This window comes from Brevundimonas sp. (assembly GCF_044239655.1).
GTDB lineage: Bacteria > Pseudomonadota > Alphaproteobacteria > Caulobacterales > Caulobacteraceae > Brevundimonas.
This window is the reverse complement of sequence record NZ_JBIIAY010000002.1, coordinates 1-54,344: the sequence shown is the minus strand read 5'-3', so window position 1 is coordinate 54,344 and position 54,344 is coordinate 1. Positions and strand designations below refer to the sequence as shown.

55 protein-coding genes, 1 tRNA gene and 1 pseudogene (1 of these 57 running past the window's edge) are annotated in these 54,344 nt (G+C 69.2%); 31 read left to right on the top strand and 26 right to left on the bottom strand.

Annotated elements, in window-relative coordinates; all coding sequences use genetic code 11:
- The 7 genes from ACILQR_RS00710 to trxA form a co-directional block, all read left to right on the top strand.
- Window positions 1-601 carry the 3' portion of a GNAT family N-acetyltransferase gene (locus ACILQR_RS00710; protein ID WP_395649606.1) on the top strand. Its footprint begins 254 nt before the window's first position, so the window shows 601 of its 855 coding nt (coding positions 255-855); its start codon lies beyond the left edge, outside the window; its stop codon occupies window positions 599-601.
- Window positions 598-1,068 carry a tRNA (adenosine(37)-N6)-threonylcarbamoyltransferase complex ATPase subunit type 1 TsaE gene (gene tsaE / locus ACILQR_RS00705; protein ID WP_395649605.1) on the top strand — a complete coding sequence of 157 codons (471 nt, stop codon included), beginning with the start codon at window positions 598-600 and terminating at the stop codon, window positions 1,066-1,068. The genes ACILQR_RS00710 and tsaE overlap by 4 nt, the downstream gene beginning before the upstream one ends.
- Window positions 1,052-2,149, top strand: coding sequence for an N-acetylmuramate/N-acetylglucosamine kinase AmgK (amgK, locus tag ACILQR_RS00700; RefSeq protein ID WP_395649604.1), 1,098 nt, complete (start codon window positions 1,052-1,054; stop codon window positions 2,147-2,149). Before tsaE ends, amgK begins: the two co-directional genes overlap by 17 nt.
- Entirely contained in the window at window positions 2,146-2,901 is a 756-nt protein-coding gene (locus tag ACILQR_RS00695; RefSeq protein ID WP_395649603.1) for a nucleotidyltransferase family protein, read from the top strand. Before amgK ends, ACILQR_RS00695 begins: the two co-directional genes overlap by 4 nt.
- Window positions 2,898-6,017, top strand: a complete 3,120-nt coding sequence (addB, locus tag ACILQR_RS00690; RefSeq protein ID WP_395649602.1) for a double-strand break repair protein AddB — start codon at window positions 2,898-2,900, stop codon at window positions 6,015-6,017. The genes ACILQR_RS00695 and addB overlap by 4 nt, the downstream gene beginning before the upstream one ends.
- Entirely contained in the window at window positions 6,014-9,475 is a 3,462-nt protein-coding gene (addA, locus tag ACILQR_RS00685; RefSeq protein WP_395649601.1) for a double-strand break repair helicase AddA, read from the top strand. The genes addB and addA overlap by 4 nt, the downstream gene beginning before the upstream one ends.
- A 145-nt stretch (window positions 9,476-9,620) precedes the next feature.
- A complete protein-coding gene (gene trxA, locus ACILQR_RS00680; protein WP_395649600.1) occupies window positions 9,621-9,956 on the top strand; it encodes a thioredoxin in 336 nt (111 codons plus the stop codon).
- Between the two features lie 161 nt (window positions 9,957-10,117).
- On the opposite strand, the gene ACILQR_RS00675 is transcribed toward trxA, so the two are convergent.
- From ACILQR_RS00675 to ACILQR_RS00660, 4 genes are all read right to left on the bottom strand, one after another.
- Window positions 10,118-11,395: a bifunctional folylpolyglutamate synthase/dihydrofolate synthase gene (locus ACILQR_RS00675; RefSeq protein ID WP_395649599.1), complete on the bottom strand. Its 1,278-nt coding sequence runs from the start codon at window positions 11,393-11,395 to the stop codon at window positions 10,118-10,120.
- Window positions 11,396-11,453: 58 nt separating this feature from the next.
- On the bottom strand, window positions 11,454-13,286 hold the full coding sequence (locus ACILQR_RS00670; protein WP_395649598.1) for a heparinase II/III family protein: 1,833 nt from the start codon (window positions 13,284-13,286) through the stop codon (window positions 11,454-11,456).
- Window position 13,287: 1 nt separating this feature from the next.
- Window positions 13,288-13,950, bottom strand: coding sequence for a ribulose-phosphate 3-epimerase (gene rpe / locus ACILQR_RS00665; RefSeq protein WP_395649597.1), 663 nt, complete (start codon window positions 13,948-13,950; stop codon window positions 13,288-13,290).
- Between the two features lie 97 nt (window positions 13,951-14,047).
- Complete coding sequence (locus tag ACILQR_RS00660; RefSeq protein WP_395649596.1) at window positions 14,048-14,947, bottom strand: dienelactone hydrolase family protein; 900 nt, start codon at window positions 14,945-14,947, stop codon at window positions 14,048-14,050.
- A gap of 132 nt (window positions 14,948-15,079) precedes the next feature.
- Here ACILQR_RS00660 and xth point away from each other — a divergent pair, with 132 nt between their 5' ends.
- Window positions 15,080-15,877, top strand: coding sequence for an exodeoxyribonuclease III (gene xth, locus ACILQR_RS00655; RefSeq protein WP_395649595.1), 798 nt, complete (start codon window positions 15,080-15,082; stop codon window positions 15,875-15,877).
- Between the two features lie 17 nt (window positions 15,878-15,894).
- Here xth and ispG read toward each other — a convergent pair whose 3' ends face one another.
- The 5 genes from ispG to ACILQR_RS00630 all read right to left on the bottom strand — a co-directional run bounded on the left by ispG (window position 15,895) and on the right by ACILQR_RS00630 (window position 23,845).
- Window positions 15,895-17,031: a flavodoxin-dependent (E)-4-hydroxy-3-methylbut-2-enyl-diphosphate synthase gene (ispG, locus tag ACILQR_RS00650; RefSeq protein ID WP_395649594.1), complete on the bottom strand. Its 1,137-nt coding sequence runs from the start codon at window positions 17,029-17,031 to the stop codon at window positions 15,895-15,897.
- A 124-nt stretch (window positions 17,032-17,155) separates the two neighbouring features.
- Window positions 17,156-18,166 carry a helix-turn-helix domain-containing protein gene (locus tag ACILQR_RS00645; RefSeq protein WP_395649593.1) on the bottom strand — a complete coding sequence of 337 codons (1,011 nt, stop codon included), beginning with the start codon at window positions 18,164-18,166 and terminating at the stop codon, window positions 17,156-17,158.
- Window positions 18,167-18,469: 303 nt separating this feature from the next.
- Window positions 18,470-20,743, bottom strand: coding sequence for a phosphoenolpyruvate--protein phosphotransferase (gene ptsP, locus ACILQR_RS00640; RefSeq protein ID WP_395649592.1), 2,274 nt, complete (start codon window positions 20,741-20,743; stop codon window positions 18,470-18,472).
- A gap of 598 nt (window positions 20,744-21,341) precedes the next feature.
- The gene (locus tag ACILQR_RS00635) at window positions 21,342-22,187 is read right to left on the bottom strand and encodes a helix-turn-helix domain-containing protein (RefSeq protein ID WP_395649591.1); all 846 of its coding nucleotides are present in this window, start codon (window positions 22,185-22,187) and stop codon (window positions 21,342-21,344) included.
- Between the two features lie 275 nt (window positions 22,188-22,462).
- The gene (locus ACILQR_RS00630) at window positions 22,463-23,845 is read right to left on the bottom strand and encodes an alpha/beta hydrolase family protein (RefSeq protein ID WP_395649590.1); all 1,383 of its coding nucleotides are present in this window, start codon (window positions 23,843-23,845) and stop codon (window positions 22,463-22,465) included.
- Window positions 23,846-23,941: 96 nt separating this feature from the next.
- Here ACILQR_RS00630 and ACILQR_RS00625 point away from each other — a divergent pair, with 96 nt between their 5' ends.
- Window positions 23,942-24,733, top strand: a complete 792-nt coding sequence (locus tag ACILQR_RS00625; protein ID WP_395649589.1) for a LytTR family DNA-binding domain-containing protein — start codon at window positions 23,942-23,944, stop codon at window positions 24,731-24,733.
- A 31-nt stretch (window positions 24,734-24,764) separates the two neighbouring features.
- Here the strand turns inward: ACILQR_RS00625 and ACILQR_RS00620 are convergent, their stop codons facing one another.
- The gene (locus ACILQR_RS00620) at window positions 24,765-26,039 is read right to left on the bottom strand and encodes an aspartate kinase (RefSeq protein WP_395649588.1); all 1,275 of its coding nucleotides are present in this window, start codon (window positions 26,037-26,039) and stop codon (window positions 24,765-24,767) included.
- Window positions 26,040-26,205: 166 nt separating this feature from the next.
- Here ACILQR_RS00620 and ubiG point away from each other — a divergent pair, with 166 nt between their 5' ends.
- On the top strand, window positions 26,206-26,979 hold the full coding sequence (gene ubiG, locus ACILQR_RS00615) for a bifunctional 2-polyprenyl-6-hydroxyphenol methylase/3-demethylubiquinol 3-O-methyltransferase UbiG (RefSeq protein WP_395649587.1): 774 nt from the start codon (window positions 26,206-26,208) through the stop codon (window positions 26,977-26,979).
- A gap of 108 nt (window positions 26,980-27,087) precedes the next feature.
- The gene (locus ACILQR_RS00610) at window positions 27,088-27,312 is read left to right on the top strand and encodes a hypothetical protein (protein WP_395649586.1); all 225 of its coding nucleotides are present in this window, start codon (window positions 27,088-27,090) and stop codon (window positions 27,310-27,312) included.
- 5 nt (window positions 27,313-27,317) lie between these two features.
- Here ACILQR_RS00610 and ACILQR_RS00605 read toward each other — a convergent pair whose 3' ends face one another.
- Genes ACILQR_RS00605 through ACILQR_RS00575 form a run of 7 tightly spaced genes read right to left on the bottom strand, consistent with a single transcriptional unit; the run spans window position 27,318 to window position 31,569 of the window.
- Window positions 27,318-27,851: a GNAT family N-acetyltransferase gene (locus ACILQR_RS00605; RefSeq protein ID WP_395649585.1), complete on the bottom strand. Its 534-nt coding sequence runs from the start codon at window positions 27,849-27,851 to the stop codon at window positions 27,318-27,320.
- The gene (locus ACILQR_RS00600) at window positions 27,806-28,279 is read right to left on the bottom strand and encodes a DUF6265 family protein (protein WP_395649584.1); all 474 of its coding nucleotides are present in this window, start codon (window positions 28,277-28,279) and stop codon (window positions 27,806-27,808) included. The genes ACILQR_RS00605 and ACILQR_RS00600 overlap by 46 nt, the downstream gene beginning before the upstream one ends.
- Window positions 28,280-28,306: 27 nt before the next feature.
- Entirely contained in the window at window positions 28,307-29,131 is an 825-nt protein-coding gene (locus ACILQR_RS00595) for a DUF6597 domain-containing transcriptional factor (protein ID WP_395649583.1), read from the bottom strand.
- Between the two features lies 1 nt (window position 29,132).
- A complete protein-coding gene (locus tag ACILQR_RS00590; protein WP_395649582.1) occupies window positions 29,133-29,567 on the bottom strand; it encodes a DUF1178 family protein in 435 nt (144 codons plus the stop codon).
- A gap of 24 nt (window positions 29,568-29,591) precedes the next feature.
- Window positions 29,592-30,431, bottom strand: a complete 840-nt coding sequence (locus tag ACILQR_RS00585; RefSeq protein ID WP_395649581.1) for a carbon-nitrogen hydrolase family protein — start codon at window positions 30,429-30,431, stop codon at window positions 29,592-29,594.
- 5 nt (window positions 30,432-30,436) lie between these two features.
- A complete protein-coding gene (gene grxC / locus ACILQR_RS00580; protein WP_395649580.1) occupies window positions 30,437-30,694 on the bottom strand; it encodes a glutaredoxin 3 in 258 nt (85 codons plus the stop codon).
- Window positions 30,695-30,750: 56 nt separating this feature from the next.
- Complete coding sequence (locus ACILQR_RS00575; protein WP_395649579.1) at window positions 30,751-31,569, bottom strand: ComF family protein; 819 nt, start codon at window positions 31,567-31,569, stop codon at window positions 30,751-30,753.
- Between ACILQR_RS00575 and ACILQR_RS00570 the strand changes: the two genes are divergently transcribed.
- On the top strand, window positions 31,568-32,440 hold the full coding sequence (locus tag ACILQR_RS00570) for a methyltransferase domain-containing protein (protein ID WP_395649578.1): 873 nt from the start codon (window positions 31,568-31,570) through the stop codon (window positions 32,438-32,440). The two genes, ACILQR_RS00575 and ACILQR_RS00570, sit on opposite strands and share 2 nt — an antisense overlap.
- Before the next feature lie 18 nt (window positions 32,441-32,458).
- On the opposite strand, the gene ACILQR_RS00565 is transcribed toward ACILQR_RS00570, so the two are convergent.
- From ACILQR_RS00565 to ACILQR_RS00550, 4 genes are all read right to left on the bottom strand, one after another.
- The gene (locus ACILQR_RS00565; RefSeq protein ID WP_395649577.1) at window positions 32,459-32,920 is read right to left on the bottom strand and encodes a hypothetical protein; all 462 of its coding nucleotides are present in this window, start codon (window positions 32,918-32,920) and stop codon (window positions 32,459-32,461) included.
- Window positions 32,917-33,612, bottom strand: a complete 696-nt coding sequence (locus ACILQR_RS00560) for a DUF433 domain-containing protein (RefSeq protein ID WP_395649576.1) — start codon at window positions 33,610-33,612, stop codon at window positions 32,917-32,919. The genes ACILQR_RS00565 and ACILQR_RS00560 overlap by 4 nt, the downstream gene beginning before the upstream one ends.
- A gap of 153 nt (window positions 33,613-33,765) precedes the next feature.
- Window positions 33,766-33,939: a Flp family type IVb pilin gene (locus ACILQR_RS00555; protein WP_395649575.1), complete on the bottom strand. Its 174-nt coding sequence runs from the start codon at window positions 33,937-33,939 to the stop codon at window positions 33,766-33,768.
- 47 nt (window positions 33,940-33,986) lie between these two features.
- Entirely contained in the window at window positions 33,987-34,397 is a 411-nt protein-coding gene (locus ACILQR_RS00550) for a (deoxy)nucleoside triphosphate pyrophosphohydrolase (RefSeq protein ID WP_395649574.1), read from the bottom strand.
- Window positions 34,398-34,543: 146 nt separating this feature from the next.
- On the opposite strand from ACILQR_RS00550, the gene ACILQR_RS00545 reads away from it, so the two are divergent.
- Both ACILQR_RS00545 and ACILQR_RS00540 read left to right on the top strand, forming a co-directional pair.
- The gene (locus tag ACILQR_RS00545) at window positions 34,544-34,972 is read left to right on the top strand and encodes a DUF350 domain-containing protein (protein ID WP_292152363.1); all 429 of its coding nucleotides are present in this window, start codon (window positions 34,544-34,546) and stop codon (window positions 34,970-34,972) included.
- 22 nt (window positions 34,973-34,994) lie between these two features.
- On the top strand, window positions 34,995-35,795 hold the full coding sequence (locus ACILQR_RS00540) for a serine protease (RefSeq protein WP_395649623.1): 801 nt from the start codon (window positions 34,995-34,997) through the stop codon (window positions 35,793-35,795).
- Window positions 35,796-35,982: 187 nt separating this feature from the next.
- On the opposite strand, the gene ACILQR_RS00535 is transcribed toward ACILQR_RS00540, so the two are convergent.
- Window positions 35,983-36,870: an isoaspartyl peptidase/L-asparaginase family protein gene (locus ACILQR_RS00535; protein WP_395649573.1), complete on the bottom strand. Its 888-nt coding sequence runs from the start codon at window positions 36,868-36,870 to the stop codon at window positions 35,983-35,985.
- A gap of 174 nt (window positions 36,871-37,044) precedes the next feature.
- Here ACILQR_RS00535 and ACILQR_RS00530 point away from each other — a divergent pair, with 174 nt between their 5' ends.
- Both ACILQR_RS00530 and ACILQR_RS00525 read left to right on the top strand, forming a co-directional pair.
- Window positions 37,045-38,046 carry an NADPH:quinone oxidoreductase family protein gene (locus tag ACILQR_RS00530; RefSeq protein ID WP_395649572.1) on the top strand — a complete coding sequence of 334 codons (1,002 nt, stop codon included), beginning with the start codon at window positions 37,045-37,047 and terminating at the stop codon, window positions 38,044-38,046.
- A gap of 11 nt (window positions 38,047-38,057) precedes the next feature.
- Window positions 38,058-38,831 carry a 2OG-Fe(II) oxygenase gene (locus ACILQR_RS00525; RefSeq protein ID WP_395649571.1) on the top strand — a complete coding sequence of 258 codons (774 nt, stop codon included), beginning with the start codon at window positions 38,058-38,060 and terminating at the stop codon, window positions 38,829-38,831.
- Between the two features lie 27 nt (window positions 38,832-38,858).
- Here ACILQR_RS00525 and ACILQR_RS00520 read toward each other — a convergent pair whose 3' ends face one another.
- Window positions 38,859-39,257 carry a YkvA family protein gene (locus ACILQR_RS00520; RefSeq protein WP_395649570.1) on the bottom strand — a complete coding sequence of 133 codons (399 nt, stop codon included), beginning with the start codon at window positions 39,255-39,257 and terminating at the stop codon, window positions 38,859-38,861.
- Window positions 39,258-39,312: 55 nt separating this feature from the next.
- Between ACILQR_RS00520 and ACILQR_RS00515 the strand changes: the two genes are divergently transcribed.
- From ACILQR_RS00515 to ACILQR_RS00505, 3 genes are all read left to right on the top strand, one after another.
- Complete coding sequence (locus ACILQR_RS00515; protein WP_395649569.1) at window positions 39,313-40,095, top strand: SDR family NAD(P)-dependent oxidoreductase; 783 nt, start codon at window positions 39,313-39,315, stop codon at window positions 40,093-40,095.
- Window positions 40,096-40,216: 121 nt separating this feature from the next.
- Window positions 40,217-40,291 (top strand) — tRNA-Gly (locus ACILQR_RS00510).
- Window positions 40,292-40,645: 354 nt separating this feature from the next.
- Window positions 40,646-41,389 carry a TMEM175 family protein gene (locus tag ACILQR_RS00505; RefSeq protein WP_395649568.1) on the top strand — a complete coding sequence of 248 codons (744 nt, stop codon included), beginning with the start codon at window positions 40,646-40,648 and terminating at the stop codon, window positions 41,387-41,389.
- Here ACILQR_RS00505 and ACILQR_RS00500 read toward each other — a convergent pair whose 3' ends face one another.
- Complete coding sequence (locus ACILQR_RS00500; RefSeq protein ID WP_395649567.1) at window positions 41,390-42,283, bottom strand: hypothetical protein; 894 nt, start codon at window positions 42,281-42,283, stop codon at window positions 41,390-41,392. It abuts the gene before it with no gap.
- A gap of 112 nt (window positions 42,284-42,395) precedes the next feature.
- Between ACILQR_RS00500 and glpK the strand changes: the two genes are divergently transcribed.
- Both glpK and ACILQR_RS00490 read left to right on the top strand, forming a co-directional pair.
- Window positions 42,396-43,913, top strand: coding sequence for a glycerol kinase GlpK (gene glpK / locus ACILQR_RS00495; protein ID WP_395649566.1), 1,518 nt, complete (start codon window positions 42,396-42,398; stop codon window positions 43,911-43,913).
- Window positions 43,914-43,943: 30 nt separating this feature from the next.
- Window positions 43,944-45,029, top strand: a complete 1,086-nt coding sequence (locus tag ACILQR_RS00490) for a phosphotransferase family protein (RefSeq protein WP_395649565.1) — start codon at window positions 43,944-43,946, stop codon at window positions 45,027-45,029.
- A gap of 3 nt (window positions 45,030-45,032) precedes the next feature.
- Here ACILQR_RS00490 and ACILQR_RS00485 read toward each other — a convergent pair whose 3' ends face one another.
- Together ACILQR_RS00485 and ACILQR_RS00480 are read right to left on the bottom strand one after the other, a co-directional pair.
- Window positions 45,033-46,709, bottom strand: coding sequence for a M20/M25/M40 family metallo-hydrolase (locus ACILQR_RS00485; RefSeq protein WP_395649564.1), 1,677 nt, complete (start codon window positions 46,707-46,709; stop codon window positions 45,033-45,035).
- A 160-nt stretch (window positions 46,710-46,869) separates the two neighbouring features.
- A complete protein-coding gene (locus tag ACILQR_RS00480) occupies window positions 46,870-48,081 on the bottom strand; it encodes a winged helix-turn-helix domain-containing protein (RefSeq protein WP_395649563.1) in 1,212 nt (403 codons plus the stop codon).
- Here ACILQR_RS00480 and ACILQR_RS00475 point away from each other — a divergent pair.
- The 10 genes and pseudogenes from ACILQR_RS00475 to ACILQR_RS00430 form a co-directional block, all read left to right on the top strand.
- A complete protein-coding gene (locus ACILQR_RS00475; RefSeq protein WP_395649562.1) occupies window positions 48,065-48,883 on the top strand; it encodes an MgtC/SapB family protein in 819 nt (272 codons plus the stop codon). The genes ACILQR_RS00480 and ACILQR_RS00475 overlap by 17 nt on opposite strands.
- Window positions 48,884-48,944: 61 nt before the next feature.
- Entirely contained in the window at window positions 48,945-49,478 is a 534-nt protein-coding gene (gene ruvC / locus ACILQR_RS00470) for a crossover junction endodeoxyribonuclease RuvC (RefSeq protein ID WP_395649561.1), read from the top strand.
- Complete coding sequence (gene ruvA / locus ACILQR_RS00465) at window positions 49,475-50,098, top strand: Holliday junction branch migration protein RuvA (protein WP_395649560.1); 624 nt, start codon at window positions 49,475-49,477, stop codon at window positions 50,096-50,098. The genes ruvC and ruvA overlap by 4 nt, the downstream gene beginning before the upstream one ends.
- A gap of 187 nt (window positions 50,099-50,285) precedes the next feature.
- Window positions 50,286-51,320 carry a Holliday junction branch migration DNA helicase RuvB gene (ruvB, locus tag ACILQR_RS00460; RefSeq protein ID WP_395649559.1) on the top strand — a complete coding sequence of 345 codons (1,035 nt, stop codon included), beginning with the start codon at window positions 50,286-50,288 and terminating at the stop codon, window positions 51,318-51,320.
- Window positions 51,321-51,378: 58 nt separating this feature from the next.
- The gene (locus ACILQR_RS00455; RefSeq protein WP_395649558.1) at window positions 51,379-51,771 is read left to right on the top strand and encodes a hypothetical protein; all 393 of its coding nucleotides are present in this window, start codon (window positions 51,379-51,381) and stop codon (window positions 51,769-51,771) included.
- Window positions 51,768-52,241 carry a YbgC/FadM family acyl-CoA thioesterase gene (locus tag ACILQR_RS00450; RefSeq protein WP_395649557.1) on the top strand — a complete coding sequence of 158 codons (474 nt, stop codon included), beginning with the start codon at window positions 51,768-51,770 and terminating at the stop codon, window positions 52,239-52,241. The genes ACILQR_RS00455 and ACILQR_RS00450 overlap by 4 nt, the downstream gene beginning before the upstream one ends.
- A complete protein-coding gene (locus ACILQR_RS00445) occupies window positions 52,241-52,675 on the top strand; it encodes a hypothetical protein (protein ID WP_395649556.1) in 435 nt (144 codons plus the stop codon). The genes ACILQR_RS00450 and ACILQR_RS00445 overlap by 1 nt, the downstream gene beginning before the upstream one ends.
- A 158-nt stretch (window positions 52,676-52,833) precedes the next feature.
- Complete coding sequence (tolQ, locus tag ACILQR_RS00440) at window positions 52,834-53,592, top strand: protein TolQ (protein WP_271145778.1); 759 nt, start codon at window positions 52,834-52,836, stop codon at window positions 53,590-53,592.
- 1 nt (window position 53,593) lies between these two features.
- On the top strand, window positions 53,594-54,052 hold the full coding sequence (locus ACILQR_RS00435) for an ExbD/TolR family protein (RefSeq protein WP_395649555.1): 459 nt from the start codon (window positions 53,594-53,596) through the stop codon (window positions 54,050-54,052).
- 3 nt (window positions 54,053-54,055) lie between these two features.
- Window positions 54,056-54,344, top strand: a pseudogene (locus tag ACILQR_RS00430) (energy transducer TonB); the annotation flags it as partial.

Sequence of the window (54,344 nt, the reverse complement as noted above, 5' to 3'; positions counted from 1 at the left end):
CGGGCGCTGCGTCGTGGTCTGCAACCACCCGACCGGCATCGCCGACGGGGTCGCCGTCTATGATGCGATCAAGACGCGGCGCAAGGACGCGGTCTTCTTCGCCAACGCCGATGCGCTGCGGGTCTCGGCCCGGCTGTCGGAGATCGTCATCCCCGTTGAATGGGTGGTCGAGAAGCGCACCCGTGAGAAGACCCGCGCGACCCTGGACGCCGCCCGCGCCGCCTTCGAGGCCGAGCGCTGCATCGTCATGTTCCCGGCCGGGCGGCTGGCGCGGGTGTCGCGAAGCGGCTCCCTGACCGATCCCGAATGGGCCTCCACCGCCGCCTCGATGGCGCGGAAATACGGCGCTCCGGTCGTGCCGATCCATGTGGCGGGGCCGACCTCGCGGCTGTTCCACCTGTTCGACCGGGTGTCGCAGGAACTGCGCGACATCACCCTGTTTCACGAGTTGTTGAACAAGCGAAAGACGGCCTTTCGCCTCGCCGTCGGCAAGCCCATCCCGCCGACCCGGCTGGACATCGACGCGACCCGCGCCACCTATGCTCTGAAGGCCTTCACCGAACGCGTCCTGCCGACCCAGCCGGACGCCGATTTCGCATGAGCGCGGACATCCGGATCGTTTTGCCCGACGCCGAGGCGACCACGGCCCTGGGGGCCCGGATCGCGCCTCTGCTGAGGGCCGGAGACGCCGTCCTGCTGTACGGCCCGCTGGGCATGGGCAAGTCGACCCTGGCGCGGGGCCTGATCCGGGCCCTGGCCCGACCCGATGAGGACGTGCCGTCGCCGACCTTCACCCTGGTGCAGTTCTACGAGACCACACCGCCGGTGGCCCATTTCGACCTGTATCGCCTGACCCGGCCCGAAGAGGCGTTCGAGATCGGTCTCGACGAGGCGCTGGACGAAGGCTGCGTCCTGATCGAATGGCCGGAACGGCTGGGCGACGACGTTTCCTGGATCGCGGGGACCCATCTGTTGGGTATCACCCTGTCAGAACACGGCGACGGCCGGGTTGCGACCGTTTCTGTCGCAGGGACGTGGGAGACGAGGCGCGATGACATCACCGGATGATCGCGAGCAGCAGAGGCTGGCCTTCCTGGCCTCGGCGGGCCTGTCGGACGCCGTGCGTGCGCCCCTGCCCGGCGACGCCTCGACGCGTCGGTACGAGCGGCTGACTACGGCCGACGGCCGGTCGCTGATGCTGATGGACCAGGCCGCCTCGGCCGAGAGCCCGCCCTGCGATCCGTCATGGACGCCGGAACAGCGCCATGCGGCCGGGTGGAATGCCGTCGCCCGTCTGTCGGCCGGTCAGGTCGAGGCCTTCGCCGCCGTTGCCGCCCATCTGAGGGCGGTCGGACTGTCCGCGCCGGACATGCCGGCGCTGGACGCCCCCGCCGGACTGGCGGTGCTTGAGGATTTCGGAGACGCCCTGTTCGCCCGGGTGATCGAGGCCGGACAGGACGAGGCCCCCCTCTATCTGGCCGCCGTCGAGGCCCTTGCCGCCCTGCATGACGCCCCGACGCCCGATGTCCTGACCGGCCCCGCCGGTGACTGGCCGCTTCAGGTCTATGATACGACGGCGCTTCAGGGAGGGGCCGATCTGTTCGTCGACTGGCTGCCGAAGCTGGATCACGGGCTGGCTTTCGATGATGCCGCCGTCGCCGACTGGCGCGCAGCCTGGGCCCCGGTAGTCGAGGCCGGCGAGGCGGGGGCCACCGTCATGGCCCACCGCGACTATCACGCCGAGAACCTGATCTGGTTGCCGGACCGTTCTGGCCCGGCCCGCGTCGGCATGATCGACTTTCAGGACGCGGTGCGGGCCCATCCGTCCTGGGACCTGCACTCCCTGCTCCAGGACGCCCGCCGCGACGTGCCGGTGGCGCTGGAGACCCAGGCGCTGGACCACTATTTCGCCCTGCGGCCCGAGGTCGATCGGACGGTGTTCATGCGCTCCTACGCCGGGCTGGCGGCTCTGAACGAGGCGCGCATCCTGGGGATTTTCGCCCGGCTGATCGTGCGTGACGGCAAGCCTCGCTACCGCCAGTTCATGCCCCGGATGTGGGCCCATCTGAACGCCAACCTGAAACAGCCGGGGCTGGAGACGGTCGCCGCCTGGTTCGACCGGCATATGCCGAAGGACGTGCGCGCATGACCGCCGTCCCGACGACCGCCATGGTCCTGGCCGCCGGGCTCGGCACCCGGATGCGGCCCCTGACCGACGATCGCTCCAAGGCCCTGGTCGAGGTCGGCGGCAAGGCGCTGATCGACCACAACCTGGACCGGCTGGTAGAGGCCGGGGTCCGGCGCGCCGTCGTCAACGTCCACGCCTTCGCCGACCGGCTGATCGACCATCTGAAGGCGTGGCGCGGCGATCTGGAGATCGTCATCTCCGACGAGCGCGAGCACGCCTTGCCGCTGGAGACCGGCGGCGGGATCAAGGCGGCGGCGGCCCTGCTGGGGGATGGGCCCATCGTCGTGGTCAATATCGACAGCGTCTGGGTCGAGGACGGCGAGCCGCCGGCCCGCGCCATTCGCGACCTGTGCGAGGGCTTCGATCCCGAGCGGGCGACCTGCCGCCTGATGCTGGCCCGCGCCCAGCGGACCTCGGGCCTCGACGGTCCCGGGGACTTCCTGATGGACGAAAAGGGCAGGCTGACGGGGCGACGCACGGCGGGGGCGGCGACCGCGCCGTTCAACTATATGGGCGTCCACATCGTCGATCCCGGCCCGATCTATGCCTACCCCCAGACCGAGTTCGGCCTGTTCCCAGGAGGCGGCGGCCTATGGGGCGGCTGGGCGTCACAGGGGCGGCTGCACGGCTTCGTCATGGAAGGTGACTGGATGCACGTCGGCGATCCCGATGCCCGCGACGCCGCCGAGGCGCGTCTGGCTCGGTCGGCGTGACCGAACGCTTCGATCCCTTCGCAGGCGGCGCTCCACGCTGGCGCGCCATCCCGTCGCACCGGCCCTTCCTCGAAGATCTGGCCGCCGGCGTCCTCGACTGGCTGGGCGACGCCCCGCCCGAGACGCTGTCGGACGCCATCATCCTGTTGCCCAACCGGCGCGCGGCGCGAGCGTTCGGCGACGCCCTGTCGCGCCTCAGCGGGGACCGGCCCGTCCTGCTGCCCCAGGTCCGGCCGCTGGGCGATCTGGAGGAGGACGAGCCGCCGTTCGCGCCGGGCGAACTGGGCCTCGACCTGCCCCCCGCCATCGCCCCCCTGACCCGCCGCTTCGAGATGGCGCGGATGATCGCCACCGAATTGCACGGCGAATACGAGGACCGCCCCGCCCATTTCGGCCCACTTCGGGCGCTGGAACTGGCCGACGCCCTGGCCGGGTTCCTGGATTCCTGCCAGATCGAGGAGGTTTCGGACCTGTCGGGCATCCGCGGTCTGGTCGAGGCCGATCTGGCGGAGCACTGGCGGACCTCGGCGGACTTCCTGTCGCTGGCGGTCGAGGCCTGGCCCCGGCGGCTGGCCGAACTGAGGCTGATCGACCCGGCCGACCGTCGTGCCCGCCTGCTGCGCCTGCTGGCCGAGCGGTGGGACAGCCATCCGCCGCAAGGCCCGGTGATCGCCGCCGGGTCGACCGGATCGGCCCCGGCGGCGGCCGACGTACTGGGGGCCGTGGCCCGCGTGCCCATGGGCTGTGTCGTCCTGCCCGGCCTCGACCTCGACCTGGACCCGGCCGTCTGGGCCGGTCTGGGCGAGGAGGAACAGCACCCCCAGAACGCCCTGTGGCGTCTGCTCGACCGACACGGCGTGCCCCGCGAGGACGTGCGTCCGTGGTTCGAGCCGGCGATCGCTCCGGCTGCGCGGGCTCGCGGCCTGGCCCGCCAACGCCTGATCAACGAGGCCCTGCGCCCCGCCAACGCCACCGCCGACTGGCGCGTCGAGATCGCCCGGATTCGCCAGGAGGCCGCGCCTCTGACCGGAGCCGATCCGATCGCGCTCGGGCTGGAGGGCCTATCGGTCCTGACCCTGCGCACCGAGGAGGACGCGGCCCAGACCCTCGCCCTGATGATGCGCGAGACGCTGGAGACGCCCCGCCCGGACGGCACGGCCCGGACCTGCGCCCTCGTCACCCCCGACCTCGCGCTGGGTCGCCGCGTCGCCGCCCGGCTGGAGCGATGGGGGATCGTGCCCGACAACTCGTCCGGCGCGCCCCTGTCGCGGTCGTCGGCCGGGGTACTGGTCGATCTGGCCGCCCGCTGGATCGCTGATCCGCTCAAGCCCCAGACCCTGCTGGCCCTTCTGAAACACCCGCTGGTCCGGATCGATCTCGGCGACGGCGATGTCACAGAGGCCGCCGTGACGCTGGAACGATACGCCCTGCGCGGCCCCCGCCTGCGTCGCTGGCCCCAGGTTCACGCCCGGCTGGAGAAGGCGGGCCAGCCCCATGAGGGTGGCAAGGCTCCGTCCGAGGGTCGTCTGGCCCGTCTGACCCTCGCCGGTGCCCTCGTCGATCGCCTGCAGAGCCTGTCCGACAAGGCCTGTGCCGCCTTCAGCCCCACCGGCCGACACGCCCGCGCGCCTCTCGACGCCGCCGCCGTCGCCCTGACCACCCTGATCGAGGCCCTGGCCGGCCAGAACGCCTGGGCGGGCACGGACGGAGAGGCGGCCGCCGCCCTGCTGACCGGCCTGATCGAAGGGGGTGCCGCGCTCGGCGCCGTCAGCCCCGACGACCTCGTCGAACTGGTCGCCGGACTGCTGGCCGAGACCACGATCCGCACCGGCGGCGCGACGCATCCGAACCTGCGTATCCTGGGGGCCATCGAGGCGCGGCTGGTGCGTGCAGACCGGATGATCCTGGCCGGACTGGAGGAGGGCGTCTGGCCCGGCCCGGCGCCCACCGACCCCTTCCTGTCGCGCCCGATGCGCAAGACCCTGGGCCTGCCCCCGCCCGAGCGTCGCCTGGGCCAGACCGCCCAGGACTTCGTCCAGGCCGCCTGTGCCGACGAGGCCATCCTGGTCCATGTCGAGCGGCGCGGCGGCCAACCGGCGGTCAAGTCGCGCTGGCTCTGGCGGCTGGAGATGCTGACGCGCGGCGCCCACACCGAGGCGGTGCCCGTCAAAATCGCCCGACCCACCGCCTGGCCCGACCTGGCCCGCGCCCTGGATGCGCCCGGGAACCGCGTGCCCGCCTATGCGAAACGTCCCGCGCCGCGTCCGCCGGTCGAGCGCCGTCCGCGCAAGCTGCCCGTCACCGGGGTCGAACGCTGGGTGCGCGACCCCTACGCCGTCTATGCCCGCTATGTGCTGAACCTGCGTCAGCTCGATCGGCCCGGTCAGTCGGCCGAGGCCCTGGCCCGGGGTCAGGCGGTTCACAAGGCGGTCGAGCGCCTGACCCTGTCCTGGCCCGACGTCCTGCCCGACGATTGCGAGGGCGAGATCGGCAAGCTGTTGCACGAGGAACTGGGCCACCACGGGTTCGAGGATGCCGCCATGGCCCGCGAGACGCCCCTGGCTCGCAACTGCGCGCGCTGGCTGGCCGGGTTCGAGCTGCGGCGTCGCGCCCGGGGTATCGACATCCACGTCGAACAGACCGTCGCCCACACCTTCGACGCCCCCGCCGGGCCCTTCACCCTGACCGCCAAGGCCGACCGGATCGAGCTGTCGTCTTCCGGTGCCGCCGTGCTCGACTTCAAGACCGGTCTGCCGCCCTCGGCCAAACAGGTCCGCACCGGATTTGCGCCCCAATTGACCCTGACCGGAGCCATCCTCGCCGAAGCCGGCTTCGCGACCTCGGGGCCCGTCGAGCCCGAGGAGCTGACCTATGTCCGCGTCGTCGGGCGCAAGGTCGCGGGAGAGCAGAAGATCATCACAGAGGGCGCCGAGGCCGCCGAATGGTCGCGCGCGGCGCTGGAAGGCCTGAAAGCCCGCGTGGCCCGGTTCGACAGCCCCTCGACCCCCTATCTGAGCTGGGTCGCGCCGCAGTTCATGGGCAATTTCGGCGGCAACTACGACCATCTGGCCCGCGTCTGGGAATGGCACGTCGTCGGCGACGAGGGCGAGACATGAGCACCCCCTCCCCCGGCGTCCGCATCCTGCCCGACCCGCACCAGCGGATGGCGGCCGACCCGCGCCAGTCGGTCTTCGTCACCGCCAACGCCGGATCGGGCAAGACCTCGACCCTGGTGGATCGGGTGGCGCGGCTGTTGCTGGAAGAGGTCCAGCCCGGCGAGATCCTGTGCGTCACCTATACCAAGGCCGCCGCCGCCGAGATGCAGGCCCGGCTCTATGACCGGCTGGGCGAATGGGCGGTCATGGACGATCGCGCCCTGGAACAGAACCTGGCCGATCTGGTCGGCGGGATGCCCGATCCCGACCTGTCCAAGGCGCGTCGGCTGTTCGCCAAGGCGCTGGAGACGCCGGGGGGCCTCAAGATCCAGACCCTGCACGCCTTCTGCGAAAAGCTGTTGCGGCGGTTCCCGCTCGAGGCCGGGGTGAGCCCGGGGTTCACCGTGCTGGAGGATCAGGCCGAAGCCGCCCTGTCCCACGCCGCGCGCGAGGACCTGGCCCGCGAGGCGCTGAAGGACGAGGACGGACCCATCGGCCGCGCCTATGCCCATTTCGCGGTCGAGCTGGACTGGGCGTCGTTCGAGGCCCTGCTGGCAAAGGTCGAGCAGGACCGCGTTCGGCTGATCGACTATGTCGCCCGCGTCGCCGACGGCCGCAGCCCCTCGCCCCACGACCTGACCGGGGCCGATCCGGACACCGATCTGGCGGGTCTCCAGGCCGACTTCATGCGATGGCTCGGCCGCGACGAATGGCTGGAGATCGCCGAGGCCATGTCGACCGGCTCGGTCACCGATCAGGCCTGCGCCGACCGGATGTGGGCCGCCGACTGGACCTTTCCCGAGGTCGCCGGAGTCTTCCTGACCAGCGGGTCGCCGCGCAAATCCATGGCGACCAAGAGCGCCCCGCCCCACGCCCGCGACTGGCTGACGCGGATGCAGGACAAGGTGGTCGCCACCCTGTCCGCCGTCCGCAAGGCCCGCGTCGCCGAGGACACCGTACACGTCCTGACCCTGGCCCAGGCCCACGGCGCATTCTACGACCAGGCCAAGGCGGCGCGCGGTGCCCTGGATTTCGGCGACCTGGTGGCGCGTACGGTCGAGCTTTTGACCACGCGCTCAAGTGCCGCCTGGGTGCTGTACAAGCTGGACGGCGGCATCGAGCACGTCCTCGTCGACGAGGCCCAGGACACGGCACCCGAGCAATGGGACATCCTGCGCGCCCTGACCGGGGATTTCTTTTCCGGTGCGGGCTCCCAACGGTTCGGAGCGGGAAAGGTCGAGCGCACCGTCTTTGCCGTCGGGGACGAGAAACAGTCGATCTATTCCTTCCAGGGCGCCCGGCCCGAGCGGCTGGGCCAGGAGGCGCAGCGCTATGACCAGATGGTCACGGGTGCCGGCTTCGCGTTCCAGGGCGTCCAACTGGCCACATCGTTCCGGTCGACGACCCAGGTGCTGGATTTCGTGGATGCGGTGTTCGAGGGTCCGGCGCGGACCACGGCCCTCGTCGGCGAACAGGTCGCGGCCATCCCCAGGCACATCGCCATGCGGACCGGCGATCCCGGCTGCATCGACCTGTGGCCCCTCTATGCCGACGAGAAGCCGCCCGAGCGCGACGCCTGGGACGACCCTCTGGATCAGGAGCCGACCCAGGGCGCGCGCAAGCGGATGGCCGCCGACCTCGCCCGCGACATCAAACGCCAGGTCGAGGCGGGCGTCGGGGTTCACGACCGTCGCGAGCGATCCTCGCGTCCCTGCGGATACGGCGATTTCCTGGTGCTGGTGCGCCGCCGCGACGCGACCTTCGAGGAAATCATTCGCGCTCTGAAGTCGGCGGGGGTGCCTGTGGCCGGGGCCGACCGGCTGAAGCTGTCGTCCCACATCGCCTTCGACGACCTGATCGTCCTGGCCCGGTTCGCCCTGTTCCCGGACGACGATCTCAGCCTGGCCGAGGCCCTGCGAAGCCCCTTCTGCGACATCGACGAGGACAGTCTGTATGACCTCGCGGGCACCAATCCGGACCGTCGCGGCCTGTGGCGCGAACTGGCCCGCCGCGCCGGAGAGCGGCCCGAATGGGCCCGGGCGCGCGATTTGATGAATTTCGTGATCTCGTCCCGCGACCGCGATCCCTTCGCCTTCTTCGCCGGGGTTCTGAACCGGATCGACGACACGGGCGTCTCGGGCCGCGCGCGGGTCCTCGCCCGGCTGGGGCGCGAGGCCGAGGAGGCGCTCGACGAGACCCTGAACCAGGTCCTGGCCGCCGAACAGCGCGGTGCCACCGACCTGGAGACCTGCCTGTCCATGCTGGAGGCCGCCGACGTCGAGGTGAAGCGCGAGCTTGAGGGGGCGCGTGGCGAGGTCCGCGTCATGACCGTCCACGGCGCCAAGGGGCTGGAGGCCCCCATCGTCATCCTGCCGGACACCACGGCGGTGGCGAAGGCTCAGGGACCGACCCTGATGGCGGTCGAACAGGCGGACGGGTCCGAGGCCTGGCTGATGTGTCCGGGGTCGGAAAAAGAGGATTGCGACGCCTCGGCCCTGGCCCGCACCGCGCGTCAGGATCGCGTCAACGCCGAAACCCTGCGCCTGCTCTATGTCGCCCTGACCCGGGCGCGCGACCGGATCGTCATCCTGGGCCGGGGCAGCGCAAAGTCGAAACAGGGCTATGACGACGGCAGCTGGTGGGACGTCCTGACCGAGACATTCGGGCGGCTGGACCCCCGCGACATCGGCGACGGCCGTCTGCGGATCGGGCCCGATCCCGCCGTCCTCGGTGCGAAAATGCAGGGTGAGCCGGGTGCCTCGGTCACGGTTCCCGAATGGGCCCGCCAGCCCGCGACGCCCGCCCCCGGCTTCCGCATCGCCGCCCCGTCGCGGATGGACGAGGCCCTGCGGATCCCTGCGCCTTCGCCTTTGGCCGTCTCCGCCGGCGGCGCGGGCATGCCGCTCGGCCGGTTCCGGCGCGGCGACCTGATCCACCGGCTTCTGGAGCGGCTGCCCGAGATCGCGCCGGAAGATCGGCCGGACGCCGCCGTCCGAATCCTGGCCCGCGAACGCCACCTCGACGAGGCCCAGCGCAGCGAGATGATCGCGGCGGCCTTCGGCGTGCTCGACGACGCCCGGTTCGCGCCCGTGTTCGGGCCGGGATCACGGGCGGAGGTGGCGCTGACGGGTTCCGCGCCCGGCCTGCCCGGTGGGGTCTCGATCTCGGGCCGGATCGACCGGCTGGTGGTCACGCCCGACCGCGTCCTGGTCATCGACTACAAGTCCAACCGGCCCGCGCCCCCGACGATCGAGGCGGCGGACCCGTCCTATGTGCTGCAACTGGCCGTCTATGTGGCGGTACTGAAGCGGCTGTACCCCGACCGTGCGGTCGAGGCCGCCCTGGTCTGGACCGACGGCCCCGACCTGATGGAGGTCCCGCCCGATCGCATGGACGCTGCCCTCGCAAACGCCCGTTGAACTGCCCGTTGAACTTGAGGGGAATCACCCCACATCTGCCCCAGCGGTCATCCGACCGATTCTTATCAACCGCAGACAGCGCGCACGGTCGCGCTCAAGCAGCGAGGCCCCGCGGGCCGAGCGATAGCGCCCAAGGGGCCATGACATGGCGACAATGAAAGTCACCGACGAGAGCTTCGACGCCGACGTCCTGAAATCCTCGACCCCGGTTCTGGTCGATTTCTGGGCCGAGTGGTGCGGCCCGTGCAAACAGATCGGCCCGGCCCTGGAACAGATCGCCGACGAACTGGCGGGTCAGGTCACCATCGCCAAGGTCAATATCGACGACAGCCCCATGACCCCGTCCAAGCTGGGCGTGAAGGGCATCCCGACCCTGATGCTGTTCCGCGACGGCCAGCTGTCCTCGCTCAAGGTCGGCGCCATGCCCAAGGGCAAGATCGTCGAATGGCTGGCTGAAAGCGGCATCCAGGCGAAGGGGTAAACGCGCACAGACCTCTCCCTCCCCCTCGGGGGAGGGCAGATCGCAAGGCGATCGGGTGGGGGCGGCAAGGCGATACGGCGCTGTCTTGCCTTGCCCTTCCCACCCGGTCTTCGCTGCGCTCCGACCACCCTCCCCCGAGGGGGAGGGAGAAGACCGTGCACCTAATCCGGCCACGTCTCCTCTGAGGCCCCCAGCACCTCGCCGGCGAGATACAGCGACCCGCAGATCACCACCCGCCCGGCCCCCAGCCTGAGCGCCGTCGCCAGGGCGGCCTCGACCGAGGGCGACGCCTGCGCCCCCAGACCATGCCCGCGCGCCACCGCCGCCAGCGCATTCGGCTCGGCACAGGCTCCGTCGAAGCCGACGGTGAAGACGTGGGCCTCAGACCCCTTCAGGGCCTCGAAGAACCCGCCCGCGTCCTTGTTGGCCAGCATCCCGACGATCAGGGCCAGCGGTCGTGGCGCCTTTGCCTGACGGTCGGCCAGGGCCTGGGCCAGGGCCAGCCCCGCGTGCGGATTATGCCCGCCGTCCAGCCAGAGTTCGGCTTCCGCCGACCGCGCCGCCTCGCCATAGGACCCCGCCGTCAACCGTTGCATCCGCGCGGGCCACCGCACGGTCCGCAGGCCTTCCGCGATCGCGTCTTCCGGCAAGTCCAGCTCCAGCGCCACGGCGACCGCCAGCCCGGCATTGTCGATCTGATGCGCCCCGAACAACGCCGGGGCCGGCAGGTCGAGGAACCGCTCCAGGTCCTGGAACACCATCCCGCCCCGCTCGCCCCAGGCGTCGAAATCGGTGCCCATGACCGTCAGGGGCGAGGCGACCCGCCCGGCCGCCTTCTCGATCACCGCCATGGCCGCCTCTGACTGCCGCGCCACGATGCCCCGGGCGCCCGCCTTGAGGATGCCCGCCTTCTCTCCGGCCACGGCCTCGATCGTGGTGCCCAGGAACTCGGCATGGTCCAGATCGACCGGCGCGATCACGCTGACCAGCGGCCGCTCGATGACGTTTGTGGCATCCAGCGTGCCACCCAGCCCCACCTCGACGATGGCCAGGTCGGCGGGGACATCCGCCATGGCCAGGAAGGCGGCGGCCGTGGTGCTTTCGAACACCGTCGCCTGCACGCCCCGCACCGCCTCGATCCGGTCCAGAATAGCCTCAAGCCGCGCATCGTCGATCAGCCGGCCCGCCAGCCGGATCCGCTCGTTGAACCGCACCAGATGCGGCGAGGTATAGGCATGGACCCGCAGGCCCGCCGCCTCGGCCATCGCTCGGATGAAGGCGACCGTCGATCCCTTGCCGTTGGTGCCAGCGACGTGGATCACCGGCGGCAGCCGATGCTGCGGCTCGCCCAGCACGGCCAGCAGGGTGCGCATCCGGTCCAGCGACAGATCGATCTTCTGCGGGTGGCGCAGGCGCAGGCGTTCCGAGATCGGGTCCATGGTCCAAGCCGTATGGGCGGATGCCGGCGACTTCAAGTCTGTGGCTGGCGAGCCCGCGTCAGACCGGATCGCCCGCCGCGCCCGCCGGGCTCAGCTTCCAGCGGATCTTGGTCTCGGCGTCGGTGCGGGCCGAGCCGCGCACGACGATCTGGAGCGAGCGCCGGGTCAGGCCGTCGTCGATGTGGACGCTGGGCTCGATGGCGACGTCCGGCCCGTCGGTCCTGAACCACCAGCCGCGACCCGAGTGGCCCCGCAGCAGGATGGACCGGCGGTCACGGGCCAGCGAGGCCTGCACTCCCGGCTCCAGATGGAACCGCACCGCATAGGGGGCGGCGATGGCGCGGACGACGTCGCCCTCGACATGGCTAGGGGCCGGATGCAGCCGTTCCTCGGCCCGCAGTTCGTCCAGCCTCTGATCCAGATAGAGGCGACGCTGGTGCAGCAGGCCGAAGGGCACGGCCCAGCCGTCGTGCTCCATCTCCAGCCAGACGGCGCCCTCGGCCTCGCGGTGTTCGGCGCCGACATGGATCGGGCGGCCGATCAGGCGCGGGCCCAACAGTTCGCCCTTCCAGCCGCCCAGGGGATCGCCCAGCGACTGTTCGCCGAGCGTCAGGGTCGAGTGGCCGGGGGTCAGGCGCAGGGCCTGGCGATCGGCGGCGCGCGGGGTCCAGCCACAGCCGGTGACGATCCGGTCACGACCACAGGCGATCTCGAGCGCCAGCGGCTGGGCGCAGGCGGCCTCGCCCCAGGCCCCGTGGGCGGGTCGGGCGGTGTCGGCGACGACGGTCAGCAGGGCGCCGTGGATGCGACGCAGGCCCCCCACACTGCCCGCGATCGGGCCCCGGGCGGCCTCGGTCTGGGACCAGTCGTCGTGGGCGCGCGCGGCGGCGACGAGGACCGCCTGGCTGGGTCCACCGCCCTGGAAGCTGGTCAGGCGGCCGTCGGGCAGGGTCAGGACGCGCAGGGCCGCCGTCAGCCGCTGGATGGCCCCGCCGATGGATTCCGGCGAGGTCTCCGACAACTGCGACAGGGCATCCTCGAGCGTCAGCAGGTCCAGCAGCAGGGCCAGACCCGCTTCGGGATTGCGCGAGGCATGGCCCCCGTCGCCCGCCACTGTGGCGCGCAAGGCCCCGGCCAGGGCGTGGATCGCGCGCTTGCGCAGCGAGGCCCCCGCCGGTCCGGCGATGACGCAGCCCGCGACGGCGGCGGCGACCATGCGCTCGGCCTTTCCGGCGAGGCCGCCCGGCGGACGCAGCAGTTGCCGCGCCTGACGGCCCAGGATGTCGATCAGCCGCTGGCGCTCGGCCTCGGTGGCGACCCCACCCAGCTTTCGGGCGGCGCAGGACAGGTTGAACACCCGCTGCGCCAGAATCTCCGGCCCCCAGGCGAAGGGGGACCAGCGGGCGAAATGATCGGCCCACAGCAGGGTCAGCCGCAGGGCCTCGCGCGCACCCTTTTCCCCCTGGGTCATCAGGCCGGGCAGCCAGGCGAAGGCGTGCAGGTCGACGGCAAAGGCCTTGGTCGGACAGGGCCGGTCCCAGACGTCGCCGCCGGCCTCGACCTCGAGCGTCGAGCCGGCCAGGGTCGCGCGGCCGGACAACAGGGCCTTTCCGATCTGGGCGTCGGCGGGGCGGAAATCGCGCGGGGTGGCCGAGAAGGCGGTGGCCTTGGCCCCCTTCAGCGTCAGCGTATAGCCGGGCAGGCCATAGAGCTCGATCCACATCTGGCGGGTCAGCAGCCGCCCGGCGATGGCGGGCCACAGGGTCGGGCCGGTGTGGGGACCACCCGCGCGAACGGGGGTGCGGACCGGCGCCCCGCGCAGGCCGGGTATGGCCCCGGGCGCGGGAGCCTCGGCCTCCGTCGCGCGACGGGCGAAGGGGCTCAAGGCCATCTCAGACGGCCTTCAGGGCCGCGATATTGGCGGCATAGGCGTCCGGTCCACCCCGGAAGACGGCAGTCCCGGCGACCAGGGCGTCAGCTCCGGCGGAGACGCAGGCGGCCGCATTGGCCGAGGTCACCCCACCGTCGACCTGGAGGTGGGCCTTCGATCCGGCGGCATCCAGCAGGGCGCGGGCCCGCTCGATCTTGCGATAGGAGGCGTCGATGAAGGCCTGGCCACCAAAGCCGGGATTGACCGACATGATCAGCACCAGATCGACCAGATCGATGACGTCTTCCAGCAGACCCAGCGGCGTGCCCGGGTTGAACACCACCCCCGCCTTGGCCCCCAGCTGGCGTATCCGGCCCAGGGTCCGGTGCAGGTGGGGCCCGCTCTCGGGGTGGACCGTCAGGATATCGGCCCCGGCCTCGCGGTACGCCTCGAGCCACGGATCGACCGGTGCCACCATCAGATGGACGTCGAAGGGCAGGCTGGTGTGTTTGCGAAGCGCCTTCACCACGTCCGGGCCGATGGTGATGTTGGGCACGAAATGCCCGTCCATCACATCGACATGCACCCAGTCGGCCCCGGCCGCCTCGATGGCGGCGACCTCGGACCCCAGCTTTGCAAAGTCGCTGGCCAGGATGGACGGGCAGATCAGGGGCGCGCGGGTCATGGTCAGGGGATAGGGCGCGTCGGCCGTCTGGGCAAGGACGCGAGCGTCCTGGCGCTAACGCTCGCCGCGCGGCGGCTCGCTGCTTGAGCGCCGACGTTTAACGCAAATGGCTTTGAAACACGCCCAGCAGCTTGGTCCAGCCGTCGGCCGCATCGGCCGCGTTGTAGCTGGCGCGGTAGTCGGCGTGGAAGCCGTGCTGGGCGTCGGGATAGACGTCGATGCGGCTGTCGGTCTTGCCGGCTGCGGTGAGGGCTGCGGTCATGCCCTCGACGGCCGTGAGGGGAATGCCCTGATCCTGACCGCCGTAGAGGCCCAGCACCGGGGCCTTCAGGTCCTTGGCCAGATCGACGGGCCAGGGCGCACCGGCCGCGATCTGTTCGGGCGTGGCGGTTGGCGACGGGGCCAGTTGTCCGTACCAGGCGACCCCGGCCTCGATCTGGTCGAAGCGGGCGCAGGCCTGCCAGACGACCTTGCCGCCCCAGCAATAGCCGGTGATGCCGATCTTGTCGGTGGCCCAGGCCTGGGCGGCGACCCAGTCGAGAGTGGCCGAGACGTCGCCCATGACCTGTTCGTATTTGGCCTGGCTGACGATGGTGCGGATCTGGGCGAAGTCGGACAGGGGGGCCGGATCGGCGACACGCACGAAGAAGGCCGGGGCGATGGCGGCATAACCCGCCTTGGCCAGACGGCGGCAGATGTCCTCGATATAGGCGTGGACGCCGAAGATTTCCGACGCGACGATCACCACCGGGAACGGACCCGCGCCCTCGGGGCGGGCGACATAGGCCGGCAGGGCGAAGCCGTCGGGGGCCGGATAGTTCACTTCCTCAGCGACCAGGCCGGTCGTGTCGGTGACCACCGGGGTCGCGCTCTGGGCCAGGGCGGCGACGGCGTATCCGCTGAAGAACAGGCCGCCCACGGCACCGACCCCCAGGGTCCGGCGCGAGAATTTCAGGTCGTCGGCGGTCTGGCCTTCGGGACGGATCAGGACGGTCATGGGGGCTCCGGCGAGAAAAGGGACTGGGCCGACCTTGCGCCCGGCAGCGAAAGCCGTCGAGAGCCCAACCCGTTGCCTGCGTCGATACGCGCGGGGTCGCGCCCGGTGCGGCGGGCCGCTAGAAGCGGGGCCATGACCCTGCGCATCGCCACCTGGAACATCAACTCGGTCCGCCTGCGCATCGACCAGGTCGCGCGGTTCGTGGCCGAGAGCGGGACCGACGTCCTGTGCCTTCAGGAGATCAAATGCCTGGAGGACCAGTTCCCCCGGAACGCCTTTGCCGAGATGGGGATGCCGCACCTGAAGATCGCAGGCCAGAAGGGCTGGCACGGGGTGGCCATCGCCTCGAAACTGCCGATCGAACACAGCGACACGTTTCGCGCCTGCAAGCTGGGTCATGCGCGATGCGTGTCGGGGCTGATCGCCGGGGTCGATGTCCAGAATTTCTACATCCCGGCGGGCGGCGACCTGCCCGACCGGGAACTGAACGCCAAATTCGATCACAAGATGGATTTCTATGAACAGCTGACCGAGACGGTCGAGCGTCAGGACCGGTCGCGGCGGCTGCTGATGTGCGGCGACTTCAACATCGCGCCCAGTGAGTTCGACGTCTGGAACCACAAATACATGTCCAAGGTGGTCAGCCACACGCCGGGCGAGGTCCAGACGCTGAACCGGCTTCAGGCGGCGGGCGGGTTCGCCGACGTGGTCCGCGACGCCTTTCCCGAGCCCCAGAAGCTGGCGTCTTGGTGGAGCTATCGCGCCCAGGACTTCAGGGTGTCGCAACGGGGCCTGAGGCTCGACCACATCTGGACCTCGCCGGGCCTGACGCCGTCGGTGGTGCCGGGATCGGCGACGATCCATGAGCCGGTGCGCGCTTGGGAACAGCCCAGCGATCACTGTCCGATCACGGTCGATCTGGACGTCTGATTTAGGGTCGGGGCGCCCTATTCGGCGGCTTCGAGGGCCAGCTTGGCGGCGTCCAGTTCGGCGGCCTTGGCCTCGACCAGGCTGACGATGTGATCGACCATCTCGCCGTTGGCCAGTTTGTGGGCGATCTTGCCGTTCAGATAGACCATGCCCGATCCCGCTCCGCCGCCGGTGAAGCCGACGTCGGTATAGAGGGCCTCGCCGGGGCCGTTGACGACGCAGCCGATGATCGACAGCGACATCGGCGTGGCGATGTGGGCCAGCTTTTCTTCCAGGATGCCGACCGTCTCGATGACGTTGAAGCCCTGACGGGCACACGACGGACAGGCGATGATGTTGATGCCCCGGTGACGCAGGCCCAGCGACTTCAGGATGTCGAAGCCGACCTTGATCTCCTCGACCGGATCGGCGGCGAGCGAGACCCGGATGGTGTCGCCGATCCCGGCCCAAAGCATGTTTCCCATGCCGATCGCGGACTTGATCGTGCCGGTGCGAAGCGGACCAGCCTCGGTGACGCCGAGATGCAGCGGGCAGTCGATGACCTCGGCCAGCTGCTGATAGGCGGCGACGGTCAGGAAGGGGTCGGACGCCTTCACCGAGATTTTGAACTCGTGGAAGTCGTGGTCCTGAAGGATACGGGCGTGGTTGAGGGCGCTCTCGACCATGGCGTCGGGGCAGGGCTCGCCATATTTCTCCAGCAATTCCTTTTCCAGAGAGCCGGCGTTGACGCCGATCCGCATGGAGCAGCCGTGGTCCTTGGCCGCCTGGATCACGTCGCGGACGCGCGACGCATTGCCGATATTGCCCGGATTGATGCGCAGACAGGCGGCACCGGCCTCGGCAGCCTCGATGCCGCGCTTGTAGTGGAAGTGGATGTCGGCGACGAGCGGCACCTTGGCGGCACGGGCGATGGTGCGGAAGGCCGCGGTCGAGTCCTCGTCGGGGCAGGAGACGCGGACGATGTCGGCCCCGGCTTCTTCGAGCTCGCGGATCTGGCCGATCGTGGCGTTGGCGTCGGACGTCAGGGTGTTGGTCATCGACTGGACGCTGATCGGCGCGTCGCCGCCGACCGGCACATTGCCCACCATGATCTGGCGGCTCTTGCGGCGCTCGATATGACGCCAGGGTCGGATATGGGAGTGGTCTGCGCTCATGACGGGATCAAGATAGGCGCTTTATCGTGGCGGGGCCATGACACCGATGCAGGGTGATTAGTGGTTAGTGGTTAGTGGTTGGCGTCCGGTGCCTGCAACCCACCCGACCCATCACGAACCACCTCTACTGCGCCTGAACCGCCGTATTGATCGACGCGCGCGTCTGCACCGCTGCACGGGCGGCGGCGATCTGGGCGGCTTCGACCTGGGCGGCGGTCTGGCGGGCGAGGGCGGCGGCGCGGGCGTTGAGCTGGCTCAGGGGGCTGACGGTGGCGGGAAGCGCGCCGCCGTGCTCGCCGTTCAGATAGACGTCGAAGGCGGCCGGGTCGGAGACGTCCACCGTCGCAGCCAGGTCGATCGGCGCGCGCCAGGCCTCGCCGGCGACCATCTGGCGGGCGAACAGGACCTGACCGTTGGCGGTCGAGACGACCAGCAGGCCCGCCTTCTTGGCCTGGAGCACGACCTGGGAGGCCGTGGCGGCGGCACCGTAGATGGCACCGCGGGGATTGAAGGCCTTCTGCACCGGTCCGGCCTGGGCTGCGGCGGCGGCCGCGACGGCGGCCGGGTCGGTCGGATCGACGCCGGTCAGCTGGGCCTCGAGGCCGGGGGTGACATACAGGGTCGGGGTGGTCTGGTCGGCCGGGGCCGGGCGCGGCGCACCGACGGCGACCACCGACTGGCCGGGCACCTGACCCAGAGACCAGCTCTCGGGGATCTCGGCGATGTCGGACGGGGCCGGGGCATGCATCAGATTGACGCGCTGGAACACGTTCCAGCCGACGACGGCGAGACCCACGACCAGCACGGCCCCGATCAGCCGGGGCGAATAGCGGCGCACGTCCTCGAAGGCCACGCCGACCGGCGCCTGGAGCGGGACCGAGGCGTCCGGGCTCTCGCGCTTGAACCGTTCGACGGCCAGCTGTTCGTCCAGGCCGAGCGCAGCGGCATAGGCGCGCACATAGCCGATGGAGAAGACCCGCGACGGCAGGGAGGAGAAGTCGCCCTCCTCAAGCGCCTTGAGGAAGCGGGTATGGACACGGGTGATGACGGAGTATTCGGCCAGCGACCGGCCCGAGGCCTCGCGCGTCGCGCGCAAGCCGGCACCCAGAGTCGCGGCGTCAGCGATGGAGGGCATGGGATCCTTCCAGTCCGGATGAGCACGAAACTCGTCGGGAACGTTTCCCGTATCCAGCGCCATTAAGCCCGACCCCACTGCCGACGATTCCGTTGGGTTCGGAGACGCCGTACTCGACCAGGACGCAAACGAAATCACATTCGTCGCCGTCACATCCGTCGATACCATGTCCGGTGTGACATCCGGATCAGCCCCCGCCAATCCGTCGCGTCCGTCTTGTGGATAACCCATTTGCATCGACGTATCAACGATCTGTTAGCCATGTCCGCTTTTCCCCTGACGCGTGTGTCAAGTCGGGACGGTTCAGATCGCGACGTTCAATTTCCGCGCCAGGCTTTCGATCTCGTTGCGGATCGAACCCGCCGATGAGCCCAGCAGACTGGTCATGCCGCGCCGGGCGGCGCCGACGTCGGCCGACAGGATCATCCGCTTGACCGGCCCCACCCCGCCGGCCGGCGCCGACAGACGGGTGAAGCCCAGGGTGATCAGGGCAAAGGCCTCCAGCGGCCGACCCGCCAGCTCGCCACAGACGGACACCGGCGTGCCGGTCTCGGCGCAGGCCTTCTGGATCGACTGAAGGGCGCGCAGGGCCGGGGGCGACAGGGGGTCGTAGCGGTCGGAGACCAGAGGGTTGGTCCGGTCGGCGGCGTACATGTACTGGAACAGGTCGTTGGTCCCGACCGAGACGAAGTCGGTCAGGGGCAACAGGGCGTCGAGGTGCCACAGCAGGCTCGGGCATTCGATCATGGCCCCGACCCGCAACAGCGCCGGCAGGGGGCGGCCGCGACGCCGGGCCCACTGGCATTCGATGTCCATCAGCTCCCGCGCCGCGCGGAACTCCTCGACCGTGGCGATCATGGGGAACATGACGCGCAGCTCGCGCCCGGCCCCGGCGGCCAGAAGGGCGCGCAACTGGAGCCGCAGCAGGGCGGGACGGTCGAGGCCCAGGCGGATGGCGCGGCGGCCCAGGGCCGGGTTCTCCTCCCGCTCGGTGGTCTCCATATAGGGCAGGACCTTGTCCCCCCCGATGTCGAGGGTGCGGAAGGTGACAGGCCGGTCCCCCGCTGCGTCGAGCACCAGCTTGTACAGCGCCGTCTGGGTGTCGAGCCGGGGCAGCTCCTCGGACACCATGAACTGGAACTCGGTGCGGAACAGGCCGATGCCCTCGGCACCGACGAGGTCGAGGTTGTCGAGGTCCACGGCCAGACCGGCATTGGTCAGCAGGGTGATCCGCTGTCCGTCGACGGTGACGGCGGGGACGTCCTTCAGCTTGGCGAACTCGGCCTGGCGCTCGCTGCGCACGGCCATGCGCGACTGGACCGATTCCAGCATATCCGGGCGGGGCCGCAGGTGGGCCTCACCCGTTTCGCCATCCACGATGACGAGGTCGCCCTCGCTCAGTCGGTCGCGCAGGCCCGGCAGGCGCCCGACACAGGGGATGCCCAGGGCCCGGGCCACGATGGCGGCGTGGCTGGCGGCCGACCCCTCCTCGATCAGCAGGCCCTTCAGGGTCTCGCGCGGGTATTCCAGCAGGTCGGCGGGGCCGAGGTTCCTGGCCACCAGGATGGCGTCGTCGGGCAGGATGCGACCGCCCGGACTGTCGCCCGCCAGAACCCGCAGCAGCCGGTTGGCCAGGTCCTCGAAGTCGTGCAGCCGCTCCTTGATATAGGGGTCGCGGGCCTTGGCGAAGCGGGCGCGGTGTTCGTTCCTGACCCGGTCCACGGCGGCCTCGGCCGTCAGGCCCGATCGCACCGCCTCAAGCAACGACCGGTTCCAGCCCCGGTCGTCGGCGAACATCCGGTAGGTTTCCAGCACCTCGAACGACTGGCCCGCCAGCTTGCCCTGGCCGCCCTCCAGCAGGGCGTCGATGCCCGCCTTGAGGTCGGCCAGACCCAGGTTCAGCTTCATCTCCTCCAGCACGGGGTCGGCGGAGAGAAGCTTTTCGGGCGCGAGCGGGGCCTCGTGCAGGATGACGTGGCCGAAGGCCAGGCCGTCGGCGAACTTCTGGCCCTTGAGCCGTTCGGGGCGGTGCGGCGCGACCTCGACGTCGCGCAGCTCCTCCTGGGCCATCAGCTCGCCACTGGCCACCGTCTCGGCCAGGACCATGGCGATGGTCTGGATGTCCTCGACCTCGTCGGGGTCGTAACGCCGCTCGGCCCGGTTCTGGACGACCAGCACCCCGATCGCCCGCCCGCCGCGCAGCAGGGGCGCGCCGAGGAAGGCATGATACGGGTCTTCGCCCGTCTCCGGCCGATACGAGAACGAGGGATGGGACGGCGCGTCGGACAGACTGATCGGCTCGGCCGTTCGGGCCACCTCGCCGACCAGGCCCTCGCCCGGCCGCATCCGGGTCTCGTGGACGGCCTCGGCCTTCAGGCCGTGGGTGGCGAACAGCTCAAGCTCGCCCGAGCCGCGCCGCAGATAGATCGAACAGACCTCGGCCACCATCGACTGGGCGATGGTGCGCACGACGCGGTCCAGCCGTTCCTGGGCCGGAGCCGCCCCGGCCATGGCCTCGCGGATCTGGCGCAGGAGGTTGCGCGGCCCCCTCGTCGTCAATCCGCCGCCTACCGGCATCCCGCCTCCCGTGGTGAGCGACCAAGATAGGCCGCAGGTGTGACGCTCGCTATAGCCGATCCGGGCCCCGGGACCGAATGAAGGGCGGTTACGGGCGGGCTGACGGTCGAAGCCGGGACAAAAACAGGGTCCGAAAGGTCCGAATGGTCTGAAATCCTCGAGGCGGGGAGCCGGCGAGGAGACCGTGATGTCAAAGACCGGGCAGGAAATCGCAGTCTACCACGCGCCGGACGGGCACCAGGGCGAAAGGTCGAAGATCGTTGCGATCCCTTGTTCTGCAAGGGATTGGGCGTGCGAAGTTGGATAGGTGGAGGGCCGGAAAACCCCTTTCGGCGTTCTGACCGGGATCGGAGAGGTTCCTCACAACGTTCACAACGAAAGGGCACGACGAATACGACGGAAGCGACGCTGTGTCGAGCATCGCGACCCATCGGTGAGGGTGATGTCTGATCAAGGGATGGCGGCAAAGCCGCAGTCCTTCGCGCATCCGGATCGCTGTTTGATCCCCACACGCGGTCCCGTTGTGCCCTTTGTGCCTTTCGTTGTGCCCGTTGTGATGAAACCGTTCCGGTCAGCGGCACAGCCGCCGTACCGACCCTCAGCCGTCGAGACAGCCGACGGCGGCGAGCAGGACGCTGAACATGCCGTAGAAATAGATCTGGTAGCCTTCCGCGAAGGCGGGGGTCAGGATCAGCTGTTCGGATCGCGGTCCTTCGGCGATCAGACCCGCGTCCCGCAGCGTCGCCAGCACGCGCCGCACATGGGTACGCGACACGCCCAGCCGCCGGGCGAGGGCCGAGGTGTTGATCGCCACCACGCCCTCAGGCGACGTTCGCCCGTCCCTGAACGCCGTCTCGGCCAGGGCATAGGCGCACATCAGCCCCATGGATCGCCGCCCGACCCCGCCCAGGGGATCGATCAACTCCTGATCCAGGGCGGGCGCGGCCAGATGGCGGCTGGCGAGGAAGGCGACGATGCGGTCGAACACGTCGGAACGGTCAAAGCCCTCGACCATCGGTGCGACGCGCGGGTCGATCAGGGCCAGGCTTTCCAGCTCGATCCGGTAACAGGCGCGGAACGCCTGAACCATGGCGGGGGCGGGGACATACCGCCTCTGTCGCCCGCGCTGAAACGGGTCGGCGGGCACGATCAGCCCCGCCCTCTGCATCCGGGCCAGGATGGCGCTGGCCCGGCCGGCGCTGAACAGATCGCGCGCCGCCTCCTGCAGACCCCGGTGATACAGCCGGTCGGTCGAATGCAGATACAGGGCCAGCACCCCCAGGGCATAGGTCGGGATGTCGCCGATGCAGCGATAGAAGCCCGGATCGCGATCCAGCAGGGCCAGGGGCGCATGGGTCGAGTGACGCACGGCGGCGTCGAAACCGGGCCTCAGATGAACCGGTGCCGTCGGGGGTGTCATCGCTGTCTCGGTCGCCGCGCTCATGTGCCGCCCCTCATCGACAACCGTCCCAAATGTGTCCAGTGGCGGGCCGAAAATCTTTGTTCTATCGCCGACGACAGGGCGCTCCCTGGCGCCCGGCCGGACGGTTTCGTGGATCGTCTCTCACGCGGCGCTGGAATGCGTCCGACAGGGCTTTTGGGGTGTCGGGGGACCGCCTTGAAGCCCTGGAGAGACCCACACGCCGCGCGCTGCCCCACGGCGCGCGGTGATGACCGTCCGGCGTGGGGTGGGGGCGACCGCCGACCCCAGGGGGCGCGCTATCGATCCGTCGTCGCCCGGGCAAGAAGTTGCCCGTCGCCGTAGTCACCCTCCAGCCGTCCCGTCCGCGCCCAGTCCAGCACGGCCTGGAAATAGCCGGGGGCATAGCCGAGCGACGTACGGCGGCCGTCGGGACCGGTCTCGAACCGGACGATGCCGTGATCGGTGTCGGGATATTCCAGCAGGGTGATCGGGCGTCCCTGAGCCGACAGGGCGATCAGTCGGCGGCGCGTGGCGTCCGGCGGCGCGCCGGTGTCCTTTTCGGCCTGGATCCACAGCATCGGGGCGTTCAGGCCGCCGAGCACGGGCAGGGGATCATAGTCCCACGATGTCCCGACATCCAGTTGCGGGGCCATGGCGACGATCTGTTCATTGGGGGTGTTCAGCAGCATGCCGGTGAACTCGCCCTTGATGTCGGCGAACCAGGGCTCGGCACGGTATCGGGCGCGTACCGCCTCCAGACCGTCGAAGCCGACCGCGCCGCGTGAGGCGACGAACGCGCCGGTGACCTCGGTGATCTCGCGGGCCCTGGCCAGGACATCGGGGCCCCATCCCTTGGCCTCGAGGGTCTGGATCACCTCGTCGCTGTCTTCCGAAAGGACGCCGTAGGCCAGGCCGAAGCCGACGATGACGAAATCGACGGGCGTCAGGCTGGCGGCGAGCGGCGCGACCCATCCACCCTGGCTCCCGCCATGCAGGCCGACACGGCCCGCGCGGGCCCCGGCCATCCGGCGGGCCTCGATCACGGCCGCAGCGGCGTCTTCGGCGAGGACGTGGAAGTCCTGAGTGTAGGTGCCCTCCGATCCGCCGGAGCCCCGTTTGGCATAGACGAAGACGCCGACGCCCGACGCGGGCGCGAACCTCTGGAAGGCGTTGAAATCCAGCGCATTGGAGCCTTCCGAACCGTGGACCTCGACCATGATGGGGACAGGATCGTCGCCGGGCGGCAGGATCAATCGCCCCTTCAGACGGGTCCCTCCCTGGCCGACGAAGGTCGTGTCCTGCGTATCGAGTGCCACGCGGTGGCCCGGTCGGCCGTCGAACGCGATCCGGTCATCGGCACAGGTCCCGAGCTGCGGCTGCGGGCCCTCGACACGGTTGGTCCAGCCCAGGGTGCTGACCCAGTAACCGTCGGCGTTCCGGATCATCCGGCTGGTGGACCCGTCCAGCCTGCGCCACCGCAGGCCCGTATTGACGTTGGGCGCCAGATCCACCCAGCTGCCGTCGTCCAGACGATAGACGCCGACGTGGCAGACCGCAGCGGGGTCCGGGCGTGCTCCGACATCGGCACCGGGGAGTTGGGCCATCGCGGGAAGGGCGACGAGGGATACGGCGGCGGCGAGAGCCGCAGCCAGGGTTCTGGTGAGACGGGAGGGCGACACGGGCAGTTCCGATCAAGAGGGTGAGGCAGGTTCGCCGATCGCCATTGCCGGTCGGACGGCGGCTCGCTAGGCCTCGCTTCGCGAACGGCGCCGTGGGTGCGCGAACGGGACGGCATGGACGGCAAGGCGAAGAAGCCAGGATCTGCGATGGCGCGGCGGTGGGTTATCGACCTCGGGATGCTGCTCGCCATGGGGGTGCTTCTGGGGTTTCTCGGCCCCTTCGACAGCGACAGTGCGCCCGCCGTGCAGCGCTACGTCTACTGGACGATCTGCCTGGTCGGTTGCGGGCTGATCGGGGTCGCGGCGGACGATCTGCTGAGCCGGGTCGTGAGCGTGACATGGCGGCGGGTGGCGCTGGTCTCGCTGCTGATCACGCCGCCCGGCACCCTGCTGGTGCTGGCGACGCAGAACCTGCTGATGGGGCAGCCGTTCGGCTGGGCGGTGTTTCTGAACCTGCTCTGGCAGGTTTGGCCGATCGTGCTGGCGGTCATGGCGGTGAGGGCGCTGGTCTGGCGGCGGCGGCCGACGCGGATCGAGACGCGAACCATCATCGCCCCGCCCCTGCCCGAGGCCGAGGCGGTGTTCAGACGACGCCTGTCCGCCAGACGGCGCAGCGCCCGTCTGATCGCGATCGAGGCTCACGACCATTACCTGAAGGTCCATACCGACGCCGGCGAGGAGCTGATCACCCTGCGGTTCGCTGACGCGCTGGAAGACCTGGCCCAGGCTCACGGATGGCGGGTCCACCGGTCATGGTGGGTCGCCGCCGAGGCGGTGGAAGCCGTGCGATGGCGACGCGGCGCGGGAGAGGCGCATCTCGCCGGGGGACTGAAGGTGCCGGTCAGTCGAAGCTATAGCGCGGTACTGAAACAGGCCGGCTGGTTCTAGCGGTCGCGGATGTCGAACCCTCGACGTCGTCCTAGAGCGCGTCCAGCCCATAGGCCGCGTGCAGCGCGCGTACGGCCAGTTCGGCATAGGCGTCCTCGATCAGGACGCTGATCTTGATCTCGGAGGTCGAGATGGCCTGGAATTTGACGCCCTTGTCGGCCAGGGCCTTGAACATGGTCTGGGCGACGCCGGCGTGGCTGCGCATGCCCACGCCGATGACCGAGACCTTGGCCACGTCTGCGTCGACGCGGATTTCCTCGAACTGGATGTCGGCCTGGGCCGCCTTCATCAGGTCCGACGCGCGCACGGCGTCACGCCTGCCCGTCGTGAAGGTCAGGTTGACCGCGCCCTCGGTGCGGGCCTGGGACTGGACGATCATGTCGACGTTGACGTTGGCCTCGGCCAGGCGGGTGAAGACGTCGGCCGGGGCGTCGGTGCGGTCCGACAGGCCCAGCAGGGTGATCCGGGCCTCGTCGCGGCTGACGGTCACGCCCGATACGATGCGCTTTTCCACGATGTCTTCCTCGTCACAGATCAATGTACCGGCGCCGACCGGCAAGTTTCCATCCTCGTCGGGTTCGACGAAGCTCGACAGCACGCGCACGGGCACGCGCTTGGCCATGGCCAGTTCGACCGACCGGGTTTGCAGCACCTTGGCGCCCAGGGAGGCCATTTCCAGCATCTCTTCGTAGGAGACGCGGTTCAGCTTGGTGGCCTTCTTCTCGATGCGCGGGTCGGTCGTATAGACACCGTCCACATCGGTATAGATGTCGCACGGACACTCCAGCGCGGCGGCGACCGCGACCGCTGATGTGTCCGAGCCGCCCCGGCCCAGGGTGGTGATCCGGCCGCCGGGGGTCACGCCCTGGAAGCCCGGGATGACGGCGATCTGGCCCGCGTCCATGGCGGCACCCAGCACCTCGCCCGGCACGTCCTCGATGCGGGCGCGGCCGTGGGCGTCGTCGGTGATGATCGGGATCTGCCAGCCCATCCAGCTGCGTGCGTTCAGGCCCATGTTGCGCAGGGTCAGGGACAGCAGACCCGCCGTGACCTGTTCGCCCGAGGCGACGACCACGTCGTATTCGTCGTCCGACAGCGGCAGGCCGGGCGCGGCGGGGCCTGCCCCGTCGGTCCAGGCGACCAGTTCGTTGGTCTTGCCCGCCATGGCCGAGACGACCACGGCGACCTGTTTGCCCGACCTGACCTCGGCCGCGACGATACGGGCAGCGCGGCGAATACGCTCGAGGTCGCCCATCGAGGTGCCGCCGAACTTCATCACCAGTCGTGTGGTCGCAGGCGTGGTCATGGAAAGGCGGCCGCTCCGGGCGTCAGGGGGACAAGGCGTGCGGCCTTCTAGCGGCGGGCGGTGCGGTTCACAACGCAGCTTTGCTGGAAGGGCCGATCAGATCGGGTGACGGCGATGCGACGCCGCGCCGCTTGACCAGCGCGCGGATCGGCGCGAGGCGTCGCAGATGAGCGAAGCACAGACCCTCGATGCCGCTGCCGGCCCCTCGATCGATCCGGCCGATGTGGCGCGGTTCTCGGCGCAGGCGGCCGAATGGTGGGACGAGCGGGGGCCGTTCGCGCCGCTGCACCGGTTCAATCCGGCCCGGCTGGCCTTCGTGCGCGACCGGGTGGGCGAACATTTCGGGCGCAATACGCGGGGCCGGGCGCCGTTCGAGGGGCTGAGCCTGATCGATGTCGGATGCGGCGGCGGGCTGCTGGCCGAGCCGATGGCGCGGATGGGGTTCGCCGTCACCGCCATCGACGCCTCACCTGAGAACATCGGCACGGCACGGGCCCATGCGGAGCCGCAGGGGCTGGACATCGCCTATCGGTCCGCGACCGTCGAGCAGATGGAAGCCGAAGCGGCAGGACCGTTCGACGTGGTCCTGACCATGGAGGTGGTCGAGCATGTGGCCGATCCGGAAGCGTTTCTGAGGTGCTGTTCGCGGCTGGTGAAACCCGGCGGGATGCTGATCGTGGCGACCCTGAACCGGACGCTGAAGTCGCTGGCCCTGGGCAAGATCGCGGCGGAATATGTGCTGGGCTGGGTGCCGCCGGGGACGCATGACTGGCGACAGTTCCTCAAGCCCGAGGAGATCCGGCTAATGCTGTCAGAGGAACCGGTGGCGGTGTCCGGGCCGTTCGGCCTGTCGCTCGATCCCTTGACGGGGCGGTGGAGCGAAGGCGACGATGCGGCCATCAACTACATGATGATCGCGACACGGGACGCCCCGGCCTGAAGCCCAGGCTTACGGCGAATTCATCCAGGTTGCGGTCTTGTAACGGGACAGGTGGCGGCGGGCGGTGAGAGACAGAAGGGATCGCTCTCTCCTGACCGGACCACCGCTATGAAACGCCTTCTGATCCTTTCCGCCGTCGCGGCCGCCGCCTTGGCGACCTCGGCCTGCATCACGGTGATCGACGCCGATCACGATGACATGGCCTGGCACGGCGAGAACGCCCAGCCTTTCGACGCCGCCCGCAGCGAATGCCGCGCCGCGCCGCGCTATCAGGGCCAGGGGTCCGACGCCTTCCGCGACTGCATGGCCGCCAAGGGCTGGACCCGCTCGTAGGACGCCTACAGCGGCCGGATCATATAGCGGGCGTCAGACCCGTATCCGGCCAGCTTGTCCGTGATCGCCGCACTCTCGCGCACCGCAAAGCCGTGCCGGGCCCAGAAGCCGGTCGCGTCATTGACGGCGACCAGGGCCAGGGCGGGCCAGCCCTGCGCCCGCGCCTGATCGGCCAGTCGCTCGATGATTTCGCCCGTCGCGCCCTGCCCCCGCGCGTCCGGATGCAGGCAGAGGTCGTGCAGATACATCACCGCCGCATCGTCGGGGATGGCGGCGATCAGGGTATTCAGCGCCGGGGCCTGGTCCTCTCGCCACGGATAGGCGACCAGATAGCCGAGCGGCTTGTCCCCGGCGTCAGCCAGGACGAAACAACCCTCGGGCCAGAGGGTCAGACGGTTCTCGAAACAGTCCCGCCCCTCGAAATGGTCGGGAAAGCCGATCAGGGCGATGGCCGCGACCGCGTCGAGATCGCCTTCGGCCATGGCCCTCCAGATCAGCGTGGGCAGCGGGTGTTCAGGGGTTTCGCCTCGAAGGTCCATGCCATGCTCCGCGCCTCGCCGCCGATCGTGCCCTCGATCCGGGCGTTCAGGACGTCGCCGGACCGCTCATAGAGGATCCGGGTCGGGAAGTCGTTGGCGGCGTTCTCGAACACCGCCCGGTTCGCGCCGCTGTCGATCAGCACGAAGGGGGTCGGCGGCGCGCCGTTCGGCTGGGCCACATAGGCGAGACCCTCGGGCGTCGGGCGGATGTGCGACGCCTCGAACGAGGGACGTCCGCGGGCCGAGATGGTGACCGCATGGCCGACCATCAGTCCGGCGCGCAGATCGCTCCAGGTTTCCGACACCTCACCGCCGCCGGAGCAGTCCAGCCAGTAGCCCGCCATCCACGACAGGTCCGGCGCCGGTGCCGGTACCGGTGTCGGTGTGGCGGTCTGGATCAGGGCGGCGGTCAGCAGGGCGGTCAGCATGGCGATCTCCAACGGTGCAGGCCGACCCTAGAGCGGAGAGTGGGGCGAGGGCTTGTAGGATTGCGACGCCAGGCGGCGGGCCAGCTCGACCTGATCGCGCGCCCAGTCGGTGGCGGTGCAGCCCAGATAGCGCCGGAAGTCGCGCGCCATCTGGGGCTGGTCGAAATAGCTGGCCTCCAGACCCGCCTCCAGCCAGGGCATGGGGTCCGATGACGGATCGGCGGTGTGGTCGAACACCCGTCGGAAGCGCAGGATCGACCGCAGCTCGCGGGGCGAGATGCCGACACGGTCGCGGAAGCGGCGCTGGAGCGCGCGCTGTTCGGCGGGAGCGCGGGCCGGGATCGCCGCCTCGGCCTGGGCCCCGTCGACCTCGGCCCGGACGAGGGGGTCGATCGACCAGCCCTGGGTGCGGCGGTGATCCTCCAACAAGGCGACCATGACGGCGACCTGGCCTGACGGATCACCGGCCGGCACCGAGAGGCCCCCCAGTCGCCCGGTCATGTCGAGGCGGCGATCCACGGCCAGATGCGCCGAATGTCCCAGCCAGTCGCGGGCACCGTCGGGCTCGAACCGGACGGCGACCAGTTCGACGGGTCCGACCGGCCGCAGGGCGAGGGGCCGGGTCATCTGGCCCGCAAACAGAGCCCGGGGCTGAAGGCGGAAGACGCCGTCCTCACCCGCCTCCTCGTACGGCGACCCGATGTCGAGGATCAGTTCGGGACAGCCGTCCGGCGCGATCCGCTGCACGGCCCCCGACGGGTTCGGCGAGGCATAGGTCCAGATCGTGCGCACGAAGGGTCGCAGCGAGGCCGGTGGATCGTGCTCGGCGTAATGATCCTCGCCTGCGCTCACGTCAGTTGATCTTGGCCGGATCGGGCGGGGCGGCGGGGAGCGGGGCGCAGGGCACGCCGTCGGCCTTCAGCGCCTTGACCTCGGCGGGGGTGGCCTCGCCATAGATCTCGCGCTTTTCGGACGCGCCCTCGTGGATGGCGCGGGCCTCGCGGGCGAAGGTGTCGCCGACGTAGTCGAAATTCTGCTCGACGTGGGCGCGGACCTCGCGGGCGGCGTCCATCATCATGGTCTGGAGTCTGGCGGCCATCTCGGGCGAGGCGTCGGACCGTTTCGTGCCCGCGACGGCCGGGGCCATGATCTGTTTCGACACGGCGTGCGAGCCGCAAAACGGGCATTCGACCAGACCGCGCGCCGCCTGGTCGTCATAGTCAGAGGACGAGCCGAACCAGGCCTCGAACGGGTGGTCGTGATCGCAGTGCAGGGCGTAGCGAATCATGGGGCCGGTCTACACGGGCGAAGGTTAAAGAGGTGGCGCGAAATCGCGGTCGTGGCGCAGGGCGGGCACCGAGGCGCGGGCCTGTTCCACCTTGGCGAAATCCAGCGTGGCGTGAAGCACGGCCGGTTCGTCATGGTCAAGGTGGGCGACGATCTCGCCCCAGGGCGCGATGACGATCGAATGGCCAAAGGTGGCGCGGCCGTCCTCATGCACCCCCCCTTGCGCCGGGGCCAGGACATAGGCACCGGTCTCGATGGCGCGGGCGCGCAACAGGATCTCCCAGTGGGCGCGGCCGGTCGGCACGGTGAAGGCGGCCGGGACCGCTATCATCATGGCCCCGGCCTTGGCCAGCTGTCGATACAGGTGGGGGAAGCGCATGTCGTAGCAGACGCTGAGCCCCAGGCGGCCCCAGGGGGTATCGGCGACACAGGCCCCGTCTCCGGGGCGGATGCCCGCGCTCTCGCGGTACCGCTCGCCATTGGCAAGATCGACGTCGAAGACGTGCAGCTTGTCATAGCGGGCGACGATGACGCCGTGGGCGTCGATCAGCAGCGACCGGTTGGCGGCGCGGGCGTCCCCGACATGGCCCGAGTTGACGATGGCCGAGCCGATCAGCAGCCAGACGCCAAGCTCGGCCGCCAGATGGCGCAGGCCGATGACGGCGACGTCCTGATCCTCGTCCACGATGCCGACACGGCGAGTCTCGGGACGCTGGTCCAGCCGGTTGCAGGCCTCGGGCGTCAGGATGAATTTGGCCCCCCCGGCCGCCGCCTGACGGATCAGGGGCTCGACATGGGCCAGGGCCGCCTCCGCCGTCGCCGGGGTGCGGGTCTGGATCAGGGCGATGTCGAGCCCGTGAGACACGGCGATCAGGCCGCCAGAAGCGGATCGAGGCCGCCGCGCCGTTCCAGCGCCTGGATGTCGTCGCAGCCGCCGATGTGTTTTCCGTCGATGAAGATCTGGGGGAAGGTGGCGCGGCCGCCCGACTTCTGGATCATCTCCTGCTTCTTTTCCGGATCGCTGGAGGCGACGATCTCGGTATAGGCGGCCCCCTTCTTGTTCAGCAGGGCCAGGGCCGAGGCGCAGTAGGGGCAACCGGGTTTGGTGTAGACGACGATCTCGGCCAAGGCATGGACTCCACAAGGGTTTGGGTGTGGCGTTCCGGTCGGACGCCTTCTGACGATTACATAGGCAGTTCCCGCGCGGTTCGCACCCTCGCGATCACGGCCAGGTCCACGGCGCGGGCTCCGGCGTCGATCAGAACCCGGGCGCAGGCCTCGCCCGTCGCCCCGGTGGTCAGGACGTCATCGATCAAAAGGATTCGGCGGCCCTTGATGCGACGGCGGCCGGCGTCGGTTACCGTGAAAGCCTTGGCGACGTTCAGACGGCGCCCGCGCATCGACTTGCCGCCTTGCGTCGTCGTGGGCCGTTCCCGCGTCAAGGCGTCGGGCAGATAGTCGAGGCCGGCATGGCGGGCCAGGGGACGGGCGATCTCAGCCGCCTGGTTGAAGCGCCGCGACAGCAGCCTCATCGGGTGCAGGGGCACGGGAACGACCGCGTCGGCCTCGGCGATCAGGTCGGACGCGGCGCGGCCCAGCCAGCGGGCGAAGAGGCCGGCAAACTGCTGCTGGTCGGCGTGCTTGTATTTCAGGATCAGGCCGCGCGAGGCCTCATCATAGACGCAGGCGGCCCGGGCGCGCTGAAAGGCATAGGGGCTGGCCAGACAGGCGGCGCAGCGGTCGGCGGCGAAGGCCCCGCCGTCGAACTCGAACGCCGCGCCACAGCCGTCGCAGACGGGGGCCTCCAGAAACTGGACCCGGCTCCAGGCGTCGGCGGACAGGCCCGCGGCAGCGGTGGCCTCGCGGCTGTCATGGGCGACGGGCGGCAGGATCAGGTCGGCCAGGCCACGCCCCATCTCGGTCAGTGATGGAAGGCGAGGCAGTCGAAACGCGGCGCGGCCCGCTTGGCTTTGCGGCGTCGAACCCCCATCCTGAACCTCCATGAGCACCCCCTCCGGCCCTCCGGTCATCTTCGACAGCCGCCGCCGCGCCGCCCGGCTGGCCCGGTCCGCCGCCCGGTTCGGATCGGCCGACTTCCTGCACGCGCGCGCCGCCGATGACGCGGTGAACAGCCTGGAAGCCACCCTGCGTGATTTTCCGGTCGCGGTCGACCTGTCGGCGCATCCCGGGCCGTTCCGGGAGCGGTTGAGGGACAGCATCGCCGCTGCGCGGGTCGGGGAGCCGCGCTGGACGGGCGCGCAGGCCGCGGTGCCGGGCGCGCAGGATCTGGGGCTCACTGACGGTTCGACGGATCTGATCGTGTCCCTGATGACCCTGCACTGGGCCAACGACCTGCCCGGTGCCCTGACGCAGATCCGCCGGGCGCTGAGGCCGGACGGACTGTTTCTGGGCACACTGCTGGGGGCCGGGACGTTGAAGGAACTGCGCGCGGTCCTGACCGAGGCGGAGCTCGCCGAGCGCGGCGGCACCCAGGCGCGGGTCTCGCCCTTCGCCGACGGCTATGACGGCGCGGCATTGTTGCAGCGGGCCGGGTTCGCCCTGCCGGTGTCGGACGTGGACCGGGTGACCGTACGCTATCCCGACCTGTTCGCCCTGATCCGCGACCTGAGGGCCATGGGCGAGACCAACCAGCTGGCGGGGACGATCCGGCCCCTGACCCGTTCGATCATCGGCCGCGCGGCCGTCCTCTATGCCGAACGCCATGGCGAGGCCGACGGCAAGATCCCGGCCACCTTCGAGATCGTCCATCTGGCCGGCTGGGCCCCGCACGAAAGCCAGCAGAAGCCGCTGAAGCGGGGGTCCGCGACGACGCGTCTGGCGGATGCGTTGAAGGTGAGCGAGCGGCGGAACTAGCCGGCCGAAAGTCAGATTTCAGGACTTTTTATCCGCCTTTTTCACTTTCTTGTAGGCGGCCTGGACGTCGATCGGCAGGAATTTAATAGCGCCCTTGGTCTCTCCCCAGCTCCAAGGAACCTTGAAGCATTGCCCGGGCTTCGATGTGTTAAGGACTTCCTCAATTTCCGGCCACCAGAATGCGAGGAACGCGATCTGCAGATGGATTTTTGCGTTGACCCATTGCGATGGCAAGACAATCAATCGAAGCCCACTTTCGACAATGGCGATTAACTCGTGGGGTCGGGTCAACATCCTAGCGTCGGACCCGATGATAGCCTCGCCGCCAGCCTCGCCAAATTTGCGAACCCATATGTCATCGCCCACGCCTCTGGCTTGGTGGTCGTCCACCGTATCGAGCGTGTTCGTCCGGCTAAGCAGCATCTCGCGGATGAGCTTCGATAGCTTGGGAGCTACGTTCTCATCTGCGCAAATTCTCAATGCAAGGTTCGCATTTCAAAGAGAACGGCTTGGCGTACGTCTTCTGTAGTGACCGAGTGCCACTCGGCTACCGCTTCCGTCGCTCCATCCTCGGCCTTCCAAGTGCGGAACAAGGTAGCGGTAGGGATATGGCGGTCCGAAATAACAGGCTGTCCAAAGGCGAAAGCAGGACTGACGAGGACGTTTGGTGAGGTATTGGGTGTCGGGTGCCAAACGCGGGCCATACCGGAGACATCGAATTCTAGGTCGCGAGCCAAGGCTTGTTCCATAAATTCATAGATCTCGATCTGATTGGTCATCAGATTCAACAAAAAGGTGTCGCCGGTTTCTTTGGCGCTCTCCAAAAATATCTGTCTCTTGTCGGTCTGGAATTTTACGTTTGACGTAGCGAAAGGGTGAGAGACACCCAACTCGTGGCGTGCATTTTTGGCAGCAACGCGAAGAGCTTGGAGACTGACGTGTTTTCGAAAATGCTCGACGAAACGAACCTCTAGAAGGTCGAGGAAGCTAAGCTCATGCTCCCTGCCTAGCTTCTGATATTCACGAAGGATGATCGGCTCGTTTCCCGACGGAGTTGGCTGGAACCATCGAACCACACGCTGGGCATCTGTTCCGATAAGACGCACGGCCTCGGAAACGGTATAGAAGCCGCCATTTAGATCGATTTTTTCGCTGACCGTGCGTTTGCTCATAGCGTCCTCGATTTCAGGGCTACAGTCTGCTGGCCCGACACGTCAATATCGGTGGCAGGCGCTAGCGGCATATCCGCTCCAGCTTGACCCTCGATATTTCGGTCCTGTGTCCAGCTTGAGTCCGGGCCTATGTAACGAGCCCCGTGTAAAGCCCTACATCGCGTCCCGCACCGCATACATGGCGGTGTTGAAGATGGCGCTGGCCTGGTTGCCGAAGGCGGTGACGGCCGAGACGATGACCAGGAAGATCAGGGAGATGATCAGGCCGTACTCGATGGCGGTGGCCCCGGACTCGTCGGTCAGGAAGCGGTCGAGCAAGTTGCGCATCGGTCGTCCTTTCCGGGTCTGTGCGCTGTCCTGGCGCAACCGTTGATCTAGAGCAGGTCGCGCAGCCAGGCGACCAGGGGGGCGTCGGCCGGCGGCATGGGATAGTCCGAAAGCGTGTTCGGCTTCACCCAGGCGAGGGCGGCGTGTTCGTGGGCCACGACCACGCCGGACCAGCGTCGGCACAGATACAGTGGCATCAGAAGGTGAAAGCTTTCGTAAGCGTGGCTGGCAAAAACGAAGGGGGCCAGGCAGGATTCCGTGACCTCGATGCCCAGTTCCTCGCGCAGTTCGCGGATCAGGGCGGCCTCGGGCCGTTCGCCGGCCTCGACCTTGCCGCCCGGAAACTCCCACAGGCCGGCGAGCGACTTGCCCTCGGGCCGTTTGGCGATCAGCACCCGGCCGTCCACGTCGATCAGGGCGACGGCGACGACGAGGACGGTGGGCAGGGTGTCGGACATGGGCCGCCTGTAGCGCACCGGCGGCGGTGCGGAAATCTTTCGTCACAGAGTGTGGCGTCGGCGCGCTTGCGGATTGGGGCGGGATTCGGGCAAGGACGATCGACCGGCCGCATGGCCTAACCGCTTGAGTTCACGGACCGTCGTCCTTGCCCGACATCCTCGCCAGCCCCGAAATCCAGGCCTTCGCCAGCGGGTTCCCGGTGATGATCGGCCATGTGCTGCTGACCTTCGCCCTGCTGGGCCTCGGCGCGACCCTCTATGCCTGGCTGACGCCGTGGAAGGAGATCGCCCTGATCCGCGAGGGCAATGCGGCGGCCTCGGTGGCCTTCGGCGGAGTGCTGATCGGCCTGGCCATTCCGCTGGCGGTGTCGCTGTCGGTGTCGACGTCGCTGAGGGACATCGGGGTCTGGGGGATTGCGACCCTGGTGCTGCAGCTGTTCGCCTTCCGGGTCGTGGACCTGATCCTGACCGGCCTGCCGCAGCGGATTCAGGAGGGCGAGATTTCGGCCGCCGTGCTGCTGGTCTCGGCCAAGCTGGCCACCGCCCTGGTGCTGGCGGCCGCCCTGGCGGGATGAGCGGGTGAGAATCCCCGACTGGATGGTTTATGGGGCGGTGATCGCGGGGCTACTGATCGCCTCACTGACCGGCCGCGAGAACGCCGACGCCCCGCCCGCCCCACCGCCGCCCGACGCGGCCGAGGGCGCGCTTCTGGGGCCCGTCACCCCGTTCGATCCGGCCGTCACCGTCGACGCCCCCGACGTCCCGTTCCAGCCCGCCGCCGGGACCGCCTTCTCGATCGCCGAGACCGGCCGCTGGGCGACCGCGCGGCATGTGGTCGAGGGGTGCCGCCGCCCGGCCATCGTGATCGGTGGCGACCGGGCCGTGGCGGCCTCGGTCCGGCTGGCGCGACAGGCCGACATCGCCATCCTGATCACCGACGGCGGGCCGCCTGCCCTGCCGGTGCTGATGGAGAGCCTGCGGATCGGCGAACGCGCCTTTCATCCCGGATTCCCGCAAGGCCGCGCCGGAGAGGCGTCCAGCCTGCTGCTGGGCCGCGAAACCCTGAGGGTGCGCGGCCGGGGCCAGCGCGACGAGCCGGTGCTGGTCTGGGCCGAGACCGGGCGGACCGAGGGTCTGGCGGGGACGCTGGCCGGGCTGTCAGGGGCCCCGGCCCTGGACCGCGAGGGCCGTGTCCTGGGCGTCACCATCGCCGAGAGCCCGCGCCGGGGCCGTATCTACACCACCTCGCCCGAGACCTTCGGCCCCGCCGTCCTCGGCGTCGCCGCCCCGGGAGCCCGGCCGCTGGACGAACCGGTCACGGTCGAGAACTACGGCCGGGTGGCCGATACCCTGCGCCGCGAGCTGCGGGTGGCGCAGGTGGTGTGTCTGTCGGTTTGATTCTCCTCCCCGTTCGCCGCTTGGCGAATGGGGAGGTGGATCGGAGGCCGCTTGGCCGACGAGACGGAGGGGGCGACACGGTGCCTGACGTGAGGGCCAAGGCTTCGCCGTCGATAGCGTGTCGCCCCCTCCGTCAGCTCGCAAGAGGCTCGCTGCCACCTCCCCATGCTTCGCACGGGGAGGAGAACTAACGTCCGAACACCTCGACCCCGATCTCGCCGTCGGAGCGCAGCCAGGCGCGCTTCATGCCCTGGCTGTTGAAGGGATCGGCGATGTTGCCGGCGGAGTCGAGCGCGATCATGCCGCCGTCGCCACCGAGAGCCCCGATCTGATCGATAACGCCCTGGGTCGCCTCGGTCAGGGACTGGCCGGAACCGACGCGCCAGCCGACCTGGGCTCCCGCCGCGACGCGGATGAAATATTCGCCCTGGCCGGTGCAGGACACGGCCGCGCCCGTGTCCGCCCAACTGCCCGCGCCGGAGATGGGGGTGTCGCCGACCCGGCCGGGCATCTTGCCGAAGACCCCGGCCGTCGAGGTGCCCGCCGCCAGAACACCGTGGGTGTCGAGCACGCAGCAGCCGACGGTCCCGTGAGATAGCGTGCCCGGCGGATGATTGTCCTCGCCTTGGCCGGCATGAGTGAACCAGGCGGCCTCGTCACCGATCGGGTCCAGCCCCTGATCCATGGCGAAAAGGGCCGCGCCCTCGCCGGCCAGCATGACGTGGGGGGTGCGCTCCATGACCGCCCGCGCCGCCGCGATCGGGCTCTTGAAGCCTTGCAGGGCCGCCACGGCCCCGGCCCGGCGGGTCGATCCCTCCATCAAACTGGCGTCCAGTTCATAGGCCCCGGCCAGATTGGGCGAGGCGCCGCGACCGGCGACGTACAGACCCGATTCCTCCAGCAGGCCGACCGCCTCCACCACCACGTCCAGCGCAGACGCCCCGTCCTCCAGCCGCGCCTTCATGGCCTCGACCACTTCGCGCATATGGACGATCTCGCGGTCGTAGTTGCGCTCACGCCGGGCCCCGGCACCACCGTGCAGGATCAGGGCGGGGCGGGTGGTTCCAGCGGGCATCGGGGGCTCCAAACGTACGGCCGCGTTCGATCGGGCCTTTTCTTATCGAGAGGGGCTGATTAGCGTCCCCGCGACGCGAACGCCACGGGGGCGTTGGCCGACCCCACCTGACAAGACCGCCTCAAGCAGCGCAACGCGCGTCAGGCGGTCCGAGCGAAGCGAGACCCTGAAAAGATGCGCGCCATTCTGTCCAAGGCCGTCGGCGGCCCCGAGACCCTGGTGTTCGAAGAGGTGCTGGACCCCACGCCCAAGCCCGGCGAGGTCATCATCGAGGTCAAGGCGGTGGGCATCAACTTCCCCGACACCCTGATCATCGAGGACAGATATCAGTTCAAACCGCAACGCCCCTTCTCGCCCGGTGCCGAGGTCGCGGGCGTGGTCGAGGGGGTCGGCGAGGGCGTCAAGGGCGTGTTCAAGGGCGACCGGGTCATCGCCGTGCCCGGATGGGGCGGCCTGGTCGAGCGGATCGCCGTGCCCGCCAGATCGGTCATCAAGATGCCGGACACGATGTCGTTCGAAGAGGGCGCGGCCCTGATCATGACCTATGGCACCAGCTACTACGCGCTGAAGGACAGGGCCAACTTGAAGCCCGGCGAGCGTCTGCTGGTGCTGGGCGCGGCCGGTGGCGTGGGTTCGGCGGCAGTCGAGCTGGGCAAGGCCATGGGGGCCGAGGTTACGGCCGTCGCCTCCACCAACGACAAGGTCCAGTTCGCCCTGGAACTGGGTGCCGACAACGGCCTGATCTATCCGGCGGGAGCCATGGACAAGGCCGCCCAGAAGGAGCTGTCGGGCGAGCTCAAGCTGGCCTGCGGCAAGGACGGGCCCGACGTGGTCTATGACGCGGTCGGCGGCGACTATGCCGAGCCGGCCCTGCGGTCGATGGACTGGTACGGGCGGTATCTGGTGGTCGGATTCCCGGCGGGGATTCCGGCGTTTCCGCTGAACCTGACCCTGCTGAAATCGGTGCAGGTGATCGGTGTGTTCTGGGGCGCGGCCGTGGCGCGCGATCCGGCCGGTCATGCGGCCAATGTCGCCGACCTGCTGAAGCTCTATAGCGAGGGCAAGATCAAGCCCCGTATCTCCAGGACCTTCCCGCTGGAACGGGCGGGCGACGCGATCCAGGCCCTGGGCGACCGGTCGGCCATGGGCAAGATCGTGGTGACGGTCGAATCCTGAAGGCGCGGGGCATGCCCGACATCCGGCTATCGCCCGACCTGGATGTCGGAGACCTGGCGGTGGCCTTCGCCGGCCGGCAAAGGCTGCATATCCCCAACATCCTGGCCACGCCTTGCGCCGAGGCGGTGGCGGGGGTGCTGGAGGCCGAAACACGGTGGAAGACCACGGTCGCGGCGGGCGGTGCCCATTTCGAAGTGCCGCTGGACGGTCGTCGGGCCGCCGATCCCGCGCGTCAGTCCTGGCTGGACGAGGCGGCGGTCGATGGGACCAGTCCGGTCCCGCAATACATCTTCGACACCCGCCGCCTGGGACTGGAGCGGGTCGGTCTGGATGACGGGCGCGACACACAGGACGCGGCCGACGCCGTCCTGGACTGGCTGAACAGCCCCGAATGCCTGGATTTCCTGCGCAGGGTCACGGGCGACGACCGCATCGACCTGTGCGACGCCCAGGCCAGCCGCTATCGCCCCGGCCACGTCCTGACCGCCCACAACGACACCTCGGTGGGGAAGAACCGGCTGTACGGCTATGTGCTGAACTTCAGCCGCGACTGGCGCGCCGACTGGGGCGGCAATCTGGTCTTCTATGGCCGTGACGGACATATCGAGCACGGCTGGGTTCCGGCCTTCAATGCGCTGAACCTGTTCGTCGTCCCGACCCGCCACGCCGTGACGCAGGTGTCATCCTTTGCGGCCCGGGACCGGCTGTCGATCGTCGGCTGGGTCCGCTCCCATCAGAAGGTGGGGCCCCAGACGCGGGAAGAGGCAAGATCGGTGGCTTACTAAATTCCTTCTCCCACAAGGGGAGAGGGGCTATTTGTCCTTCAGCCGCTTCACCGCTTCGCCGGCCTGATCCCGGTGCCGGCGCTTGATGTTGGCACCGAGCGTGGCGATCAGGGCGGCGAAGACCGCCGCGTCATCCGTGAAGCCGATGCCGGCGAAGATGTCGGGGATGGCGTCCAGCGGCAGGACGAAATAGGCGAGCGCGCCCAGCATCATCCCCTTTGCCGCCGTCGGCGTCTCAGGGTCGCGAGCGGCGTAGTAGACGCTGAAAAGCTGATCCAGGAAGGGTACGCGGGCAGCGGTCGAGACGACCTTGGGCCAGAAGCCGCGCTTCACCTTGACCTCGTTGGCGCGCACCACCGCAGGCACCAGCGCCTTGGCCGGGTCCAGCACATCGTCTGGCGTAACAGGTTGTGATCGGGACGGCATCGCCGCTAAACCCTCCGCATCGGCCTTCGATCCAGACAACATAGGAACTCCTGCGATGAAACTCGACTCCTCCATCTCGGCCGTCGTCACCGGCGGGGCTTCGGGCCTCGGCGAGGGCACGGCGCGCGCCATCGCCGCCACCGGTGCCAGGGTCGCCCTGTTCGACATGAACGAGGAAAAGGGCGAGGCCATTGCGGCCGAGATCGGCGGCGTGTTCTGCAAGGTCGATGTGACCAGTGACGAAGAGGTCGCCGCCGCCTTCGCCAAGGCCCGCGCCGCCCACGGCCAGGAACGGTTGACCGTCAACTGCGCCGGTATCGCCACCGGCCAGAAGACCGTCTCGCGCAAGAGGGACACCGGCGAGGTCCGCGCCCACGACATGGCGTCGTTCGAGCGCACCGTGCGGATCAATCTGTTCGGCACCTTCCGCGTCCTGTCGCAGTCGGCCCTGGGCATGGTGACGCTGGAGCCCATGGAAGACGGCGAGCGCGGCCTGGTGGTCAACACGGCGTCCGTCGCGGCCCAGGACGGCCAGATCGGCCAGGCGGCCTATTCGGCGTCCAAGGGCGGGGTCTATGCCATGACCCTGCCCATCGCACGGGACCTGGCCCAGGAGGGCATCCGGGTGAACACCATCCTGCCCGGCATCATGTGGACCCCGATGATGGCCGGCATGGACCAGAAGGTTCAGGACAGCCTCGCCGCCGCCATCCCCTTCCCCAGCCGCCTGGGCCGCCCCGCCGACTATGCCAGCCTGGTGCTGGAACTGGCCCGCAACGTCTACATCAACGGCGAATGCATCCGGCTGGACGGGGCGATACGGCTCGCCCCGCGCTGACGCGGGGGTAGGGCTCTAACGCTCGGCTCGCGGAGCCTCGCTGCTTGAGCGCAAGGAAAAATGTCGCGGGGGCTTGCGATGCGCCGGACCAGTCCGCTATACGCCCGCCTCCGACTGAAGTGCGGGCGTAGCTCAGTGGTAGAGCACAACCTTGCCAAGGTTGGGGTCGAGAGTTCGAATCTCTTCGCCCGCTCCAGTCGAACCAAGAGGCCCGGTCGCAAGATCGGGCCTTTTTGCTAAGCGGTCGTTTCCTTTCGTCATTCCGGGCGCAGCGCAGCGGAGACCCGGAACAGGGCGGCGCCGACAGGCGATCTGTTCAGGCACGTCATCAAACTTCGGTGTGCGCGACAGGTTCGCGCGCTCGCGCGCCGCCGGGTTCCGGGTCTGCGCCTCAAGCGCGGCTTGCCCGGAATGACGAAAGAGAAGGACCGCCAACACGGAACGCGGAAACAGCTTTCCTGCTTTCTTCGCTGACGTCGCCTGACGCAGGCGGCCATCCGCATTGCTCCGGTCGATGAAATCCTTCAGGTTTCGCAGCGGAGGGGCAAGCATGAGCGTGGACAAGGATCTGGGGTCGACGGTCAGGCCGGTGGAGACTGCGCGGCTGGACGCCTTCGTGGACGCCTCCTTCGCCTTCGCCGTGACGCTGCTGATCATCGCCGGGGCCAATCCGCTCGAGAATTTCGCCGACCTGCTCCACGCGCTGGGCCGTGTGCCGGCCTTTGCCTGCGGGTTCGGGCTGGTGGTGATGTTCTGGCTGGCGCACCGGAATTTCGGGCGGCTGGCACCGATCCGCGACAGCTGGTCGGCGACGCTCAGCCTGATGATCGTGTTCATGATCCTGGTCTATGTCTTCCCCTTGCGGCTGCTGACCGAGGCGGGGGCGGGGTATTTCTCCGGCGGACGGCTGCCGGGGCGGGACCTGATCGCGTCGTATGCCCAGCTGCGGGTCATCTACACCATCTACGGCGTCGGCTTCGCCTTCCTGAGCTGGCTGTACTTCCTGTTGTACGGCCATGCGCTGAAACGGGGGACGGTCGCGGGCCTGGCCGAGGAAGACCGTGACGAAGCAGCGGAAAGCCGCGCCATCTGGGGCATGATCACCCTGGCCGGGCTGTTCTCGGCGGCGCTCGCCTGGATCATTCCCACGAGAATTGCGCCGTGGGCACCGGGCTTTGCCTACTGGATCATCCCCTTCACCCTGTATTTCGCCAACCTGATCCACCGACGCCGCAGCGGCCGGGGCCTGTTCGGCGTGCGGCGCAAGGCGGCCGCACCTGAGGGCCTGGCCTGATCAGGCGTAGAGGGCGGCGAACAGACCGGCTTCCGGCGAAGAGGCGCGTATCCCCCGGTCGAGGTCGTCCAGGGCCTTGTCGATCTCCTTCAAGCCCTCGTCGGCGTCCTCGAATGCCGTCCTGGTCTCGTCATCCATCGGCTTGAAGGCCATCTGGACCTTCGCCTTGTCGAGCAGTTCCCTGATCCATTTGCCGATGCCCCGGACCTCCTTGACGAAGGTCATGTCGGCGGCGGCCTCGGATCCCGAAAGACGCTCCTTCATGGCCTTGTAGACGTCGGCGGGTCGCACCTCAGGCCGAGAGGCGGGCGCGGTAGGGGCCGACGGTTCTTCAGGGGACGACGGGGCGGCGCGATCAGAGGCTTCGGCGTCGGCGCTCTCGGTCTCGGTTTCTGTCTCGACCACTTCGTCGGTTCCGGTCGCCGTCTCGGCCGTGCTGGCCTCGGCGGTGGGGCTCGATGACGCCGGAGCCTTCTCGGCGGACGCGGTGGGTGGCGGAGCGGCCGGAACCGCCGCACTGGTGCTCGCGCCGGGAGGGGGCGTGCCGCCGGCCTCGGCATAGGCCTTGAGCGCCGATTTCAGCGCCTTGACGATCTGGGCCAGCTGTTTGGCCATGACCTGGGGGTTGTCGGAGGCGAACTGTTTGAGCGTGCGGATGCGCTCGACCAGGACCTGGACCTGCTGGCGGGCCTGATCCTTGCGCGCCAGACGCTGTTTACGGGTCTGGTCCTCGATCGGAGAGGGCTGTTCGGCGCGCGCGGCGGTCGCGGTCTTCATGCCCGCCAAGGTCGCGCGGGCCTTGGCGGCCTTGGCATCGGACGGCACAGGGGCGCTGACCGCGCTCTGCGGCGCGATCGTGCGGGGTTGTGACAGGGCGAGGGTGGCGAGCGACATCGGACCGAGCTTTCTGCTGGGACCGCCACCCTGACACAAAGAGCCTAAGCCAAGCTTGACGCGTGGACGGGACCATTTGGCTTACGCGCGGTCATCCGGTTAGACAGGAGAGATGCCGAACCTGATCCTCGCCATCGACCAGGGCACGACCTCGAGCCGGGCCATCGCGTTCGAGGTCTGTGACGACCACACGCTGAAGGCCTTGGCGATCAGCCAGATCGAACTGGCCCAGCATTTCCCCCATTCGGGCTGGGTCGAGCACGACGCGGCCGAGATCTGGACGGCGACGCTGCAGACCTGCCGCGAGGTGATCAGGAAGGCCGGCGGCATCAGCCGCTTCGCCGCCATCGGCATCACCAACCAGCGCGAGACGGCGGTAATCTGGGACGCAGCCACGGGCGAGCCCCTGCACCGGGCCATCGTCTGGCAGGATCGGCGCACGGCCGACGTCTCGGCGCGGATGGTGGCAGAGGGCCATGAGCCGGCGGTGCAGGCAGCGACGGGCCTGATCCTCGACCCCTATTTCTCGGCGACCAAATACGCCTGGTTGCTGGACAAGACCGGAACGCGGGACCGGGCGGCGAAAGGCGAGGTGAAGCTGGGGACCATCGACAGCTGGCTGGTCTGGAAGCTGACCGCCCAGTCAGGAGGGGGCGGCGCCCGTCACGTCACCGACGCGACCAACGCCAGCCGCACCTCCCTGATGGATCTCAGGACGCGGGCCTGGCGCGAGGACCTGTGCGCCCTGTTCGACGTGCCGATGGCCGCCCTGCCACGGATCGTCGGATGCGCCGAGATTTCGGGCGAGAGCGATCCCGCCCTGTTGGGCCGCGCCCTGCCCATCGCGGGGTCGGCGGGGGACCAGCAGGCGGCGCTGGTTGGGCACGGGGCGCTCAACCCCGGCGACGCCAAGATCACCTACGGCACCGGCGCCTTCCTGGTCGCCAACGTCGGGGCCGAGCCGGTGGCGTCGAAAAGCCGGCTGCTGGGCACGCTCGGCTATCAGGTCGGCGAGGCGGCCGCCCCCGAGGTGGCTTATGCGCTCGAAGGCTCGATCTTCTCGGCCGGGTCGGCGATCCAGTGGCTGAGGGACGGGGTCGGGATGATCTCGGAATCGCGCCAGTCCGAAGGGGTGGCGCAGGAACTCAAGGACAACGGCGGGGTCTATCTGGTGCCCGGCTTCACCGGCCTCGGCGCGCCGTGGTGGAAACCGGATGCGCGCGGGGCCGTCGTCGGCCTGACGCGCGACACTGGCCCGGCCCATTTCGTGCGGGCCGCGCTTGAGGCCCTGGCCTATCAGACCCATGACCTTCTGGAAGCACTGGCCGCCGACGGGGCACCGCCTCTGAAGGTGCTGAAGGTCGACGGCGGGGTCACCGCCAATGCCTTTGCCATGCAGTTCGTCGCCGACATCTGTCAGGTCACGGTCGAGCGGCCGGCCTTTCAGGAGATGACGGCCCTGGGCGCGGCCAAGCTGGCGGCGCTGGGCATCGGACTGATCGACGACCTGACCGCCCACGCCGCCGAGGCCCCTGCCGTCTGGATCCCGCGCATGGGCGAGGCCGAACGCGAGCGCCTGCTCAAGGGATGGCGCGGGGCCGTCCGCGCCGCCATCATCGCCAGCGAATAGAGCGTCCGCAAAGGACGCCGGAGGAAGCCCATGACCGACGCCGCGACATCATCCCAGGACGCGCAGGCCACCTTCGGCGGCACGCGCGAGGTCGATCCCCGATACGCGTTGGATACAGCCGCGCTCGACGCCTGGATGCGCGACAACGTCGAGGATTATGCAGGGCCCCTGACGATCCGCCAGTTCAAGGGCGGCCAGTCGAATCCGACCTATGAACTGACCACACCGACCCGGGCCTATGTCCTGCGCAGAAAGCCGCCGGGCGTGCTGCTGGCCTCGGCGCACGCCATGGACCGCGAGTTCACGGTGATCTCGGCACTGTATGCGCAAGGCTTCCCGGTCGCCCGTCCCTATGCCCTCTGCATGGACGACGCCGTGATCGGCTCGATGTTCTACGTCATGGACAAGGTCGAGGGCCGGGTCCTGTGGGACCTCAAGCTGCCGGGGCTGGAGGCCGCAGAACGGCGCGCCATCTATGAGGCCCAGACCGATACCCTGGCGCGTCTGCACGGCTTCGATCCCGCCGCCATCGGCCTGGGCGACTACGGAAAGCCCGGCAACTATTTCGAGCGTCAGGTCGGGCGCTGGACCAAACAGTATCGCGCCTCCGAGATCGAACCGGTCCCGGCCATGGACCGGCTGATCGAATTCCTGCCCGCCACCCTGCCGGCGCAGGGACCGACGCGGATCGTCCACGGCGACTTCCGCCTCGACAACCTGATCGTGGCTGCGGACGGGCCCGAGGTTCGTGCGGTGCTGGACTGGGAGCTGTCGACGCTCGGCGATCCGATGGCGGACTTCTCCTATCTGCTGATCGGCTGGGTCCTGCCGGCCAGCCAGAGGAACGGGCTTGCGGGCGCGGACCTGAAGGCACTCGGCATCCCGACGCTGGAAGAGACGGTCGAGCGTTACGGCGCACAGACCGGCACGGGCGCGCCGCAGAACCTCGACTGGCTGCTGGCCTACAACCTGTTTCGCCTCGCCGCGATCTGCCAGGGCATCGCCGGGCGGGTCCGCGACGGCACAGCGGCCAGCGCCCACGCCCGGTCGATGGCGGCCCAGGTCGGCCCCCTGTCGGACGCGGCCTGGACCTATGCGAAGCGGGCGGGGGCCTGACCCCTATTTCGCGTAGAGCTTGACCACCTCGTAGAGGAAGTCGCGGCCTTCGTAGAGGGACCGGACCCGCAGCCGCTCGTTCAGGCCGTGAACGCCGTTGCCGTCCGGGTCGGTGAACATCCCGGTCATGCCATAGGTCGGGATGCCCGCCGCATTGGTGAAGCGGCCGTCGGTGGCCCCCGTCGAGAGGGTCGGCACCACGGGCACGCCGGGCCAGATCCGGCCCGCGACCTGACGCACAGGATCGAGAATCTCAGGTGTCAGGGGCGGCGGCGGCGAGGTCGGGCTGGGGTCGCCGACCGTGGCGATCGTGACTCCCGGCACGGCCAAAACCCGCTCGATCTGACCTTGAGTCTCCGCGATCGTGTGGCCGGGCAGGATGCGGCAGTTGACGTTGGCTTCGACCTTCTGGGGCTGGGCGTTCGGCGCATGGCCGCCCTCGATCAGGGTCGGGATACAGGTGGTCCGCAGCATGGCGTTCCACACCGGGTTGGCCGCGCCCAGCCGCAGGGCGGCGGCCGCATCGGGCGTCTCGGAGGTCAGCAGGCGCAGGTCGTCGGCAAACTGGGGTGAGGTCTGGATCAGGGCGGTGAAATAGGCCCGTGTGACCGGCGTCACCTCCAGCGGGAAGTCGTGCTTCACCAGCCGATCGAGCCCCGCCCCCATGGCCGCGATGGCGTTGTCCTTCCTCGGCCGTGCCGAGTGCCCGCCGGGGTTGGTCAGGGTCAGGGTGAAGTCCTGATAGACCTTCTCGCCCGCCTGGACGTTCAGGGCCAGACGGTTGCCGTCGGCGTCGAGGTTGCCCCCGGCCCCCTCGTTCAGGGCGAAACCGGCGCTGAGCGTCTCGGGCCGATGTTCCAGCAGCCACTGGACGCCGTTCCAGTGGTCGGCCGTCTCCTCGCCGCAGGTCAGCGCCATCTTGAGCGTGCGGCGGGGCTGGAATCCCTCCGCCTTCAGCCGGATGAAGGTGTCGACCCAGACCGAGGCCTGGGCCTTGTCGTCCGACGCGCCGCGCGCATAGAAATAGCCGTCCTCCTCCACCAGGGTGAAGGGATCGCGCTGCCAGTCCGACCGCCGCGCCTCGACCACGTCGATATGGGCCAGCAGCAGGATGGCGGGGGCCGAGGTATCGGAGCCCTGCAGGGTGGCGACCAGCGAACCGAATTTGGGCTGATCCTCGGGGACGATGACCTGGGCGTCCTCGGCCGAGTATCCGGCGGCGGTCAGCCGGGCCAGCATCCGGTTCGAGGCCAGGGTGCAGTCGCCCTCCGACAGGGTCGTGTTGGTCTCTACCAGTTCCTCGTACAGGGCACGAAAGGCGAGCTGGTCGGGACGCGGTTCGGGCACCACGGCCGGGGTCTGGGCGCCGGCCTTGCTCACGAAGACGGCCGCACCGATGACCAGCACGGCGGCCAGGCCGAACAACAACAGGATCGCGCGGCTGGACCTTGTGTTGCGCATCTCCTGATAGGCAGGATCATCCAGCCAGTAACGGCCCTCGCCGGCCTCGACGACGGCGCTGCGACGCACCAGGCGACGCAGCGCCCCTCGCTGGATCAGGCGGCCGGGGGCCAGGGCCATGGCGGTGTCGGGCGAGACGGCTCCGGCCTCGCGCAGAGCCTGGGTGATGCGCTTCTCGGCCTGCATCGACGCCGCCGCTACCGCTCCGCTCGTACTCATGCCGTCGCTCCCGTTCGTCATGAACCTAGAAGGTTATTGCCCCTGTTAGAACCGTCATCCTCGCCCTTGTGGCGAGGATCCAGAAACACCGTCGAGGAAGTGGCTCCGGGTCTGTCACCGGGAGTCTGGATCCCAGGCACAAGGCCTGGGATGACGATCGTTAGGCGCAGGCAGAATTGAGGAGCGCATCCGCCAGCGCAGGTGCCAGATCGCCACGCCCGACGACGGTGACCCTGTCCAGCTCCAGCCACGCCGCCATGCGCCGCAGTTCGATCGCCAGTCGCACCGGCGTCTCCGCATCGGCCTCCGGCTCGGTCCAGGCCGCCTGGACCAGCAGCGTCCGGTTCTGACGATCCGCCTTCAGATCGACGCAGGCGGTGATCGCCTCGTCCTGCAGGAAGGGCAGGACGTAATAGCCGCGCTCGCGCTTGTGCGCCGGGGTGTAGATTTCCAGCCGCACCCGCACGCCGAACAGCCGCTCGGTCCGGTCCCGGAACCAGATCAGGTTGTCGAAAGGCGACAACAGGGCCGAGGCCTCGATCCGACGCGGCCGCCTCGCCTCGAGATGCAGATAGGCGGGCTTCGACCAGCCCCGCACCGTGACCGGGATCAGGGCCCCCGCCTCGACCAGTTCGGCCAGCATTGCCCGCGAATCCTCCAGCGACAGCCGGAAATAGTCACGCAGGTCGGCGGCGGTGGCGATCCCCATGGCCCGGGCCGCGATCAGGATCAGCCCCCTCTGGGCTTCCGCGTCGTCCGGGGTCGGGGCGTCGGCGACGGCGGCGGGCAGGACCCGCTCGGTCAGGTCGTAGACCCGCTCGAACCCCCGGCGGGTCCGGGTGGTGATGAAGCCCGACCAGAACAGCCATTCCAGCGCCCGCTTGCCGTCCGACCACTCCCACCAGCCGGGCTTTCCGCGGGGCCCAGCGGCGAAGTCGGCCCCCGTCACGGGACCCCGCCGCTCGATCTCGGCCAGGACGCCGTCGACATAGTCTCGCCGTTCGCGCCCGAACCGCGCCAGCCCGGTCCACAGCTCACCATCCCGCGCCCGCGCCATCCGCCAGCGCAGCAAGGGCTGGCTCTCGACCGGCAGGAAGGACGCCTCATGGCCCCAGTATTCGAACAGCGACCGCTTTCCCGGCCCCCAGGCGGCGCGCTCCAGCAGGCCCCGGTCATAGGCACCGAGCCGCGAGAAGAGTGGCAGATAGTGCGTCCGGCTGACCACATTGACGCTGTCGATCTGGACCACGCCCAGCCGTCGGACCAGATCGTTGATCTGACGCGTCCCGGGTTCGACAGGCGCAGGCCGACCGAAACCCTGGGCAGCCAGGGCGATGCGGCGGGCCTGGGCTGAGGTGATCTCGATCGTCATTTCGCCATGGTGGCCCAAGTCGCAGGCCTCGTCATCGGGCGGGCTGGCCGAAAACGGACCCGACGGAACACGACCCCAGGCCGTCCGTTCACGGATCATGATCGAGGACTGGCTTTCCGACCTTCAGGCTCACGGCCCTCCCATCCTCGGTGCCGTCATCGCGGGCGGGGCAATCGGGCTGGAGCGGGAGTGGCGTGGGCGGTCGGCGGGGTTCCGCACCCACATCCTGGTCTGTCTGGCGTCGGCTCTGCTGATGCAGGCGGCGATGACCCAGGCCGACTGGGCGTTCCAGGCCCTGCCGGACGAGAACATCGTCACGGACCCGACCCGGATGGCCCACGGCATCCTGACCGGCATCGGCTTTCTGTGCGCAGGCGTGATCTTCCGTACCGGCCTGTCGATCCACGGCCTGACCACGGCGGCGTCGCTGTGGATCACCTCGGCCCTGGGCATATTGTTCGGGGCGGGGCTGAACGGCCTGGGTGTCACGGGCACGGTCGTGACCCTGGCCATTCTGGTGTTGCTCCGGATGGTGGCCAAGGCCCTGCCCGGGCTCATCACGGTGGACGTCGCGGTCTCCTGGCCCGGTAGCGCCTCGGGTCCGCGCGCAGAGGTGGAGCGCCGACTGGCCACCGTCGATCCCGGCTTTCGCATCACCGAACAGAAGATCGAGCCCGACCGGTCCGCCCGCAGCGAGGCCTTTCGACTACGCATCAAGGCCGGAGACTTCGCCGCCCTGGCCGACGATCTGGCAGATGTTCCTGGGTTGGGCGGGGTGACGATCGATCCGCGCGACGACTGAGCGCGACCGGATTCATCGTGGTCATTGTCCGTCAACCTTCTGTCTGGCATGACAGGAACGAATGACGAACGCGGCGACTCAGTTTTCAGGTGGCGGAGCGGTCCGCATCCTCGGTCTCGACCCCGGCCTGCGCCGGACGGGCTGGGGTGTGGTGGTGGCCGAAGGGTCGCGGCTGCGCTGGATCGCCCACGGGGTGGTGACGCCGGATGACAAGGCCCCGTTCAGCGAGCGCCTGCTGCATCTGCTCGAAGCGGTCGGAGAGATCTGCACCGCCCACGCCTGCGACGAGGCGGCGATCGAGGAGGTCTTCGTCAACGTCAATCCGGCCTCGACCCTGAAACTGGGCCACGCCCGGGCGGCGGTCATGCTGGCCCCGGCGCGGTGCGGCCTGCCGGTCGCGGAATATTCGCCCAACCTGATCAAGAAGGCCGTGGTCGGGGCCGGCCACGCCGACAAGGGCCAGATCGCCTTCATGGTGAAACGGCTGCTCCCGACGTCAGGCGACGTGAAGGCGGATGCGGCCGATGCTCTGGCCGTCGCGATCACCCATGCGCAACTGAGGAAGCGGGCCCTGCTCGCGGGGGTGGCGGCATGATCGGCCGGCTGCGTGGGGTCCTGGCCGAGGTCGAGGAGGCGCACTGCCTGATCGACTGCGCGGGCGTCGGCTATGTGGTGGCCTGTGGCGCGCGGACCCTGCAACGGCTGCCCGCCCCCGGTGACGAGGCGACCCTGCATATCGAGAGCAGCTGGTCGGCCGAGAACGGACCGCGCCTCTACGGCTTCCTGACCCGCGACGAACGCCGCGCCTTCACCACCCTCACCGGCATCCAGGGCGTCGGGCCCAAGGCGGCCCTGTCGGTGCTCGACGTCCTGCCGCCGGGAGAACTGGCGGGGGCCGTGGCCCGCGACGACAAGGCCGCGATCGGCCGGGCCAACGGCGTGGGGCCAAAGCTGGCCCTGCGCATCGTCACCGAGCTGAAGGGCAAGCCGCTGGGCGATGTGTCGTTCACGCCGGGTGCGTTGGCACCCGGGGCGGGGGTCGAACCGGCAATCATAAAGCCCAGCGTTACCGGGGAGGCCGTGTCGGCCCTGCTGGGTCTGGGCGTCGCCGAGATCAACGCCCGCCGAGCGGTCGATCAGGCCCTGATCCGGCTGGGGGACGACGCCGATCTGTCGGCCGTGATCCGTGCGGCCTTGCAGGAGCTGGGGCGGTGAGGATCGCGCACTTTCCTTCTCCCCTTGCGGGAGAAGGTGGCAGCCGAAGGCTGACGGACGAGGGGTCACACCATTTTGACGGTGAGAGCTTTCAGATGACGGCTTTGGGCATGGGCGTAACCCCTCATCCGTCTCGCTCCGCGAGCCACCTTCTCCCGCAAGGGGAGAAGGACTACGCGGAGGCGACATGACCGACGACCGCATCATCTCCCCTGACCCCGCGCCCGGCGAGCAGTACGACCGTGCTCTGCGGCCCCAGACCCTGTCGGAGTTCGTCGGTCAGGAGCAGGCCAAGGGCAATCTGAAGATCTTCATCGACGCGGCGAGGAAACGCGGCGAGGCCATGGACCACGTCCTGCTGTTCGGCCCCCCGGGCCTCGGCAAGACCACCCTGGCCCAGATCGTGGCGCGCGAACTCGGCGTCGGTTTCCGCGCCACCTCCGGTCCGATCCTGGCCAAGGCCGGCGACCTGGCCGCCATCCTGACCAATCTCGAACCGCGCGACGTCCTGTTCATCGACGAGATCCACCGCCTGGCCCCGACGGTGGAGGAGATCCTCTACCCGGCCATGGAAGACCATGTGCTGGACCTGATCATCGGCGAGGGCCCCTCGGCGCGGTCGGTACGGATCGACCTGGCCCCCTTCACCCTGGTCGGGGCCACGACGCGGGCAGGCCTGCTGGCCACGCCGCTGCGCGATCGGTTCGGCATCCCCTTGCGGCTGGAGTTCTACACGCCTGACGAACTGGTCCGGGTCATCACCGGCGCGGCGCGGAAGCTCGGCGCGCCCATCGACGACGATGGTGCCCGCGAAATCGCCTCGCGCGCCCGGGGCACCCCGCGCGTTGCCGGGAGGCTGCTGCGCCGGGTGCGGGACTTTGCTGAGGCCGAGGGCGCGCCCGTCATCAATCGCATCGTCGCGGCCCGCGCCCTGGCCCGGCTGGAGATCGACGAGGCCGGTCTGGACGCCAACGACCGCCGCTTCCTCAAGGCCCTGATCGAGAACTACGGCGGCGGCCCCGTCGGCATGGACACCCTGGCCGCCGCCATCGCCGAGGCCCGCGACGCCGTCGAGGACGTGATCGAGCCTTACCTGCTCCAACAGGGCTTCATCCAGCGCACCCCCCGCGGCCGCATGGCCTGCGCCCGCGCCTATGCCCATCTGGGCCTGGCGGAACCGCCCAAACCGGCGGCGCCGAGCGATCTTTTCAGCGGCGGCTGACGGTCCGGACTTCACCGCGAGGCCGATCCCCGTCATGCTGACCGGGAAGGAGACGCCGATGGCGCGACGCCTGAATGTGCAACGGCTGATGCTGGTGATGGCAGCCCTGGTGCTGGCCCTGGGCGGGGTCTGCGCCTGGGTCATCTATGACAATGCCAGGCCGGCACCCCAGCCGACGGCCGGCGAACGCGCGGTGCGGCAGTTGCGCGAGCAGCGGGGCCCTGAGGCCGAGGTGCGTTATGCCGAGGCCGGGCGCGGCCGGGCCCTGTGCGGCTATGCCGGCGTGCGAGGTCAGGCGACGGCGGTGGCCTTCGTGTCGCGGCCCAATCGTATCCTGTTCTCCGACGACCCGATGCCGGTCGAGTTCCGCGAGGTGCAGCAACGATTCTGCCCGACCTTTCTGAGCCAGCCCTCGGCTCCGAACTCCGTCAATTCGGTCCCGGGGTCATGAGTACCGAGCCCGTACTGGACATGCCCACCTCCGGTCGGTTCGAGGGCCGCGACCATCTGTTGGCGATCCGGGTTTATTACGAGGACACCGATTTCACCGGCCTGGTCTATCACGCCAACTATGTGCGCTATCTGGAGCGGGGGCGGTCGGATTTCCTGCGGCTGACGGCGGTGGGTCACGCCGCCCTGCTGGATGCCGCCGAACCGATGGCCTTTGTCGTGGCCGAGCTGAATCTGAAATACCTGAAGCCCGCCCGGATCGACGACGCCCTGGTGGTGCGCACTGCCTATGACGCCATCAAGGGACCGCGCCTGCTGATCTCCCAGACGGTGGAGCGCGACGGAGAGATCCTGTGCCGCGCCGAGGTGACGGCGGTCTGCATCCATCTGGACGGCCGACCGCGACGGCCGACGAAGGCGTTGCTGGAAGGCGTCAAACCCTGGCTGGCCCAAGACAAGAGGACCGACTGATGGCGACCGAAACCAAGATCACAGACCGCCAGGCCTGGAGTTTCCTGATCACCTGCATCCTGCTGGTGGTCATCCTGTTCGGCGGCGGCCTGGTCGGCTGCCCCTACTACAAGGTCTGGGAACGCAAGATGGCCGGTCAGGCCGAGTTGCAATACCAGCAGGGCGCGCGTCAGGCCCTGATCGCCCAGGCCGCCGCCGAGGACGAGGCCTCGATCAAGCGCGCCGAGGCCGCGACGCGGCGCGTGCGCGGCTGGGCCGACGCGGCGAAACAGGGCTGCATCGACCTGGGCCGCCCCGGCGACCGGGCCTGTCAGGACCAGCTGTTGCGCGACGCCGCCACCTATTCGATCGCCAAGGAAGGCCACGAAGGCGTGATCGTCAGCGTGGGCGCGCCCGTCCCGGTCGCCGTCGACCCCCGGAATGGCGGCGAATAGGCGAAGCGTTCACCCTGTCGCGCCCCTGTTGCGCGCGCGGGCATGACGCAGGGCCCGGCACAGGCTAGACCTGAGTCCCCTGACCACACGTCTACGCCACACTATGGTCACGCCCGCCCGCACCATGGTCGCGTGATCCCTGCAGGACCGATTTGCCCATGACCGTGCCCGCCGCCGACCCCGGAATGTTGAACCCCGTCACCCTGTTCATGACGGCGGACTGGGTCGTGAAGATCGTCATGATCGGCCTGGCCGGGGCCTCGATCTGGTCCTGGGCCATCATCATCGACAAGGCGTTCCGCTTCACCGCCCTGAACAGCCAGGCGGACACCTTCGAAAAGGCGCTGAGTTCCGGCCGGTCGCTGGAGGATATCGCGCAACAGGCCGGGCCCAATCCGGCCCACGCCCTGCCCAGGATGCTGGTCGTCGCCCTGGCCGACTGGCGCGAGACCCGCGCGCGCGGGACCCTGACCGAACAGCAGGGCAATCTGCTGATCAGCCGCATCGACCGGTCGCTGGATTCCATCATCGCGCGCGAGGGCATCCGCATTGAGCACGGACTGGGCGTGCTGTCGGTGGTGGCCACCGCCTCGCCCTTCATCGGCCTGTTCGGGACGGTGTGGGGGATCATGAACGCCTTCGGGCGGATCGCTTCGGCCGGCAACACCAACCTGACCACCGTGGCCCCGGCGATCTCGGAGGCCCTGTTCGCCACCGCCATCGGCCTGGCCGCCGCCATTCCGGCCTATATCGCCTACAACAAGTTCTCGATCGACGCCGGCAAGTTCTCGGGACGGCTGGAAAGCTTCGCCGACGATCTTCAGGCCGCCGTGGCGCGGCGTCTGGGGGCCCCGAACGCCCCGGTCGCACCACCGCCCCCTCCCCCGTCCGACTTCGCCATCCGCCGGGCCGACTGAGATGGCCATGGGCGGCGGGGCCGGTCAGGGCCATGTGCGAGGACGCAGGCGGGCCAGGAAGCGGCCGCTGAGCGAGATCAACGTCACCCCCCTGGTGGACGTGATGCTGGTGCTGCTGATCATCTTCATGATCTCGGCGCCCCTGCTCACGGTCGGCGTCCCGGTCGAACTGCCCCAGACCGAGGCCGGGGCCGTGGACACCGACAACGAACCCGTCACCGTCTCCATCGACCGCGACGGCGCCATCTTCATCGACAAGGACGAGACGTCCTACGACCAGCTTCTGGATCGCGTCGGCGCGGCGGCCGGAACCGATGATCCGTCGAGCAAGCCCGTCTTCGTGCGCGCCGACGGCCGGGCACCGTATCAGGCCGTGGCGCGGGTCATGGCGCGGCTGTCGGCCGGTGGCTTCACCAAGCTGAACCTCATCACCGACACGGCCCCGGAACCGCAGGGCTAGATCTTGGAACGGCCGAGCCCCGCCATCGTCGGATCGATCGTCCTGCACGCAGGCGTGCTGGCGCTCGCCTTCGTGTCCTGGCCGACGAAGGAGCTCCCGCCGATCGTCCCGTCGTCCGTGCCGGTCTCCATCGTCTCGTCCGAAGTGATCGAAGCCGCGCCCGCCGACAATCCATCCGAAGAGGTCGTAGCCGAGGACGCCGCCAGCGCCCCCTCCGCCCCGGCCGAAGCGCCGCCGCAGCCCACGCCGGCGCCACCGACACCCACGCCACCCCGCCCGGCTCCTCGTCCGA

Excerpts from the sequence above, each read along its gene's own strand:
- tsaE (WP_395649605.1), top strand. The coding sequence starts at position 598 with ATGAGCGCGGACATCCGGATCGTTTTGCCCGACGCCGAGGCGACCACG.
- amgK (WP_395649604.1), top strand. The coding sequence starts at position 1,052 with ATGACATCACCGGATGATCGCGAGCAGCAGAGGCTGGCCTTCCTGGCC.
- ACILQR_RS00695 (WP_395649603.1), top strand. The coding sequence starts at position 2,146 with ATGACCGCCGTCCCGACGACCGCCATGGTCCTGGCCGCCGGGCTCGGC.
- addA (WP_395649601.1), top strand. The coding sequence starts at position 6,014 with ATGAGCACCCCCTCCCCCGGCGTCCGCATCCTGCCCGACCCGCACCAG.
- trxA (WP_395649600.1), top strand. The coding sequence starts at position 9,621 with ATGGCGACAATGAAAGTCACCGACGAGAGCTTCGACGCCGACGTCCTG.
- ACILQR_RS00675 (WP_395649599.1), bottom strand. The coding sequence starts at position 11,395 with ATGGACCCGATCTCGGAACGCCTGCGCCTGCGCCACCCGCAGAAGATC.
- ACILQR_RS00670 (WP_395649598.1), bottom strand. The coding sequence starts at position 13,286 with ATGGCCTTGAGCCCCTTCGCCCGTCGCGCGACGGAGGCCGAGGCTCCC.
- rpe (WP_395649597.1), bottom strand. The coding sequence starts at position 13,950 with ATGACCCGCGCGCCCCTGATCTGCCCGTCCATCCTGGCCAGCGACTTT.
- ACILQR_RS00660 (WP_395649596.1), bottom strand. The coding sequence starts at position 14,947 with ATGACCGTCCTGATCCGTCCCGAAGGCCAGACCGCCGACGACCTGAAA.
- xth (WP_395649595.1), top strand. The coding sequence starts at position 15,080 with ATGACCCTGCGCATCGCCACCTGGAACATCAACTCGGTCCGCCTGCGC.
- ispG (WP_395649594.1), bottom strand. The coding sequence starts at position 17,031 with ATGAGCGCAGACCACTCCCATATCCGACCCTGGCGTCATATCGAGCGC.
- ACILQR_RS00645 (WP_395649593.1), bottom strand. The coding sequence starts at position 18,166 with ATGCCCTCCATCGCTGACGCCGCGACTCTGGGTGCCGGCTTGCGCGCG.
- ptsP (WP_395649592.1), bottom strand. The coding sequence starts at position 20,743 with ATGCCGGTAGGCGGCGGATTGACGACGAGGGGGCCGCGCAACCTCCTG.
- ACILQR_RS00635 (WP_395649591.1), bottom strand. The coding sequence starts at position 22,187 with ATGAGCGCGGCGACCGAGACAGCGATGACACCCCCGACGGCACCGGTT.
- ACILQR_RS00620 (WP_395649588.1), bottom strand. The coding sequence starts at position 26,039 with ATGACCACGCCTGCGACCACACGACTGGTGATGAAGTTCGGCGGCACC.
- ubiG (WP_395649587.1), top strand. The coding sequence starts at position 26,206 with ATGAGCGAAGCACAGACCCTCGATGCCGCTGCCGGCCCCTCGATCGAT.
- ACILQR_RS00610 (WP_395649586.1), top strand. The coding sequence starts at position 27,088 with ATGAAACGCCTTCTGATCCTTTCCGCCGTCGCGGCCGCCGCCTTGGCG.
- ACILQR_RS00605 (WP_395649585.1), bottom strand. The coding sequence starts at position 27,851 with ATGGACCTTCGAGGCGAAACCCCTGAACACCCGCTGCCCACGCTGATC.
- ACILQR_RS00600 (WP_395649584.1), bottom strand. The coding sequence starts at position 28,279 with ATGCTGACCGCCCTGCTGACCGCCGCCCTGATCCAGACCGCCACACCG.
- ACILQR_RS00590 (WP_395649582.1), bottom strand. The coding sequence starts at position 29,567 with ATGATTCGCTACGCCCTGCACTGCGATCACGACCACCCGTTCGAGGCC.
- ACILQR_RS00570 (WP_395649578.1), top strand. The coding sequence starts at position 31,568 with ATGAGCACCCCCTCCGGCCCTCCGGTCATCTTCGACAGCCGCCGCCGC.
- ACILQR_RS00575 (WP_395649579.1), bottom strand. The coding sequence starts at position 31,569 with ATGGAGGTTCAGGATGGGGGTTCGACGCCGCAAAGCCAAGCGGGCCGC.
- ACILQR_RS00560 (WP_395649576.1), bottom strand. The coding sequence starts at position 33,612 with ATGAGCAAACGCACGGTCAGCGAAAAAATCGATCTAAATGGCGGCTTC.
- ACILQR_RS00555 (WP_395649575.1), bottom strand. The coding sequence starts at position 33,939 with ATGCGCAACTTGCTCGACCGCTTCCTGACCGACGAGTCCGGGGCCACC.
- ACILQR_RS00550 (WP_395649574.1), bottom strand. The coding sequence starts at position 34,397 with ATGTCCGACACCCTGCCCACCGTCCTCGTCGTCGCCGTCGCCCTGATC.
- ACILQR_RS00540 (WP_395649623.1), top strand. The coding sequence starts at position 34,995 with ATGGTTTATGGGGCGGTGATCGCGGGGCTACTGATCGCCTCACTGACC.
- ACILQR_RS00535 (WP_395649573.1), bottom strand. The coding sequence starts at position 36,870 with ATGCCCGCTGGAACCACCCGCCCCGCCCTGATCCTGCACGGTGGTGCC.
- ACILQR_RS00530 (WP_395649572.1), top strand. The coding sequence starts at position 37,045 with ATGCGCGCCATTCTGTCCAAGGCCGTCGGCGGCCCCGAGACCCTGGTG.
- ACILQR_RS00525 (WP_395649571.1), top strand. The coding sequence starts at position 38,058 with ATGCCCGACATCCGGCTATCGCCCGACCTGGATGTCGGAGACCTGGCG.
- ACILQR_RS00520 (WP_395649570.1), bottom strand. The coding sequence starts at position 39,257 with ATGCCGTCCCGATCACAACCTGTTACGCCAGACGATGTGCTGGACCCG.
- ACILQR_RS00515 (WP_395649569.1), top strand. The coding sequence starts at position 39,313 with ATGAAACTCGACTCCTCCATCTCGGCCGTCGTCACCGGCGGGGCTTCG.
- ACILQR_RS00505 (WP_395649568.1), top strand. The coding sequence starts at position 40,646 with ATGAGCGTGGACAAGGATCTGGGGTCGACGGTCAGGCCGGTGGAGACT.
- ACILQR_RS00500 (WP_395649567.1), bottom strand. The coding sequence starts at position 42,283 with ATGTCGCTCGCCACCCTCGCCCTGTCACAACCCCGCACGATCGCGCCG.
- glpK (WP_395649566.1), top strand. The coding sequence starts at position 42,396 with ATGCCGAACCTGATCCTCGCCATCGACCAGGGCACGACCTCGAGCCGG.
- ACILQR_RS00490 (WP_395649565.1), top strand. The coding sequence starts at position 43,944 with ATGACCGACGCCGCGACATCATCCCAGGACGCGCAGGCCACCTTCGGC.
- ACILQR_RS00485 (WP_395649564.1), bottom strand. The coding sequence starts at position 46,709 with ATGAGTACGAGCGGAGCGGTAGCGGCGGCGTCGATGCAGGCCGAGAAG.
- ACILQR_RS00480 (WP_395649563.1), bottom strand. The coding sequence starts at position 48,081 with ATGACGATCGAGATCACCTCAGCCCAGGCCCGCCGCATCGCCCTGGCT.
- ruvC (WP_395649561.1), top strand. The coding sequence starts at position 48,945 with ATGACGAACGCGGCGACTCAGTTTTCAGGTGGCGGAGCGGTCCGCATC.
- ruvA (WP_395649560.1), top strand. The coding sequence starts at position 49,475 with ATGATCGGCCGGCTGCGTGGGGTCCTGGCCGAGGTCGAGGAGGCGCAC.
- ruvB (WP_395649559.1), top strand. The coding sequence starts at position 50,286 with ATGACCGACGACCGCATCATCTCCCCTGACCCCGCGCCCGGCGAGCAG.
- ACILQR_RS00455 (WP_395649558.1), top strand. The coding sequence starts at position 51,379 with ATGGCGCGACGCCTGAATGTGCAACGGCTGATGCTGGTGATGGCAGCC.
- ACILQR_RS00450 (WP_395649557.1), top strand. The coding sequence starts at position 51,768 with ATGAGTACCGAGCCCGTACTGGACATGCCCACCTCCGGTCGGTTCGAG.
- ACILQR_RS00445 (WP_395649556.1), top strand. The coding sequence starts at position 52,241 with ATGGCGACCGAAACCAAGATCACAGACCGCCAGGCCTGGAGTTTCCTG.
- tolQ (WP_271145778.1), top strand. The coding sequence starts at position 52,834 with ATGACCGTGCCCGCCGCCGACCCCGGAATGTTGAACCCCGTCACCCTG.
- ACILQR_RS00435 (WP_395649555.1), top strand. The coding sequence starts at position 53,594 with ATGGCCATGGGCGGCGGGGCCGGTCAGGGCCATGTGCGAGGACGCAGG.